Genomic DNA, 57,131 nt, shown 5'->3' with positions numbered 1-57,131 from the left:
CTGCCCCACTGCCGCATCGCTCACGCCCAGGCTCTGCCCCATCGGCCGCAGCACGCCGGCCGGCAGGGTTTCGGTCAGCAGGGTGATGAAGCTGGCACCGGCCAGTGCCAGCAGGCCATTCCATGGCAGACGCGTGGCCTCGCCCGCAGGCGACGATGCATCGACGGCATGCCCGCTCATCGCACCGCCTCCAGATCGCGGTACACCGCATCGCGCAACTCATCGACGAAGGCCCCGTGCATGCCTTCGTACAGCGTGTTGGTGAGGGCCACCACGCTGAGGCCACGCGCGGGATCGACAAACCAGCTGTGGCCATAGGCACCGCCCCAGCGCCACGTGCCCACGCCCTGCGGCGTGCCCGAAGCGGCCGCATCACGCAGCACCGCAAAGCCCAGGCCGAAGCCCCAGCCCGGCGGATCGGGCGGTCCGTCTTCGCCCGCCTGCAAAGCCCCCATCTCTGCAGCCAGCTCCGGCGGCAGCAACGCAGAGGCCTGCACATCGCGCAGCGCTTCGAGCACGGTCATCACCTCATCGGCGCTGCCGATCAGCCCGGCACCGGCCGAGGCATAGCGACTGGGGTCGGTGGCGCGCGCCAGGCTGTATTCGATGCCCACCGTGCCGTCGAAGGGCGCGACGACTTCGCCTTCCTGCAGCCGGTGCGGCACAGGCGCATCGCTCACATAGGGCGTCGCCAGGCGCGCGCCCTGCGTGGTGCTTAAGCCGGTATCGCGCAGGCCCAGCGGCTGTGCCAGCAGGCGATCGAACAACTGCTGCAGCGTCTGCCCGCTCGCGGCTTCGGCCACGGCACCGGCCACATCCACGCCCAGCGAATACAGCCACTGGCTGCCCGGCGCGAACAGCAGCGGCACCTGGCCGATGCGCTGCACGTTGTCCTGCAGGCTCAGCGGGTTCGCATCCATGCCATCGCTTACACCCGCACGCGCATACGGCCCCTGCGCATCCGCTTCCAGGAAGCGATAGCCGAGACCGCTGGTGTGGCTCAGCAGCTGCCGCAGGCTGATCGGCGGCACGCTGCCATCGTCCAATGCCGGGCGGAAGGTCGGCAGCCAGCGCTGCACGGGTACATCGAGGTCCAGCACGCCGTCGGCCACCAGGCGCAGGATCACAGCGGTCAGCAGCGGCTTGCTCACCGAGGCCAGGCGGAACAGCTGGTCGCGCTGCATCGGCGTGGCTGCCTCGCGGTCGGCCAGGCCGGTGGCGCTGGCGTGGCGCAGCACACCGTGCTCGCGCACCAGCACCACCGCGCCCACCAGGCGCTGCGGGTGGGCCTGCTGCAGCACGTGGGCCACGCCGGGCAATGTGGGCATGGGTTCGTCGAGAGGAAGAGCGTTCATGGGGCAATCCTTTGGGGGAGGGTCGCCACGTTAGGCAGCCTGCGCCGCCGCAAAAAGCGGGTCAGCGCTCCGTGCTTCGTGGACCCCCAGGTCCGCAATCGGCGGACTGCGCGGACTGCCACGGCGCACCGGCCCTGCACCGCAGTGTTGCAACGGCCCGCTGGCCGCCCGCGGCAACTGGCCCTACCCTGCGGTTTTCCCGCCGCACTTCCGCATGTCCGTCCTCGACAATCTCGCCAACCTGCAGACCTTCGTGCATGCAGCCGACACCCGCAGCTTCGTCGAGACCGGCCGCCTGCAGGGCATCTCCGCCTCGGCTGCCGGCAAGTGCGTGGCGCGGCTGGAACACGCGCTGGGCGTGCGCCTGTTCCACCGCAGCACGCGCAGCATCACCCTCACTGCCGAGGGTCAGCTGTTCCTGGCGCGCTGCCGCCGCATCCTCGCCGAGCGCGATGCCGCGCGCACCGAACTGGCCCAGCCGCACGCCGCACCCAGCGGCACCCTGCGCATCAGCCTGCCGCTGGTGGGCGACCTGACCCTGCCGCTGCTGGCCGATTTCATGGCCGCCTACCCGGACATCCGCCTTGACTTGGATTTCAGCGACCGCCTGGTCGATGTCATCGAAGAAGGCTTCGATGCCGTGCTGCGCGTGGGCGAACCCAGCGATTCGCGGATGAACGCCCGGCGCCTGGGCGTGTTCCCGCGGCGCATCGTCGCCTCACCGGCCTACCTGCAGCGGCGCGGCGTGCCCAAGGCGCCGTCCGACCTGTTGCAGCACACGCTGCTGCACTACAAATTCCCCAGCAGCGGCAAGCTGGAACCGTGGCCGATCCAGTGGCCGCATGAAGAGGCCGCGCAGGAACTGCCCGTGCACATGGTCGCCAACACCATCGAAGCGCGGGTGGAACTGGCCCTGCGCGATATCGGCCTGGCCTTCGTGCCGGTGCACTCCGTGCGCGATGCCATCGCCGATGGCCGCCTGGTCACCGTGCTGGACGAGCACGTGCATTCCTGCGGCACCTTCCACCTGCTGTGGCCCTCCGGCCGCCATGTGCTGCCGAAGCTGCGGGTGTTCATCGATTTCATCGGCGCGCGGCTGGATACCGTCCCGTAACCCGGCCGCACACCGTCGCGTAGCCCAGTAGATCCACGCCATGCGTGGATGACGTGACCGTCGCCACCGCGACCATTCAGCCACCCGCGCTATACTGCCCGCTCATTTCTCCAAGAGGCTCGCGACCAATGCGCCAGTGATGCCGCCGTCTTTCCACTAGACGGCCCGACTCTTCCCGCCCCTGTGCGCAGGGGAGAACCAGGCATCCCATGGAGGTCGCATGACCACGCATTCCCTCGCGCTCGATCGCGTGTCCTATCGGTTGGCCGATGGCCGATCGCTGTTTTCCGAACTCTCGTTTTCCTTTGAACCGGTGGCTACCGGCCTGGTCGGTGCCAATGGCACCGGCAAGAGCGTGCTCACGCGCCTGCTGGCCGGGCAACTGACGCCCGACAGCGGCCAGGTACGCGGCAGCGGCCGGGTCTTCCTGCTGCCCACGCCGGGCTACCCGCCACGCGGCACCGTGGGCGAACTGGCCGGCGTCGGCGCTGAGCTGGCGGCACTGGAACGCATCGAAGCCGGCAGCATCGACGAAGCCGATTTCGCCTGCATCGGTGATCGCTGGGACCTGCGCGAACGCCTGCAGCAGCAATGGCGTGCCCTCGGCCTGCCCGAGGATCTGCAGCCCACACAGCCGGCCGCGCGCCTCAGCGGTGGCCAGGCCATGCGCGTTGCATTGTCCGGCGCATGGGCCAGCGGCGCCGACTGGCTCATCCTCGACGAGCCCAGCAACCACCTGGATGCACGCAACCGCCAGCAGCTGTACCAGCAATTGCAGCAGTGGCCGGGCGGGCTGCTGGTGATCAGCCACGACCGCGAGCTGCTGGCCCACATGCAGCAGATCGTTGAACTGGACGCGCACGGGCTGCATCGCTATGGCGGGCCGTGGCAGCACTACGCCGATGCACGCGCTGCCGAGCGCGAAGCTGCGGCCGCCCAGCTCGACCATGCCCGCGCCCAGCACCGCCAGCAGCAGCGCAGCGCGCGCGAGCAGCACGAGCGCCAGCAACAGCGGCAGGCGCGCGGCAACCGCGATGCGAAACAGGCCAACCAGGCGCCGATCCTGCTGGGCGGTCAGAAGCAGCGTGCCGAGGCCACCCAGGGCCGTGCGCAGCAGATCCAGGGCGACCGCCTGCAGGCCAGCGCGCAGCAGCTGCGCAGTGCCGCCGCAGCCGTGCAGGCAGCCCCCGAACTTGCACTGTTTGCCAGCGAGGGCGAGCGTGGCAGCGCGCGGCTGCTGCAGGCCCACGACCTGGTGTTGCCGCATGGCTGCAGCGCACCGTTGCAGCTGGATATCCGCCGTGGCCAGCGCATTGCCGTGGTCGGTGACAACGGCAGCGGCAAGTCCACTCTGCTGCGCGTGCTGGCGGGCCAGAGGGATGCGCGCGCGGGCGAGGTGCAGCGGCATGCACCGCTCGCCCTGCTGGACCAGCAGCTGCTGGCACTGGCTGGCGATCGCAGCATCCTCGATACGGTGCAGTCGGCCAATCCCACGACCGACCCCGCCGAGCTGCGCACGCGGCTTGCCCTGCTCGGGCTGGACGCACAGCGCATCCAGCGGCCGGCCAGCAGCCTCAGCGATGGCGAGCGGGTGAAGGGCGCGCTGGCCAGCGTGCTCTATGCGCAACCGGCACCACAGCTGTTGCTGCTGGACGAGCCCGGCAACGCACTGGACCTGAACGCGCTGCAGGCGCTGGAGTCACTGTTGGGTGCATGGGAAGGCGGCCTGGTGATGGTGAGCCATGACACCCACCTGCTGCGCGCATTGCGGCCGACGCAGGTGCTGCAGGTGGGAGCCGAGGGCTGGCAATGGCGCGATGCAGACCCGGGGTCGGATCCCTTTTGCGAAGCAAAAGGGCTCTGACCCCGGCCCGATGACCCCGCCATCCACGCATGGCGTGGATCTACTGGTCTGGTTGTGCCCCGCCATCCACGCATGGCGTGGATCTACTGGTCTGGTTGTGCCCCGCCATCCACGCATGGCGTGGATCTACCAGTAGAGCCACGCCACGCGTGGATGCTTCTGCCCTCAGCGCTTCCACACCGGGAACGCCTGCGGCAACTGCTGCCACAACAACGGTCCCGCGCGCAGCTCACTGTCATTGAGCAGGCACGCATCCAACGTCGCACGCACCGCGCGCTCATCCATGTGCACGCCAATCACCACCAGCTCCTGCCGACGGTCACCCCACAGTGGGTGCCACAGACGCGCCATCGCCGCATGCGCATCCCCATCGGGGAATTCCTCCACCCCGGGCAACGGCGCGCTCCAGCAGTCCGCCTGCTGCCGCGCCCAGCCCAGGTCGCTGTAGGGCAGCGGCGTCGGCGGCAGCAGCGGCGTGGTGTCCTCATCGCCGGCACGCACACGCTCGCGCGCCGCGTACCAGAAGCCAGCCGCCTGCGTGCGCGTCGCCGCGCCCACGCTGCTCAGTTCGCCCACCCAGTCCATGCGGTTGGCCAGCCAGAACCAGCCCTTGCTGCGGATCACCCCGGGCATGCCCTCCTGCAGCGCGCGGGCGAAACGGCCCGGATGGAACGGCCGGTGCGATCGATAGACGAAACTGTCGATGCCGTATTCCTCGGTCTCCGGCGTGTGCTCGCCACGCAGTTCCTTCACCCAGCCCGGCGCCTGCTGCGCACGGTCGAAATCGAAGCGACCGGTGTCCAGCAGCTCGCGCAGCGGCACATCGCCAAACGACGACAGCAGCAGCTTGGCATCGCGGTTCAGGCCACGCAGCACCGCCAGCGTGTCCTGCAGCACGTCCTCATCGGTCTGCTCGACCTTGCTCACCACGATCACGTCGGCAAACTCCACCTGCTCGCACAGCAGGTCGACCACGCCGCGGTCATCGTCCGGGCCGGCCTGCTGGCCGCGCTCGGCCAGGCGCAGGGTCGAGCCGAAGTCGGCCAGGAATGCGCTGCCATCGACCACGGTCACCATCGTGTCCAGCCGCGCGATGTCGCTCAGGCTGAAGCCGTGTTCGTCGCGCACGGCGAAAGTGGCGGCCACCGGCATGGGCTCGCCGATGCCGGTCGATTCGATCAGCAGGTAGTCATAGCGGCCGGCGTCGGCCAGGCGTCGTACTTCCTGCAGCAGGTCGTCGCGCAGGGTGCAGCAGATGCAGCCATTGCTGAACTCAACCAGCGTTTCCTCGGTACGGCGCAGCTCGGCGCCCCCGTCGCGCAGCAGCTGCGCATCGATGTTCACTTCGCTCATGTCGTTGACGATGACCGCCACGCGCAGGCCGTCGCGGTTGCGCAGGATCTGGTTGAGCAGGGTGGTCTTGCCGGCGCCAAGGAAGCCGGACAGCACGGTGACCGGCAGGCGGCGGTCGGCGCGGGAAACAGGGTTCATGCGGGGCGGAGGGCTGCGGATGGAAATGTTACTATATAACATTAAACGGGCACGACGACGCTGCGGTGGGGTTGCCGGCCAGCGGACGGCACTACCGGGCTGAAGCGTAGAGTCGAGCTTGCTCGACTGCCCCGCCCGGGCTATTTGCCGTAGCGGCGCAGCAGCTCCACCAGCACTTCCGCCTCGGCCGCCCGCTGCTGCGGGTCCTCGGCGGCCACCACGTGTTCCTGCAGGTGCTCGTGCAGCAGCTCCATCAGCAGGCTGTGGGCAGCGCCGCGCACGGCCGCCACCTGCACCAGCACGTCCGCGCAGTCGCCCGCGGCCCCCTCGGGGCGGTCCAGTGCCTGTTCCAGCGCTGCCACCTGGCCGCCGATGCGGCGCACCCGGGTCAGCAGTTGTTTCCGGTTCTTGTGTACATGTGCCATGGCCGTATCGTATACCCTACGGGGGTATCCTTCCACTCACGAATGCCCCCATGCACCTGGACGCCCTCGCCGCCTCCCGCCGCCACGACCACCGGTTCGACGACGGCAATCCGCTGGCCGAACGCAACACCCGCCGCGCCATGTGGCTCACCGTCAGCATGATGTTCATCGAGATCTTCGGTGGCTGGTGGTTCAACTCCATGGCCGTGCTGGCCGATGGCTGGCACATGAGCTCGCACGCCCTGGCGCTCGGCCTCTCGGTGTTCGCCTACCGCTGCGCGCGGCGCTATGCGCACGATCCGCGCTTTGCCTTCGGCACCTGGAAGATCGAGATCCTGGCCGGCTACACCAGTGCCATCGCCCTGCTCGGCGTGGCCGCGCTGATGGCCGTGCAGTCGCTGCAGCGCCTGTGGGTACCGGCGCCCATCCACTACGACGAGGCCATCCTCATCGCCGTGGTCGGCCTGGGCGTGAACCTGCTGTGCGCCTGGTGGCTGCACGACAGCCCGGGCCACGCCCACCCTCATCACGGGCACGGGCACGGGCACGGCCATGATCACCATGACCACGATCACTCCCATGGGCATGCGCATGGCCACGCGCACGGGCATGACCTCAACCTGCGCTCGGCCTACATGCACGTGCTGGCCGACGCCGCGACCTCGGTGCTGGCCATCGTCGCCCTGCTGGGCGGCAAGCTGTGGGGTGCCGCCTGGCTGGACCCGGTAATGGGCCTGGTCGGTGCGGTGCTGGTGACGGTCTGGGCGGTCGGCCTGCTGCGCGACAGCGGTCGCGTGCTGCTGGATGCGCAGATGGATGCGCCGGTGGTGGCTGAAGTACGCGAAGTGATCGAACAGGGCCCGTGGCCGGTGCGCCTGGCCGATCTGCACGTTTGGCAGGTGGGCCGCGGCAAGTACGCGGTGGCTGCCAGCGTGGTTACCAGCGATGCCGACCTGGATGCCGACCAGCTGCGCAGGGCGCTGGCCGTGCACGAGGAACTGGTGCATGTGACGTTGGAGATCCATCGCACGGCGTGAGGGTGCGGGTTTGCCGGCCAGCGGCCGGCACTACCGTTCAGAGCTTCAACAGCATCCGCAGCAGGTACAGCTTCAACGGCAGCGCGCTCAGCACCGCGCCGCCGATGCCCAGCCACGCGTAGCGCTCGTCGCGTGCCCGTGCCGCCACGGCCAGGCCCAGCCCGACCACGGCCGAGGCCAGCACGCCCACGCTCAGCCCGGCCGCCGGTGCGCTCCCACCGAAGGCCAGCGCCGCCAGCCAGCCTGCGCCCCACCCGGCCAGCAGTCCCAGCCAGCTCGCCAACCCGCACCACGGTGCCTTGCCCTGTGCCATCGCAGTTCCCTGGTTCTTGCCGATTATCGGTACGGGCAGGCCCCGCCCCCGCCCTACACTAGCCGCACCTGCCCCGTCGGGACATCCCATGCACGCGCTGCGCCCGCTGTTGCCCGGTGTCCTCCTGCTGCTGGCCGCCTGTTCCGGCGGCACCCAGCTGCCGTTCTCCTCCGATCCCCTGCAGGGCTGCTTCACCACCAGCACGCGCAAGCCCGCCGAGTTCCGCATCGACAAGGAAGGCGGCCAGTACTTCGTCTCCTTCGAGCGCGACGGCCACTGGCAGCGCGAACCCAACGCCCTCAGCCAGGCCAGCCGCAGCGACATCGCCCGCTACTTCCGCGACGATGCCGAGCAGATCGACAGCGCGCTCCTCCGCCGCGCCGGGGGCTTCGGCCTGTTCCACACCACGCGCGGTGCCTCGATGAAGGCAAAGGCCAGTGACAGCGACTACATGGCCCTGCTGCTGATCGGCGCCGGGCCGGTGTATGCGGTGAAGTGCGACTGATCTGCAACTTTCCTGATGGCGTAGCGCCGCAGCACATCCGAGGCTGGCCACTTTGGGGGCCTCACCATGCTTTTGTCGCTGCTGCTCGCCGTGGTGCAGGTCATCACCACCGGTGCCTATGACGAGGTACGCCAGGCCAACGATGGCCGCACCCTGGTACTGCGCACCATCGATTGGGACACCGACGATGGGGAGCGCACCCGGGTCACGGTGCACTGGCAGCTGCTGGACGACGGCAGCATGCTGTATGAGTACTCGCGGCAGCCGCCAGCGACGCAGGCCGTGCATCGCCGCGCCTGCACACTGCGGGACGCCGAGCCCTCCAGCGGCGTCAGCTTCCTGGCCGGTGAGGGCACCACCCACGGTTTTGCCTGCACCAGCACCCCATAGCGCAGGCCCGCCCCCCTGCAGGGCTCACGGCCGGTCGGGTACCATGCCCTCCCCCGCCCAGCCCCGGTACCCGCCGTGCCCCATTACACCGGCCCCCTGCTCACCCGCGACAGCGCCGACACCCTGCGCCGCGCGCACGACAAGGGCGCTGCCGACTGGCAGGGCTCGCTCGACCTGGGCCGCAGCGAGGAAACGGTCGGTCTGGACGCCGAGGGCTTCAGCTTCCGCGGCCAGCACTACCCGTGGCCGGGCAAGCTGAAGGACCGCACGCTGTACTACTGGGACGGCGAGGACTTCGCCTCGATCTCGCGGTTCAGCGGCTCGCTCATCAAGCTGGTGCCCACCGAATGGGGCGCGCCCACCTTCGAGATCGACGGCATCAAGATGCTGCCGACCTCCAAGCTGTCGCCGTTCGAAGACGCGCGCCGCAAGGTCGAACTGGTCGCCCCGGCTGGCAAGTCCATCCTCGATACCTGTGGTGGCCTCGGCTACTTCGCCGCGTGCGCGCTGGAAGCCGGCGTCGGCCAGATCCGTTCGTTCGAAAAGAACGCCGACGTGATGTGGCTGCGCACGCTCAATCCGTGGTCGCCTGATCCAGACTCCGCGGCCGCCGGTGGTCGCCTGCACTTCGGCCAGGGCGATGTCTCGCAGCAGATCGAGCAGGTCGCCAGCAACAGCGTCGATGCCATCCTGCACGACCCGCCGCGCTTCGGCATCGCTGGTGAACTGTATTCGCAGGCGTTCTACGATCACCTGGCCCGCGTCATCCGCAAGGGCGGCCGCCTGTTCCACTACACCGGCGCGCCGAACAAACTGACCAGCGGCCGCGACGTGCCGCGCGAAGTGGCCAAGCGCCTGGAAAAGGCCGGCTTCAAGGCCGAGCTGGCGCTGGACGGCGTACTGGCCGTCAAGCGCTGATCCTTATCTGCTGGCCATCATTCGTAATTGACCTTGGCCAGCGTCTTCACCCACTGCGGCACGACCGGTTCCGTGCCGTAGTAGTCCTTCGGCTTCTTCTCGGCCATCGCCCAACGGTGCAGCCAGCTGGGGCCATAGCGCCCGTCATAGCCCTCGGTACCACGCGCATACGCCGGGTCACGCACGGCCTCTTCCAGCGATACAAAGCGGTAGCCACGCCGCTTGGTCGCGGCCACCAGCTCGGCGAAGGTTGCTGCATTCAGTTCGTTGGCATGCATCAGCCACACCTGCGGCAGCGCGTAGCCCAGCAGCGCCTGCGACTGCTGTTCGTAGTAGTCCAGCTTGTTCAGCATGTACGGCACATAGCCCTTGCGCAGGCGCGCCAGCGTCGCATCGCGTTCGGGTGAATCCGGCTGCTCGTTCATCACGTTGGCATAGGCGAAGGCCCACACCCACTCGCCGTTGTCGACGGTCACCGGCGCAATGCGGTAGCCGTGCTCGTCGAAGAACGTCTCCATCACCGCGCGATCCTGCGGCGTGCGGCCGGCACGCAGGTAGGGGTGGCGCATCCACTGCGGCACCTGGCCACGCTCGGCCAGCAACGGCTTCAGCACTTCTTCGCCGCGCAGGAAATCCTGCTGGAAGGCGGCCACGCCCTTGGCGTTCAGATCCATGTGCGACCAGGTGTGGTTGCCCAGCTCATAGCCGGCATCGCGCCAGTCGCGCAGCATCTGCACGCGCGCCGGCTGCACCACGCCGTCCACTTCCAGCTTGTTGCCGTTGACGAAGCCGACCACCGGCACACCGGCCTGGTGCAGCTGCGCCATCAGCGCCTCGTGCCGCGCCTGCAGGTCCGCCGGCACGATCTCGTCCAGGCGCGCCCACGGCAGGTCATCGATGGTCACCGCAATACGGCGGTCGACTTCACCCGCCTGCGCCACCAGCGAGAGCAGCAGCAGGGGCACGGCACGCAGCAACGAACGCATCGGCAGATCCTTGTTCCGGCAGGAACGGCCACTCTACCTGCGCGCGGCACGGTGCAGCCAGTCGCCTCGACCAGCGCTGCTTCAACCCGCTATGTAACGCGGCGGCACGTGCGCGGTCAGCCACACACCGTTGGCCGACTGGTAGAAGCTGTGGCCATCGGCATGCATGCGCCCCGCATCCACGCTGAGGATCACCGGCGTACCGCGGCGCGAGCCCACCTGGAAGGCGGTGGCGCGGTCCGGCGACAAGTGCACATGTTGGCGCTCACCCGGGCGCAGGCCCTCGCTGGCAATCGCTTCGAGGAAGCGCGGCACGGTGCCGTGGTACAGCCACGGCGGCGGCTCAAGCGCCGCCAGGCCAAGGTCCACCTTGATCGAGTGGCCCTGGCTGGCGCGGATACGCTGGCCGTCATCGCTGATCGCAAAGCGCTGCTTGTCGTTGTCGCGCACCAACTGCTGCAGACCATCGCGGTCCAGCCGCACACCATGCGCGGGCAACCGCGCCAGCAGGTCATCGATGCCGGCCCATCCCTGCGCATCCAGCGGCAGGCCGATCTTCTGCGGTTCATGCCGCAGTACCAGGCTCAGGAACCTGCTGGCCCGTACGAATGAAATATCCTTTTCCATCGGCATAGCGTGACGCACGCGGGCCACTTACGCCAGCGCCCACGCATGTGCTTACTCCGGCGCAGGCATCGGCAGCGCGCGCCACAACCACACGCCGATCACCGTCGCGGCCAGCAGCACACCACACAGCACGATGGCCAGTGCATCCGGCACCTGTGGTACCAGCAGGCCGGCATCGGACAGCATCTGCGGCAGCGTGCGGTACGCGGGCAGCATCGCCGTCGCCTCCTGCACCGTTGGCTCGGCCATGCACACCGTCGGCAGCACGTTGACCAGCCCCCTCCACACCTGCTCATACAGCCCCAGCAGCAGCACGGCCAGCGCACTGGCCAGCAGATGCAGGCCCAGCAGCCCCCAGACACTGCGCCGATGCAGGTCCTGCACCTGCTGCAGCCAATGCAGGCTGACAACCACCGTGCCCAGCAGCGCGCACAGCAGCGCACTCACCACCACCCAGCACACCGGCTGCCAGTCATCCAGCGCACCGGCGCGGGCCAGCAGATGCTCGGCCACCTGCATGCGCGCCATCGGGTCGCCGCCACCACAGGACAGCAGCAGCGGCACTTCGATGGGCTCCAGCAGCAGGTCCAGGCGGTGGTGGAAGTAGCCCACCGCCAGCGCCACCGATGCCAGCGCCAGAACGTGCAGCAGGAACAGCATCAGTCCCGCGCCAAAGAAGCGCCGGAGGCGGGCGGTCGTGGGCGTCATGCAGTGCATCCCGGCAAAGGTTGCGCATCCTAGCGAGGCGTCGCCGCGCTGTCGGCTGGCAGATGCGACATCGCCGGGTGGATGCGCGATCATGAGCGGCCCATGGAAACGTGCACAGGAGTGCCGCCAGTGCTGGATCTGTACCTGTTCGTGCGCCTTGTTCTGCCACTGCTGGTGGCTGCAGGTGTGGGCTGGCTGGTCGCCCGCGCCATCAACAGGGGGCTTTCGCGTCTACCGCCGCGCGAAGTGCCGCTGCCCGAGCACAGCCTGTTGCCCAGTCCCGCGGCGCAGCGCCGCTACCGGCGCCTGCGCAAGCGCCGCCCCAACCTGCGCAGCATCACGCTGCAGCCCAGGATTCCGCGCAGCTGGGCCGCTGTTGCCGCCGTGGTGCTCATCGGCAGCGTGGCCGCCTGCATACTGCTGATGCCCAACGGCGCGCGTTTCCAGGTCATCGTGGAAAGCCTGCGCGGCTACCCGTCCACCATCATCGACGTGCAGGTACCGGCCGACCAGCAGGACGCGCTGCTGCAGGCGTGGGCACCGGTGCTGCAGCAGACCGCACGGCCCATCGTCATGCGCTACCGGGTGGCGCGCATGGCGGGCATGACCGAGGTAAATGACGTACTGCCAGTGCAGGTGCGACGGCGCGGGCCAGTGCTGCAGATCGCCACCGCGCAACCGGTGGACGCACGCGCACTGCGCGACGCCCTGCAGGACTGCATGCCGCTGCCACCGGCGTTGATCCGCCTGCACGAACGCACGGTGGCGCCTTGGCGAGAAGCCGATTGGCACCCCATGGCGGCACCGCACGCGGCTGAGTGATGGCTCAGCCGCGCGGCAGTTTCGCCGCCCACATGTTGTCGACCAGGTTCGGGTAGCGCCGCCCGTTCTCCTCCGCGCGTTGCCGCGCGGCGGCCTTCTGCGCATCCGAGAGCGGCTGCTTCTTCTGCCCCTTCGGGTTGGGCTTCTTCCACGGGGGCGTGCGTACGGTGGCCATGGCGGCAGTATGCCCGTGCCGGCTCACTTCTTCAGGAAGTTCAGCAGCGCCAGGTTGAAGTCATCGGCGTGGCTGGTGTTGCAGCCATGCGGCGCGCCCTTCAGGGTCACCACCTCGCTGCCGGCTACCGCGCGATGGGTGCGCTCACCCGAGCCTTCGAACGGCACGATGGCATCGCTGTCGCCATGCAGCACCAGGGTCGGCACGCTCACCTTCTTCAGGTCACCGCGGAAATCCGTCGTGGCAAAGGCCTTCATGCAGCCCAGCGCGGCGGTCTGGTCGGACTGGTGGCACAGCGCGATGGCTGCCTGGCGCTCGTCCTCGGTCACCATCAGCTTGCCGTTGGCGCTGAAGAAATCTCGGGTGAAGCCATCGAAGAACGTTTCGCGGTCCTTTTCCAGGCCGCCGCGCATCTCGTCGGCCTTGTCCTGGGTAAGCGGGCCTTCGGGGTTATCCAGGCTCTGCAGCAGATACGGCGGCACGGCGGCCGCGAACACCACGCTGTGCAGGCGGCCCTCGCCATGGTTGGCCACGTAGCGCGCCACTTCGCCACCGCCCATCGAGAAACCAACCAGGGTCACGTCCTTCAGGTCGCGCTCTTCGATCACCGCGGCCAGATCGGCGGCCAGGGTGTCGTAGTCATAGCCGGACGACGGCTTTTCCGAGCGGCCGAACCCGCGCCGGTCGTAGCTGATCACCCGGTAGCCGGCATCACGCAGGATCGGCACCTGGGCCTTCCATGCTTCGGCCGACAGCGGCCAGCCATGGATGAGGATGACCGGGCGGCCGGTACCGCCGGTGTCTTCAACGTGCAGACGGATGGAAGAGGCAGTCATGGCAGCTCCTGTGGGGGAAGGAGGTACCTACGCTAGGCAGGGCCACCGATAGCTGCCGTGAGGGAATCGGCCCCGGCCGTGACACCGCGTGCACGCCGCACGCCTGCGCCGTCAGCGCTCCTGGTAACACTGCACCGCCACGCGTCCCGCGTACATGGATTGTGTGAACTGCTCCGACAAGCCCGGCACCGACTCCACGGCACCCGGCATCGGGTCGCGACTGATCCACAGGCCCTGGTAGGAACCCCTGCCAATGAAGATGATCGAAATCCCGTCGGGCCCCTCCGCCACCAAGCGTATTTCGTTGCCCCAAAGATCCTTTGGCAACGAAGGCAGGCCCCGCAGCGAGTTTCTGCCCGGGCCGCCCCACTTGCCGATGCCACGCCGGAATTCGCTGGACGGATGGCCCAGCACATACTGGTCGGCCCAGCGCAGCACGTCCTCCCTGCGCTCGGTGTGGCTCAGATAGGGGTAGAGGTGGTGGCAGTCGATGAACTGCAGCACCGGGCCACATCCTGGCAGGACCAGCGCGGCAGCCAGGACCACGCTGATACGCAGGCCGCGCGCCATCGCGGGAAGAGACCGTTCCTTGTCCATCCAGTACCCCATATCCGTCATGGTGAGGTTGCGATGGCCGCACAGTAGCATCAGCGCTGCGGGATGCGCACCCGGGTCAGCATCCCGCAGCCAGTGGGCGCTCGTCCTTTGCCACCGGCGGCAGCTCGCATTCCAGGTCGACCACCCGCCCCGCCCTGTTCAGCGCAGTTGGACGCGGCAGCGGGCCGGCCGGACAAAAAAAAAGGCAGGGTCTGCACCCTGCCTTCTCATCCGGAAATCCGCCGGGCATGGCCCGGCGCTACCGGTCACATCACAGCTGGATGCGCGCCACGCTCTCTTCCGAGCCCTTGGCATCCTTCTCGCCGTTCTTGATGCTCACGAACAGCACGTTGTTCTTCGCATCCAGGGCCAGGCTGTTCGGGTGGGTCGGCACCGCATAAGTGGCCACCTTCTTGTAGCTGGCGCTGTCATACGCGGTCACCGTGCCGCCTTCGCGGTTGGTCACGTACAGGCGCTTGCGCGGTGCATCCAGCAGGATGCCCAGCGGGCCGGCATCGGTGGGGATGCTCGCCAGTTCCTTGCCGGTGCTGCGGTCGAGCACCAGCACGCGCTGGCCCGGATGCTTGCTGACGAAGCCCTCGCTGCTCTTGGTCACGTAGTTGCGGATCATCTCCGAGCCCTGGTCGGTCACGAACAGGCGCTTGCCGCCCGGGTCCAGCGCGATGTTCATCGGCTGCTCGGCGGCGATCTTGTGCTGGGCCACCACCTTCTTCGAATCGGTGCCCACCACCACCAGGTCGGCCAGCAGGTTGCTGGTGTAGACGCGCTTGTTGGCCGCATCCAGCGCCAGGCCCGGCGCCTTGGCCTTGCCCAGGCCAGGGATGGTGTCGATCAGCTTCAGCGTGGTGGTATCCACCACGAACAGCACGCTGCCCTCGCCGGAATGGCCGGTGACGTACAGACGGTTGGCGGCGCTGTCGACCACCAGCTCACGCAGGTCATGGGTATAGCCGGCCTTGCCGTCCTTGCCCACCTTCTTTTCCATCAGCTGCACGATGCCGATGGCCTTGTTGTTCGCGGTGTCGACCACGGTCACCGAGGTGTCCACGGTGTTGCCGACGTACAGGCGGTTGTGCGCGTCATCCAGCACCACGCCGAAGCCCTTGCGCTCCAACGGAATGCGGGTCTGCACGGCCAGCGTGGCAGGGTCCAGGCGCAACACCTGGGCCGGGCCGGCGTTGTCGCCGAAGCCACCGGACGAGGCCACGAACACGGCGTTCTGGGTGGGGCTGTAGGCCAGCTCGTACAGGCCCTGGGCGATGGCCTGGCGCTGCACCGAGGTGCTGGCCGCGGTAGCAGCGGTCGCGTTATCGGCAAATGCCGCCGGGGCGCCGACGCTGAGCGAGATGGCAACGGCCAGGGCGGCCGAGCGGAAAACGGAAAGACGGGTCATGCGAGCATCCTTGAAAGGGCACGGGAGGGTGTCCTGGCTCGCTGGGCCGTTCTGCGACGGCCCGCCCCGCAACTGTCTGCGCGGGGTGGGCTGGCTGGGTAGCTGGGCAATGGTAGCAGCTGGGGGGCGTGGCGTCCGCCCACGCGTGCGTGGCTGCTGCCCTTGCAACCCTGACGTGCCCATCACCCGCGTTCACACCGTTGGAATCGCGGCCTGCGCAGGATCAGAAGCCCCCAGCCAACCGCCCGCGACGGCCACCGCAGCCGCGCCCTCTGATCCCGATGCAGCAACTCGCCAATGATTTCTGGAACCTGCGCGGCACCTTCAAGGTGGCCGGCCTGCTCGACGTAGGCACGCAGCTTTCCGTCGTGCGTCGTACCAACGGCCGCTTCCTCGTCCTGGACAGCTACACCCCCAACGAGACCCACCGCCAGGCCCTGCTGGGCCTGACCGCCGGCGGCACGCTGGTGGACGCCATCATCAACGTGCATCCGTTCCACACCCTGCACTGCGAGCCCCTGCACCAGCTGCTGCCCGCCGCGCGCCTGATCGGCACGCGTCGTCATCTGCAACAGGCACCGCACCTGCCGTGGGACCCGCACGTGATCGAAGACGTGGAGACCCAGGCCGACTTCGCCGATGACCTGGATTTCACCGTGCCCGCCGGCGTGGAACTGGTACCGGCCGACGACAACGTGCACGCCAGCTCGGTCCTGGTGCGTCACCGCCGCAGCGGGATCGTCCATGTTGACGACACCCTCAGCGTGCTGGCCGCACCAGGCGCCCTTGGCAAGTGGCTGCCGCAGTCCGGTTTGAAGTTCCACCCCACGCTGTCGCGTGCGCTGCAGCCCCGCGCCGGTGCTGCAGACGCATTCGAGCGCTGGGCGCTCGCATTGGCCGAGCGCTGGGCCGGCACCCCCTTTGTCTGCGCCGCCCATTCGGCCGTTCGCGAACTGCCGGCCGATGGCTGGCGCGATGAAGTGCTCAAGGCCTTGCACAACGTGCAGGGCAAGTTGCGTCGTCATCGTCGCCGCTACGGCTGAAACCGCCCCTTCCATTCTCTCCCCCCAAGGAAACCTCCCCCCATGAGCGACCACCCGATCAAGACGATCAACCCGCTGACCGAACAGGTGCTGCACACCTACGCGTACATGTCCGACGCCGAGGCGGAAGACACCGTAAAGGCCTGCCACGAAGCGTTCCTGCAGTGGCGCCTGCGCAGCCTGGAAGAGCGTGCTGAAGTGATTTCCGCCATCGCCCGCACGCTGGAAGAGAAGAAGGAAGCCTTCGCGCAGCTGATGACCAACGAGGTCGGCAAGTTGATCGGTGACAGCCGCGACGAAGTGGACCTGTGCGCGGCCATCTGCAAGTACACCGCCGAGCAGGGCCCGAAGGTGCTCGCCGATGAAGAGCGCCCCTCGGCCAATGGCACCGGCATCGTCACCCACCAGCCCATCGGCGTGGTGTACGGCATCCAGCCGTGGAACTTCCCGGCCTACCAGGCCGTGCGCTATTCCATCGCCAGCCTGATGGCCGGTAACGGCGTCCTGCTGAAGCACGCCGAAAGCTGCACCGGCAGCGGCCTGTTCCTGCGCGACCTGTACGAGGAGGCCGGCCTGCCGAAGGGTCTGTTCGGCGTGCTGCTGATCAGCCACGAGCAGTCCGATGCCATCATCGATCACGACCTGGTGCGCGCGGTCACCCTCACCGGCAGCGAAAAGGCAGGGCGCACCGTGGCCGAAAAGGCCGGCAAGGCACTGAAGAAGACCATGCTCGAACTTGGCTCCAACGATGCCTACCTCGTGCTGGACGACGCCGATCTGGAGCTGGCAGTAAAGACCTGCGTCAAGGGTCGCCTGTTCAACAACGGCCAGACCTGCGTCAATGCCAAGCGCTTCATCGTGACCGAAAAGAACTACGACGCCTTCGTCGAGGCGTATGCAAAGCAGTTTGCAGCGATCCGCATGGGCGATCCCAACGATGCGAACACCCAGCTGGGCCCAATGGTGTCCAAGGCCCAGCGTGACACCCTGCACGAGCAGGTCAGCAAGAGCGTGGCCCAGGGCGCCCGCCTGGTGGTCGGCGGCGAGATCCCTGACCGCACCGGCGCTTTCTACCCGGCTACGGTGCTGGCCGACGTTACCCCGGGCCAGGTTGCCTATGAGGACGAGCTGTTCGGCCCCGCCGCAGCCATCATCAAGGCCAAGGACGATGATGACGCCCTGCGCATCGCCAACGACAGCCGCTACGGCCTGGGCGGCGGCATCTTCAGCCGCGATGTGAAGCGCGCCCGCGAGCTGGCGACCACCTACTTCGATACCGGCATGGTGTGCATCAACACCTTCAACGTGGCCAGCCCCGCCCTGCCCTTTGGCGGCGTGAAGGCCTCCGGCTACGGCCGCGAGCATGGCCCCGAGGGCTTGAAGGAATTCGTCAACGTCAAATCCATCACCCTGCCGGCGGCCCCATGAGCACGCCCCTGCACTGTGATGTGGCGGTGATCGGCGCCGGCACGGCTGGCTTGGCAGCAGAGCGGGCCGCGCGCCGTAATGGCGCGTCCACGTTGCTGATCGATCCGCACTTCAGCGGCACCACCTGCGCCAACGTCGGTTGCATGCCCTCCAAGCTGTTGCTGGCAGCCGCCAAGCAGGCCGAGCGCGTGCGCCGTTCAGACCTGTTCGGCATCCACGTGGACGGCATGACCATTGATGACGCGGCGGTGATGCGCCGCGTGCGCGAGGAGCGCGATCGCTTTGCAGCGCTGACCCGCAAGCAGATCGACAAGCTCGACCCTGCCACGCGGCTGACCGGTCGTGCGCGGTTTGCCGGGCCGACCACGCTGGAACTGGAGGACGGCCGACGCATCGAGGCACGCGCCATTGTCATTGCCACTGGTTCCGCGCCTGCCCTGCCACCGCCCTTTGAAGCACTGGGCGAGCGCGTGCTGACCAACGAAAGCCTGTTCGAACTGAAGCAGCTCCCCAAGCGCGTAGCGGTAGTGGGCACCGGCTCACTGGGGCTGGAATTTGCCCAGGCCCTGGCCCGGCTGGGCGTGCAGGTCACGCTGCTGGGCAAGGAGACGACGCTGGCCAAGGTGCGTTGCCCGCGCGTGCACGATGCACTGCTGGCCGTGCTGAAGCGCGATATGGCGGTCCACCTCGGCGTGGACGTGCATCCCGAACGGTCCGATGAGGGCGTGAAGGTGCGCTGGAGCAGCAAAGACCAGGCCGATGGCAGCGTGCAGGTGGACTACGTCGTTGCCGCACTGGGCCGTCCGCCCAACCTGGACGACCTGGCCCTGGACAAGGCACAACTGGCGTTGGACAAACACGGCGTGCCCTGCCACGACCGCGAGACGATGCGCTGCGGTGACAGCGCGGTGTTCCTGGCGGGCGACGCTGCCGCCGACCTGCCCCTGCTGCATGAGGCATCGAGCGATGGTGCCATTGCCGGACGCAACGCCGCGGCGATGCCAGCCAAGATCACGGTAAAACGCCACGTGCCGCTGAGCATCACCTTTACCGATCCGCCGGTTGCCAGCATCGGCCAGTCTGAAGAAGAAGGCGCCGTAACGGGAACCTCCGATTTTGACGACCAAGGCCGGGCACGGGTGGAGGGCATCAACGAGGGCACCCTGACCCTGTATGCGGCGGCACCGGAGGGCAAGCTGATTGGTGCAGACCTGGTGGCGCCTGCAGGCGAGCACCTGGCCCACCTGCTGGCGTGGGCGATTGAGACGGGCTGCACCGCGAGCCGGTTGCTGGAGCTGCCGTTCTACCACCCGACCATGGAGGAAGGGTTGAAGCAGGCCCTGCGCAGCATCTGCGCGGCAACGCCGATTGCGCTGCCGGCTGACCATGATGCCGGGGCGCCTTCCGGGGGGTGAAGCGCTCCGTCTGATCAACGGCTATGGCCACCCTGCGTTCTGCCTGCCGTCGCCTCCTCGCAGGGTGGTCTTTGCTGTTTACCATGTGGGGTGGCCCGAACCAGCGCCGTATGGCCACCCCCACCCCAGCCCCTGCATCCTTCCTTCCCACACCTGCCGTTCCGATCCATGTATGGCCGCCCCTGTGAGGGCGATGTCGCCAGCCCCTCGGCAAGCGCGTCATTAGGAATCGTCCGAAATCAGACAGCTCCGACTTGCAACCCCACAGCATCTGAGAGATAAAGACCCCGTTCAGCTCCACCGAACATCGGCTCAGGGACGATCCGGAAGATGACGTGGTGCCCACGTTCTCGTCCCCGCCGACGCTGCGTTCGACCGGTGAGGGAAAACAGGGATGTTGAATCGACTCAAGACGCTATCGCGTGCCGCAGTGGCAATGCTGATGCTCAGCTGCATGGCTCCGCTGGCGGCGCAGGGCCAGGAAAGTAAAATTACCTGGCGCATTTCCCAGCCTGCCGGCAATGCCTCGGAATTCAGTACACAGCAGGAGGCAGTTGAGGCCTTCAAGACGCTGCCTGTGCCGCCTGGTGTGCCTGCTGAATACCAACATGTTTGGGCGAACGTAAAGACGATCAAGTCGAAGTCTGTTGCCTTTGGCGGAAGTGTGGCCATCACCTATTGGATAGGGATGAGCGAGCCTACTGATCCCGAGTGGACTTACAACGTGCGCTTTGAGACTGAAGCGGAGTTGATCGCTGATTTCCTGCAGTACGATCAGAACCCTTCCTGCCCTGGAAGAGCGTTGACACCTCTGGGGGCCTGGCAGGAGATCTATCCAGGGATGGAGGGTCGCGTCGAGTTGCGGCACTACCGGTCAACCGTCATGTACGGAGACAACATCGACTATCCCTGTGAGGCATTCGAAAGCGAGATTGCGATCTCTCGCATGCGCCGCCTCAACTGTCCCGTTGAAGCAACCGGGTGGTCCGACAAGTACGAAGCGTGTGTCAACGAAGACTTCGTCGCCACCATCACTTCCAAGACAGTGGAATGCGATGCCAGTGGCGGTGGCGGTCTGTGCGGCCAAGGCGGCGGCCGTGCAAGGTGCGATGGAAGTGTCGGCAACCCCTGCGATGTGAAAACCGGCGAAAAGTATGAAATCGCCGAAGACTTCGACCTTGGCTGGATCAATCTGACACGTCACTATCACTCCGGCGTATCCACCAGCATCGGGGGTTTTGGCCACGGCTGGACGCACTCATTGGATGTGCAGTTGGCGTTGGATGGCAACGACAACGTCGGCCTTATCGAAGGCACAGGCTACCAGCGTCCCTTCAAGCGAGTGGGGCAGGCATTCGAAGCTGCTGATGGCAGCGGTGATCGTCTTGTCCAGAACGGCAACTGGACCCTGTACTCGGCCGACGCGATCTCCACCTTTGGTGCAAACGGCCGCCTGACCGCGAAACGATTCGTGGACGGCACCTCGCTGACCTATCTCTACGACGACAGCGATCGCATCGCGGCCGTTGTGCACAGCAGTGGCCGCAGGCTGGAGTTTGTCTACGCATCGAACGACTACGATGCGTTGATCAGCGCGGTGCTGGTGGAAGGCGTGCCGCTCACCACATACACCTATACCCCGCAGAACCAGGTGGCCACGGTGACGTACGCGGGAGGAGGTGTGCGGACGTACCACTACGAAAACAGCAGTTTCCCCCAGCACCTGACCGGCATCACCGCTGAGGATGGCCGACGCTACAGCACCTTCATCTACGATTCGATCGGTCGCGTCATCTCCAGCCAACACGCAGGCGGAGCCGATGGCGTAACCCTCGCCTACAGCCCCGCAGGTGGTGCGGTGGTGACCGACGCACTCGGTCGCCAGACCGACTACACCCTGACACCGGGTGGCGCCACGGAACCGCCGCGCAAGGTGGCAGGTGTGAGCGATTCCCAGGGTGCGGTAAGCCGCACGTACTACGACCAGAGCATTGATTTCCGTCGCCGTCTCGACACCTACACCGACCAGCGCGGCGTCCAGACCAAGCACACCTATGCCGAAACCACCGAGCCGGCGAGTGGCCGCCCGGTGAGCATCCACACGATGAACGAAGCCGTCGGTACGCCTGAACAGCGCACGACGCGGATCACGCGCGATGTGCAGACCAACGTGGTGCTGGCCACCCAGGTAGGCAACCGCAACGTCGGCACGACCTATAACGCCCGCCGCCAGCCCACCGCTACCACCGTAACCGACACGGCTACCGGCCAAGCGCGCACAACCCTCTACAGCTACTGCGACGCTGCGGATGTAGCCGCCGCGGGCGACTGCCCGGTGGAGGGCCTGTTGAAGCGTGTGGACGGCCCCCGCACCGACGTGGCCGACACCGCCACGTACGCCTACTACGCCGGAGACGACGCCGGATGCGCGACCAATGGTGCCTGCACCCATCGCAAGGGCGACGTGCGCAGCGTCACCAATGCACTCGGGCAGACGGTGGAGACGCTGGCCTACGACACCTACGGGCGGCCGCTGTCAGTGAAGGATGCCAATGGTGTGGTCACCGACTACACCTACCATGCCCGCGGCTGGCCAACCTCGGTCACCGTGCGTGGCACCACCACGGCGGAGGATCGTGTCACACAGATCAACTATTGGCCCACCGGCCAGGTGCAGCAGATCACCGAGCCAGATGGCAGCAGCGTGACCTATGTCTACGACGCCGCGCAGCGGCTGACCGACGTCGGTGACAGTGCCGGCAACACGATCCATTACACGCTGGACAACGCCGGCAATCGCCTCGGCGAAAACACCGTGGATGCGGGCGGCACGCTGCGGCGCACACTGGCGCGGACCTACAACACCCTGGGCCAGCTGACCGCCTTGAAGGATGCCAGCGGCCACGCCACCGGCTTTACCTACGATGCCAACGGCAATCCGCAGACGGTCACCGACGCCCTGCAGCGCGTGACCCGCCAGCAGTACGACCCGTTGAACCGTCTGGCGCAGACCCTACAGGATGTCGGTGGCGTGGAGGCGGAGATCGGCAGCCAGTACAACGCCTTGGACCAGGTGACCCAGGTGACTGACCCGAAGGGCCTGCACACCACCTATGCCTACAACGGCTTTGGTGACCTGACCGGGCAGGTGAGCCCGGACAGCGGCACCAGCAGCTTTACCGTGGACGCGGCGGGCAACCGCAAGACGCGCACCGATGCGCGTGGCATTACCGCCACCTACAGCTATGACGCGCTCAATCGTCTGGTGGGCGTGGCTTACCCGGACCCCAATCTGGATATCGGCTACAGCTACGACGTGGCCCCGGCTGCCTGTGCCGCCAACGAGCGCTTCGCCAAGGGGCGCCTGGGTCAGGTGCTGCATGCCAATGGCAGCACTCAGTACTGCCATGACCGCTTCGGGCAGATCACCCGCAAGGTGCAGACCGTGAACGGCGTCAGCAGCACCCTGCGCTACACCTACAACAAGTCCGGTCGCCTCGCATCGCTGACTTATCCGGATGGCAGCGTGGCGGACTACGTGCGCGACACGCTGGGCCGCATCAGCCAGATCGGCCTGACCCGGCCGGGGCAGGCGCGACAGGTCGTGGTCAACGACGTGACCTATGCGGCATTCGGCCCGGCCACCGGCTGGACCTACGGCAACGGCCGGCAGCTGCAGCGCCCGCTGGATCTGGACTACCGCCCTCAGGCCGTGCACGACCCGGCTACCGGCGGCCTGTCCCTGGGCTTTGGCTATGACGCGGTGGGCTCGATCACCGAGTTGAAGAACGGCACCGGTTCAGCCGTGCTTGCGAAGTACGCCTATGACACGCTGGGTCGCCTGACCCAGACCCAGGACGGTACGACGGGCACGCCGATTGAAACCTATGGCTATGACGCCACGGGCAATCGCACCTCGCTGACCACGTCAGCGGGTACTTCGACCTACAGTTACCCGGCTGACAGCCATCATCTGGTGGCGGTGGGCGGCGAAGCGCGTGGCTACGATGCTGCAGGCAACACAACCAGCATTGGTAGCAAAGCGTTCACCTACAACAACGCCAATCGCATGAGTGCGGTCAAGTTGGGCGGGGCGGTGGCTGAGCGCTACGGCTACAACCACCGGGGCGAGCGGGTACTGCGTGCCCCTGAAGGCGGAAATGCCCAGATCACGGTCTACGACGAAGCCGGGCAATGGCTGGGCAACTACTCGGCAGCGGGTCAAGCCCAGCAGCAGGCGATCTGGCTAGACAACTACCCGGTGGCGCTGATCAATGTGGTGGCAGCTGGCGTGCCTGAGCTTGCTTACATCCAGCCCGATCACCTGGGTACGCCGCGCGTGGTGATCGATCCGGTGCGGGATGTTGCAATCTGGGAGTGGAGCAACAAGAGCGAGGTGTTCGGCGATCAAGCGCCGGCCAATGATCCCGATGGGGATGGTGTGGCGTTCGAATTGGCGTTGCGCTTCCCGGGCCAGCAGGCGACGGATGCAAGTGGGATGTTCTACAACTACCAGCGGGAGTATGACCCGGCGGTAGGGCGGTTTTCGCAGAGTGATCCGATTGGGTTGATGGGAGGGATCAGTACTTACGGATATGTAGAAGGACGTCCACTGATTCAGGTTGATCCTTTGGGCTTGGACTCAATCGTGACGTATCAAAATCTCGGAATCACTGTCTATTTTGACAGTAACGGCAACGTCGTCAAATCATGGCCTTCTCTTAGTACTGTTGCCGGCAATGCTTTGCCTGGCGCCGCAGGTCCTTACCAGTCGGCCAACGTCTATCCAGTCCGCGGTCCCTACAAGATGAACAGCCGTGCGTATGGGCCAAACGACATTCTGAAAACAGATGACGCTCGTGGGAGATGGCTGCATGGAGGTGGTTCCCGGCTCAAAGATCCCTTGGCGCCTAGGCAGGGGTGGACTCCCGCAGTAGGCTGCACTCGAATGCAGAACGAAGATATCCAGGAATTGGTTGATATGGTTCGTGAGGCGAAGGACCGTGAGCCCTCGAAGTCGATACCATATCAGCGACTGAATTACGAACGACCATTGATCATCCCTTTTTTCTAGAAAATAATATACATATGAAGATCATGGAAAAATTAGCGGCCATTGCTATCAGCATGGTCGCTGCTGCCAGTTCGAGCGGACAGTCGCCTGGGATTGATTATGTATCTAAGGTTTTTCATGATGGCGCGTACGTCCCTCATGTTTATCAAGAGGTCGATCTGTTACGTCGTTATGGCGAGGGCGAAAAGCACTTGGATGAGGAGGGACTGATACGGCGTCGATATAGAGACGAAGTGACAGGATTGGAGGTGACTATCACCTCCAATCCTGATGTCGCATCAAGATTCCGGACGGTGGACGATATTAGAGTTTCTTCCATTGCCGAGGCGGCGCGCGCACCTAAAAAGGCTGAAAATCTTGGCAATCTGAGTCTCAAGGGCGTAAGAATTGGAGATCCATTTTCACAGACTCTCGGCCCGGCAAGGCGATATGGCCAGATCGAGACTTCGCAGACGACAATAGGCAAATTTAAGGTTGAGCGAATCTGTGCTTTCTCAGATGGCGGCTCGGCCATATGCTTCTATGGCCGTAACAATCAAGTAGTTGCCATGGCGGTGGGATTTGGTCCCTGACGCTCCCAGCTCATGCAATTACCCCTATTTCCTGCGCTCGACATGCACTTGCTGGCACCTCGGGGCAGATTCGAAGTCGGGCCCGAAGGCCCTGATTGGATAGCCATTGATGCGTGTGCTTGGATGGTCAAGGGCGGTTCGCAACTCGAACCTCGCTGAAGACTCGCTTCGAAGGCGCTCCATCTTTGAATGCGACCGGCGGATCCTTCGTCAGCCCATCAAAAAACTTTCCCCAGGGTGTGTCGCCAATTATCCCCGTCTTTCCGTTGACGTCCTTTGCATAGGCCTCTGCATTGTTGAAGTTGGAAATGCCAGTACGGCCCCTTCCCGAGAATTCGAGGTAATCCGCTTCTTCCGGCAGAAAGGGCGGATGAGCCTGCATTCTGCTGGTTACATTCTGCTTGAAGGTGACACTCGCGAAAGTGCCGGATCCTGGCGATTTCAAGTAGGCAATGATTTCAGCGACCTGCTGTGGCGAAAGCGCCTCTCAAGTTCCTGCCGGGGTAGCAGCGCCAAGCATCGTCCTCACAGAGTCATCGAACACGAATGCGCTCATAACCGAGTGCCCTGCCCGCCGGATGGCGGGACATCGACGTTCGCCAGTACAAGGGTCCCGTCTGGACGTAGCGGGAAGTCTGCGGGCACTACGACCTGCAACTCGATCAGTGCCTGTCTTGAAGTAATCGCTACGTAGCGCAGCGATTCGTTGTTGTCAGTCCGGCCTGCAAATGACAGCACAAAGCCCTGTGCGAGTCCTTGGAGATAGGTGAAATCGTCATCGACATTGCCCAGCACTTCCTTGCAGGACAGCGTGGCGCGGATGGCTGCCACTTGTCTGAGATCAAAGAAGAAAACGTGTACAGGTTGGGCATTGTCCTGTGATGTTTCATCCCACCCGTCAAAACCTACACCGCCGACACGTACGTCTCCACGATATATCGCAAACTGGTACTCGGTGCCACGCACACCGTTCGCCAGGACAGTAGGCCCAACTCTTGGACGAGGAATTGTCGTTTCGCTTATTGGGTCGAGGGAGGAGTAGGGCTTGGCCTGGAATAAGAAGGGCATTTCATTTTCCTGTGTCGGAATGAGGGACGTGCGACGGCCGCTCGTTCATCAGCATTTCCATTGCTAATGCCCGCATGACTATACGATTCCCTCGCTCGGCGCACCAATCCCGTCTTGTGTACGAACGCAGGAATGTTCACTGGCTCACACATTCAGCGATTGCCCAAAGCCTAGCACTCCTTCCCACCTGCCCCTCACCCCGCCTATGCCGGCATCCAGCCAGAACCGCAGTACCCAACGCGGCTGAGCACACATGAAGCAGGCAACACCCTGCTCCTCATCCGGCGACCAGGTTCGCGGGACAACTGCAAATTTCGCCCATCAGTCGCAGAACCCAACGATCCAGGCGCGTAGCTTCCGCCCAACTCGACGAAATCGCCTCGTTCTGGAACCTTCGGAGTCACGGAACTTTGCACGCTCCAAGCAACGAAGCGTACCTCTTCAAACCAGCACCACTAGATATCTGCACCATCAGTGAACCGCAGGCCTCGCGAACTACCTGACCCGCCGATGCCTCTCTGGAGCACCTCGTCCTTCAGACGTCGGCTGCAGAATACGAGTCCACCGGAGTACGGCGTGCGAAACACCTCGGCTGTGCCAAGAGCGTTCCGCTTGAACGTGAGGCTTGCCCCCCCGGCGAGCTCGCCTGCCGCAGGTCCCGCTGCCTTCTTAGACTCCATTTCCTGTCTCCTTGGCACGGTAGCTGTATTGTCTTCCATGAAAGATCGCTACTTGGATTTGTGGTGATACGCGACCAGCAGTTCCGCCGGGATCGTGGAAAGGTCCGGTTTCGGGTCGAGTATCGGGAAACTCAAGCGGTACCTCCCAGGCGGCAGGTCTTCGACCCAAGCAAGCGCCAGTTGCCTGTAGTCGCGTTATTGCTCATCCATGCCGACACGCTCCAGAGCCAAGTCATCCGCATCGTCCAGCCAGACGCGGGATACCTGGCCATCGGCTGCGACAGGCAGGGTTGTGCCGGAGCCGTCTTGGTGCTCCTCGACCCGAACCAGAGGGACGGGAACGCCACCGTCATCTCCCTCGCGAATGAGCAGGACACGTGCAGGCAAGCCGGCATTCTGAATCGAAGATGCGAGACCCCGCGAGACGGCACCATCAGCCCCGCTGACACGGACCGCAACAAGCAAGGTAGATGTTCCGCTCTTGCCCGGCGGATCCAGATGGAACGTGACCACCAGCGGCTCGGCCATCGGCACCAAGGCCAGCGGTCTTACGATCGGAACGCGATCTTGCTGGACCGCGGGTACAGAAGTCTCCCATGGTGCCTCGGTCTGCGCTTGGCAGGCGCTCAGCAGAAGGGCGGCCAAACAAAGTCTACCGCTCAGTGATAGCCGTCCCTGTCGACGCATCGTCTTTCACCGCCCCTACGGCCGTTGAGGCTTTGTTCTGCCAAGCGTCCCCTTACACACCGCAGACTGGTAGCGTTCCGCGATGTCGGTCACCTCGCGCACGTACGCGTGTGCGCAAGCCCATTCACTGGCCAGAGCAACCAACGAACAACGTCTGGAATGAACTGCTAGCGGCCCGATTGCGACACTGGGGGCGTATTCTCATATCGCATGTACCCCGCCCCAGCCCATGAGACACCTCCACGTCATCCTCCCCTGCCCCCCAGGAGGATGACCACGATCCCGGTCGACGCCGAGTGGCTGGAAGACTTTGACCACGCCCTGCTGAGCCTGTTTGCCACCAACCACCGTGAGGCCGGCATGGATGCCTACCTGCTGGGCTGGTATGCCGATCTGGAACCGCGCGAGGCAGCGATGGCCTACGGCAACGACTACGACCTGGCGCGCACACCGGTTGCGCTGCCGGCTGACCATGATGTGGGAACGCCTTCCGGGGGGGAGCGCTCCGTCTGATCATCGGCAATGGCCACGCCACGTTCTGCAGGGCGCGCCATAGGGCTATTCCCTGCCCACCCCCTGCACCCGTCCATCCTGCGCCTGCTGTTCCACTTGCCGCGCAGCACTCTGCTGCTGTGCCTCCTGGTTCATCTGCTGGTAGCGCTGCATCGACACCTCCACCGGCGTCGTCACAGCGCGGTCGGTCGTCATGGTGGCCAAGGTGAACGGAGGACTGCTCACATCGCCCTTCACCAGAAACACCGTATGCCCGGCCGGCTGGTGGCCGGTGGCGGCGCTCAACGCCACCTGGTCCACGCGGGACAGGTCGTTTTGCTTCGCCAGCACCAGCAGGCTGGCGGTCATTCTGTCGCTCACGGCATCCGGCGCCCGCCCATGCTGAGCGTCCAGCGCAGCAACGCCCGCGCGTATCTGTTGGTGGAGTGCGTAGTCGGCCCCCCCTGGCTGCAGAGGATCAGGCTGCAGAGGATCAGGCTGCTGAGGACCAGGCTGCTGGGTGGGCTGCGCAGCGAGTGCACGCACCTCTTGCCACGCCGCCCGCAGCTCCTCGGTCGTTGTCGTCGCCACCGGGCGGGCGACACCATCGGCACCCGTCTGGTAGTGGGTAATAGCGCGCGACTCACCCGCATTGCCCTCGGTCGGCGGCGCAAGCTGCTGCATTGTCGCGCCGGTGATGCTGTGCTGGGCACGCGTGCGCGCCGTGGCCAGCTCAATGGCCTCCATCCATTGCGACGAAGGCGTGATGCCCGCAGCCGCGTAGGTGTGGCGCAGCTCGTTCTGGTTCATTTCTGCATTGGTGAGCGCCGGGCGCGCCGACAGCGCAGCAATGGTCTGGTCGAGCACATCAATCGACGGCTGCTGGATCGTACGCGTTGCCTCCAGCTCCAGCGCCATGTTGCCCTGTGCTACGCGCCCCTCGTGGGACCATGTTCCCGCTTCGTCGCGCTGGTAGAGCACGTTGTCCGAACCAAGAATGGCGTCCGGCCGGGCGCGCGCCGCCTCTACAGCTTCGGGCACCACGGGCACAAAATCGCTTGCACGCGTGGCAGCGCGATTCTCCAGGTAACTTGCTGCGATCGCCGCCTTGCCATGGGCGATGTTGTCCTCGATGCGCTGCACGGCCTGCTGGTTCAGCTCAGCAGCGCGTTCGGGTGTCGCCGTCTGGGCTTCATAGATGCCACGATCATTGGCACCGGCCACACCCGTCTTGATTACGCGGGTCCATTGTTCGGTCTGGGCATCGCGGTGCCAGTCAGGGTTGCCGAAGCCGCTTCCCTCGTCGGCTCGGGCAGGAATGCTGAAGGGGTTCTGCGGCGGCGAGGCCTTGCCCAGCGCCAGCTCAACCGCGCTCACGCTTGCCTTGGCACCCAGTTCGCGCGCCTTTTCATAGCTCGCGCCCACACTGTGCTCGGTGGCAACCCCAGGGCTGGCAGCCGAGTCCTCCATCCTGGCCTGGCGCTGCCAGTTGTTGCCGTCAAATTTCCACTGCACGCCGGCATTGTCTTTCTGGTGATACACCGCGCGGTTGTCGAGCAGGTCGGCGCCCTTGTCGAATGCCTTGCTCATGAACAACGCATCGGCCGCGACCACCGCCGCCGGCACGAAGCTGGACGTGCCGATCACGGAGGCGGTTGCCATGCCTCCGAGCCAGCCACCGCCACTGCGTGCAACCGCGTGGTTGAACTCGGACTGGGCGGCCGTGCCGTTGCCCTGCTGCAGGTGCTCGGATATGCGGCGCGTGGTGAGGATGGCATCCGCGCCGGAGGCGAGCAGACCGCCGGAACGGACCAGTTGGCTGGCGGAGGCTTCGCCGATGAGGAGGTCCATGGTTACGAAGCCGCGCTGCGAGACGGGCTTGTACTGCGTTGGAGATGGCGCAGTCAGATCGTAGATTCCTCCCCGCGCGGGCCCGATGGATGGCAGATCATCCACTAAGGCGTGCCGGACGCGCGCGTTGGTCGCATCCGACAATGTTAGGCGCCCCGCCTGTTCCGCCTGCGATATCGCCAGACGCATCTCCATTCTGCCTGCCACTTCGCGTGCAAACGCGTCCCGCTCACCCGGGCCGGCAACCAGATTCCTGGGGCTACTGTGGATTTCGTCAATGATCCGCCCGATCCTGGCGTCTGAGTGAGTGACTGCTGCCCACTCTGACTCCACTGGCCCCATTGATCGCAGCATCCTGAGCTGCACTGCATGTTCCGCACGATACGTTTGCGGGTCGGAGTAGAACCTTACGTTTCGAGCGTTGGCTTGATCCTTGGTCAACGCATCTGGCGTGGTGGCAAGAGCATCTCCATTGATTAGACCAAGCTTCAATGTCTCTTGGAACTCAGTCACCCGTGCCGCAATGCGAGCTGCAGCAGCAGGCTCTTTTCTCATTGCGGCCATACCATCGTCAGTCCTGCGCAGGTCATCGAGAAAGCTGGTAACACCGTCCGTGTACGAACTTCTTGTTCGCCCACGGTGGGGAGACGCCTCAATATCCTCGGCAAGCTCCCCCTCTACAGGCAAGTAGATGCGATTCGCCGAAGAATCTTTCTCAATGAGCTTGAGCTCATCCAGCCGTTTCAGCAGCGGATGATCTCTAAAGAGGTTCTGCTCCAGTACATGGTGGCTTTGCAGTATTACTTGACCAGCAGCCATAAGATTCCCTTCCGGCATACACGGGCACTATCAGATATCCGAAGCGTCGATCAGCCGCACGCCGCGGGTCTTGGGCTCTATTCCAAAGCCGCCCTCCAGAAGCGCATCTCGCAGAGTCCTGTCGCAGAAGACATCGGCGGTGTAGGGCGTTACGAACACATGCGCCGCCCCTACCACTTTCAAGTCAAACGCCAATCGGGCGCCTCCCGCGACACTGTAGTACTTGCCATTCCGATAGCCCTCGGTCAGTACCTTGACCTTGGACGACGCTAGATCAACTGCATCAAGCACCCTCGTTACTTCGCAGAAGTAGTGGGGCGCAGCCGTGGTGCCATCCTCCAGAGAAAACTCGCACTCGACGAATGCAAAACCTTCAGGATCCACTGACGCAAGCAGTCGCTTCAGCGGCTCTGACACGAGCCAATAGTCGGTGATGCCGCTCTGCAGATCCTTTGGCATGTCCCCCAGCCGGCGTTCATGCCGAAGGCGTGGTTTCACTTTCAAATTCGCAAGCCCTCCAACCTCAGGAGGAACGCTCAGGCTGGCGGGGAAGGGAATGTCGTCTTCATTCTCCACCGAAACGCCCTGCCCCCTCCCACCACCGCGCATGTCAGCGCGAAGGATGTAGAACTGTCCCGATTTTGGTCCGCTTTCATTTTTCATATTCGAACTCTATACAAGAACATGTTTCACGACATTACTGGTAACAAGTAATCGCCAAGTCACACTTACTTCTAATATGCAATTCTCGACGACATGATTTTACACCGCGGCAGCGCCGCACTAATGCGCAACTCATCACACAGACAATGGACCCAGGCCAGAGTAAGCATGAACGAAACGGGCACTAGAAGGTAGGACAGAATCTGGCTGTTCTTCAGCGTCTGCTGCTCGATGCTGTGATGGTCCTGAAAGATCGTACTGTAGCCCGCCATGGATCATTCTCCTTCCTTGGCATGGACCTTCAACGATTCACGACATCGTAGAACCAGAGACCGTTTGACTGGCCGGGCGAAAAGATCCCTGCTTCCTCAACGGCGGCCCGGAACGCTCTGTCGCAGAACACTCCGCCGTGAAAAGCCAGACGGAAAACATGCGCGCCCTGCAGAGCTTCGGGGCGGAAAGCCAAGCGAACCTCTCCGGTCAAGTCATAGAACTTCCCCGCTTCGAATTCGTCACTTAGCCCGATGTGGAGTACTGATGTTTCTTCATTCAAGGCATCCAGAGTGCGCGTCACATCGCAGAGGGAGTATCCTCCGGACTGGCTTCCATCTGAGGCCTCGTAGGTCACGTCCGCGAACGAAAACGCACCTGCGTCCACCTTCTCCATTACGCGTCGCAGACGGTCGGAGACCAACCAGTAGCCACTCATGCCGCCGTCTAGATCCTGGGGCGGAGAGCCTCGCTCAGGACGATAGACCAGCCTGGGTGTTTCCCTAAGCACGGGGAATCCGCCCGAGCGGGGGCGCAGTATTACTCGTGGCGGTGTCAGCAGGTTCGTGACGTTCTCGAAGACGACTCCATGCCCCTTGCCTCCACGTCGCGCGTCAGGCTCCAACTGAAAGAACTCCCCTGGCCTGGGCAGATCGTCGCTTGATTGCGGCATAGTTAAAAACCCTTCTTTGTATTCTTGGACGAATATCAAACAGGCTAAAAGGCAACCCGCGTACGGCAGCCCTACACAGCCAGCACCAGATCCCCATTGATCAGTGCAACCTTCACGGTATCCCGCAGCCTGAGCACCGCTTCCAGAGCACGGGCCGTTGCAGCAGGATCACCCCGCATCGCGCCTTGACCGTCAGGCGACAGCTCGATCATGGACAGCTGCTCCACCATCCCCATCGTGTAGGACTCAAGCGGCTTGGCAGCGTACTGCGAACAGCCCAGCTTGGCCGCCAGCTCCCTGTCGAGCGGAAGATAGAGCCTGTTCTCGGGAGCATTGATCTCGAACTCGCCCACCGCGTGGAGCTGCTGTAGCAGGCCACTCTGCGAAAAGATCGTGGGATCGATGATCAGCTGCAGGTCAAACAGCCCGTCGTTGTCTTCATTGGCAGCCATGGCGTTCCCTCGCTGTGGGTGTGATGCATCCGTTGCGGTAAGTTCTACGCCGGTCCGCGCCTACGGGCAATCAGAACCCTGTGAATTGCCTCACAGGTTTGGAGTTCCGTCCCAGCCCATGAGCGCCCCACGGCATCCTCCCCTCCCCCCAGGAGGATGACCATGACCCCGATCGACGCCGAGTGGCTGGAAGACTTTGACCACGCCCTGCTGAGCCTGTTTGCCACCAACCACCGCGAGGCCGGCATGGATGCCTACCTGCTGGGCTGCTATGCCGATCTGGAGCCGCGTGAGGCGGCCATGGCCTACGGCAATGACTACGACCTGGCGCGCACGCCGTTGCTGTGGCCGATGCCGGGATTGGTGCTGCACAGTTAAGCAGTGACGCAATCGCCCCGCTTCCCACACAGGCGACGCAAATCGTCTGTCGCAATCGGAGCCACGCGCTGCTGCAAACCGTGCATTTTCAGGCGCGTTCGGGCAGTAACTTAACACCGGCCGAAACCACCGCGCCGCAAAGGATTCGCGCTGTGGCCTGCATGCAACAATGCCGTAAGCGTCAACACTTGCGGCCTCTCAGGGCTACGGTTTCTTGGCATCTCGCAACCGTGCGAGTACACCTTGGCATTGCCACCTGACACGGGTGGCGCGGGCGTCGAAAACCCGTTTTTAGAGTCGTGTGTTTACGCTTGTCAGCCGGCGTCACCTTTGCGTGGCGCCGGCTGGCAATCCGTTCGCGTTCCATGGCGGGCGGTGCGTGGGGACCTTCGGGTCCGCCGACTGACTCTAATCGGTTTTCGAGCCACGCATCGTCCCGCCACCTTCATCGGTGGCTGCTGTCTTCCTGCACGGAGCACTGCCATGAGCGCAACGAAACTCCCTGATCTGCACACCCAGCGCGATCCGGCCAACGCCGATCACGAGGATGACCCCGCGACCGATCCCAACGGGTTTGTCGCCACCCTGCGCCGCATTGCGGCAGGCGCCGGCGCCGATGGCCAGCCGTGGCACGAGCGCAACCTGAGCCTCGGCCGACGCATGCAGTTGGCCGACGCCGACTGCACCCTGGGCGGCCTGCGCGCCGTGGCTGAAATGGCCCTGGCCGAGGAGCGCACGCGGCAGAACGGCGCGCCCGAGCAGCGCCTGGGCGACCGGCAGATGGAGGGCCTGCTGATGGCGGTGCTGTCGCTGACGGTGATGGCCAGCGAGCGGGTGCAGGGGCAGCGGTAGGCCCCTGCTCCGGCATCCCCTCGATCACGCGCAAGGAGTTTCACCATGACCAGCACACCGGCACGCCGGCTGGCCTGCGCCGCGCTGGTGGCCGTACTGGCTGCCAGCGGCTGCGCGCGGCCGCCATCCACGGCGTTGGATGACGACATCACCGCCACGCTCAAGGGCACCAACAGCCCCCGCACCGTGGGCGGCCGCACCTACACGGCGCAGCCGGTGGAGGCCAGCTTGGGCCCGCACCGTTTCATGTTCCCGGCCAATCTCTACTACAACCAGATCGGCCCGTTTGCCGGTGGCGGCGTGATGCTGGCGGTGTTCTGGCCGGACTTCGATGCCGCGCCGCCGGGGGATCATCCGGTGCGGTCGGTGGAAGATGGGTATCGACAGGTTTCGATTGAGCTGCGGTATGTGGGTAGCGCGGGGGCGGCGGATTACCTGGCGCAGGATCTGAGCGAGCGTGTGGCGCTGACGCCGCGCTGGGGGCTGACGCCTTATGCGGTGGATCGGTCGAAGGTGGCGCGCGATGTGCGGGAGGTGACGCCGGATTGGTACGTGGCGCGGGATGGGGATGGACGGGTGAAGACGTTCATCAGCTGTGACCCTTGGGAGTACATGCCGGATGGGGTGCTGATGGAGGGTGGGAGGCTTGTGAGGTCTAGTGGGGATCGGGTGGCGATGTGCTGGCATTCGATGGTGGATGTGGAGGATGGCGTGGGGGTGGAGATGAGCTATGCGCGGGTGCTTTTGGTCGACTGGCAACGGCTGGAGGCGACCACTCGCAGAGTGGTGCGGCAGTACGAAGCGCGACGGTGAGGTCGTTGGCCCGGAGGAGGATGACCGTGACCAAGATCGACAGGGAATGGCTGAAGGCCTTTGACGAGGCGATGCTAGGCCTGTTCGCCATCGACCATAGCGACGCCGGCATGGATGAGTTCCTGCTGGGCTGCTATGCGGACTTGCCGCCGCGAGAGGCGGCGCTAGCGTTTGGCGATGAATACGACCTAGACCGGGATGATGCTTTGTGGCCCCGACTTGGGCTGGAACGTCAGAGCTAAATAGCGACGGTCAATCGTATTTCACCCAAACGCTGACTGGACAGCTCATGTGCTTCGTGTGACTGCCACGATCCGGGCATCACCAGAAGACCGCGTTCCAGATCGAATGGCAGCACCCAAAGCTGCAACTCAGGGCTGAAGTCGAACGCCGGCAACGGCTGCGCAAAGCCAGCGTGCTGCGGATAGACCAGTGCCATCTGCCCCGCCCCACCAAGGTAGCGTTGTCCGTAGGCAAACATCTGGTAGAAGTCGGATTGCTTGAGCCCGTACTTCTGCCGCGCGTCGCCAGCCGTCGCATCGAGGACTTTCCACTTCGTGTCCAGGACACGCAGTTCGTCGGCCCGGCGTAGCAAGAAGTCTGGGATCAGATTGAACCAGCTCGCTTCACCATGGCGACATAGGTATTCCGACGCCGCGCCGCCAACCCGCCACTCCGGTGCGAACTGGCGAGAGAGGCAAACGCCCACGTAGCGCTCAAACAGCCGCTCCATAGGGAACATCATGCTGGGGCTGCGCCAATCGCCTGCCAGCGCCAGCGGGCTTTGCCCCGACAGAACCAGCTCACACAGCGGGCGAACTTCGCGATAGTGGGCCATCAGCCGGTCGCTGCCCCAGGCGCGCAAGTCGCTAGCAACCTGAGTGCTTCGTGGGACGCTGGCCATGCGCGTGGACAGTTCCTGCGCCAACCGCCAGGTTCCTGCATTACGCGTGCGCGCGCATACCCGATCCAAGGCGACACGCAGAAGTCGGTTCTCCGGGCGGTCCTCACTAAACACATCGTGCTCGATGTTGAATACGTGGGCGCGGGTAGGCGACTGACGAAGCTGGCGCGACATATCCAACCGGCCGCGCAAAAACAGCTGTTCCTCCCGAACACGGGTGTAGTCGAAGCGAAGCCCCCGCTTCAGCAACTCATCCAGCGCGGAGATGAATCGCCCCATGACCCATTCATTCAACGGCGTGTCGAACAGGGTCACATCGGCCGGACTGCCTTCCCTCGGCGGGATGTCCAGGACAGTGCACAGCATGCGCCGCAGCAGCCGTCGGGCGCCGAGCGCATCGTCCGCATGTGCAACGTGCTTCGGCAGTACCTCCAGCGTGGTGCCGTCGGGACATTCCATTACGCCCACGTACTGATCCAAACGAAGCCAGCGTGCACCGTCGCGCTGCATGAGCGCCGCTCCGCCAGCGCGCAAGCGCTCGAACTCGCCGCACAGCCAGTCAAAGGACGCCTGCGGCAGGAAGGCGGCATCTAGCCCCTCCTGCCGCGCGCCACCTTCTGAGACGCCAATGCGTGCGTACTCGCGAACGGTCAGCACGGCCACGGGTCAGTCCGCCTGACCGACGAGGATTCCCTTGTAGCTGGCCGCCTGTTCGAAAGCCGCCTCATGGATGTACCAATTGGCCGTGTCCGGGGCAAGCTGGACCTCGGGCGCGAACAGTCGGTTCAACTGAAGTTCGCGCTGGCGCAGAAAACGCTCAGCGTGAGGCTTAGCGTCGTCGTTCAGGACCCAAGCAATGCGGCGCCAGTCTTCGAAGAAGTACTCCTGCAGCAGAGGCAGGATACGGAGGCGGAACGCATCGGCAAGCGCGGGTAGATCCTTGGCGCCCATCAAGTAGGCATGACCGATCAGATGATCCCGGCCCAGCAGAACCTCGATGCGGCTGTTTAGCGTGCTTAACAGTTCGCCCACAGGAACGCCTTCGACACTCCAATCGAGCAGCTCCGGCTGGGGCGGCATCTCAATGAAGCGGAAGCGCCGTCTCAGCGCCACGTCCATTGCAGCAAGGGAGCGGTCCGCGGTGTTCATCGTGCCGATGAGGTGCAAGTTGGCTGGCACAGCAAACTTCTGCTTGGAGTACGGCAAGCAAACCGACAGCGCCTCGTCCATGCCCTGGCGCTTGCTCGGCTCGATGAGCGTAATGAGTTCACCGAAGATGCGGGCAATATTGCCGCGGTTGATCTCGTCGATGATGAGGACGTACGGCAGGTCGCTGTGCTGGGCATCAATGCAGAGTTCGAGGAATACACCGTTCTCGACGCCGTACTCGAGCGCACCGCTTTCGCCGGCACGAGCCTTGAGTCCTTCCACGAAGTCTTCGTAGGCGAAGCTCTGATGGAAGGTGACAAAGCGGATGCGCCCTTCATCGTGCAGCGCGTCGAACCGACTCTTCAGCGTGGCGCGCGCGGCAGCCCCCTGCCCCGTTGTCGCGGCCAGGAGTTCCGGATCAAGGATCTCTAGTGCCTTGTCCACTACACCATAGGTCTTACCGGTACCGGGCGGGCCGAAGAGGATGGTATTGGAGGGAGCGTGAATCACGGGCATGTCGTCGTCCTGTTCCACAGCTTCATCTTCTTGTTCCTCAGCCTCGGCACCATCGCCTTGCTCATAGGCGATCGCCACCCAGAGGAAGGACTGAACATCGATCATGTCTGCGGGCGGCCAGCCGTCTTCCGATAGACGTGCCGCCAGTCGAGAGGACAGCGTACGGATGCGCTCCCACTCCTCACCGGTCATGCCACCTTTGCGGAAGTCGAAGGTCGGATCGAGCAGACCCAAGGCACGGCGCATCTGACCGGTCTTGATGAAGAAGTAGCGCGTCGGATCTTTGAGAGTCAGCAACAGACTTGAGAGCGAGCGTTGGCCAGCAGGCTGCAGCGGTGGACTTAGCTTAGATGAGGAGTCATTAAAGGCATCCAGCGCAGCGTCGCCGTCTTGTCCTGAAAGCAGCGAAAGGACAGCGCTACCCAGCGCCGCGCGATCGCCCTCCGGTAATTCGGCCAGCTGAGCAACGATTCGCCAACCGACGACGTTCTGAGGTTGCGGGTTCTCAGCACCGACGCGGGCTTTCAGCAGGCTGATCAATGCAGACCAGACTTCTTCTGGCTGCTCGCTACTGAGCGCTGGGAGCATGATCGCGTGGTAATGCTCTACCAACTGCCGCTTGTAGCTGGTTTCCCGCAGCAGGCGCTGGTCCTCGGAGAAGCCGCTGAAGTCAGGGAATCGTGCAAGGAAGCGCTCACGCAGGCGTGCGTAGCCGAGCTCAAACGTGTCTCTACCGCCCTTTCGCGCCTCAATTCGGTACTGCCCACTCTTCTCTTGGACAATGAGCAGCGAGTCGCCGGCTACGACGCCTAGACGCCTAAAAGCAGGCGCAACCCTTGCGCGGATTCGAGCGGAGCCCGGTCCGCTGGCCCGCAGATCGGAGGTGATCTGATAGCCGTCTGCAAACGTGAAAGTCGCCTCTCGACCTGAAGCTGCGTCCGGGCGGCCGAGCATGGCTGCATCGAAGCCTGACCAGTTGGGGTCCACCGTGATGTAGCCATTGCGTATGGCGCCGTCTGTGAGCACGACTTCGTAGGTGGGCGAGCCACTCGAAACAGCGGGCGCAGCGGGAGCGAAAGAATTTTCAGCTGCTGGCGGCAGAGTCTTTCCGCAACCCTTCAGCCGCACCTGGCGCGCAGAGAATTCGGTTGGGGATACGCTAGGCCGCCACCGCAGAATTTCGGTCAGGCGATCTCTATGACCGGTTCCGATGTCGACCGCATCGAACAGGCATGTAACAGGGTGCTCCCCGTCCATCGCCACGAAGTCGAGCTTTCCGCAGTAGACGAACGGGACCGCGTTGGAGGCGCCGCGGACCTTTGCCCGCATCCGAGCGAATAGATAGGTGGGCGAACCGCCTGAGATCCGGCGGATGATCGGTGAGCTCTGGCTATTCCTATTCTGGCTTTCCCAGTAGAAGTCGGTGCCGTCGAAGAGGTCGAGATAGCTGGCCTCGCCCTCCTTCTCGAGGGTGACGAACAGCAAGACGGCATTCTCGAGTTCTAAGATTCCGTCCGCCCAGGGAGTTCCGTAAATTTCAGCCGGGACGGGCAATCCACTGAGCTCGGCGACGTTCTGGCGGGAGTATTCGGAGCCTATTTGAAAACCGCTCAGTTCGACCGAAGTGTTGATACGTCCCATGTGCACTTATCGATAGTCACGTCAGCTATATCGTAAGGCAAAATTTCAAATTGCGACACCGATTGACGCTATCGACCGGCATCTCGCGTCAGCAGGAACCATTCGCAGCACGAACTTCGACAAAACAAAACTCACCCAAAGATCAAACTATAAAATAGAGAACAGCTCAGAATTTCGATTGCATTTTCTTCATGTCAACGAATATGCCCAAAAGCGACGCATGAAGCTCCTCTCGCTTCTCCTCAATTTTCTTACCAACCTCATTAACATCGAATGCCTTGTTAGATATTATATAAAGACACTCTGTCACAGAATCAACCATCTCATCGGCACGCCGAGTAGCTGAAATGTAGTGGGCAGAGTCATACATCTTTAGGCACATAAAACTTGTAATAAGGGCAGAACATTCACTTTTGCACTCAGTCACCTTCGCCTGAGTCCCCTTAACGTTGCCGCGAAACGAAACTGAAGATGCAATCTCCGTTGACCACTTCAGCGCAAACTCCTGCGCCCTATCAATAACAGCAGGCGCTACGACACGCCTAAACCAAAACTCATCTTCAACCGACCGCCGACGCGACATTCGGTAATTAACAACCGTTATAACCAAATTTAGAATGGTGAGAAGGGCTCCCACACCGAAAACAACCCATTGCTGAATACTTACCGATGAACTTCCAATGGAAATGCTTACCTGCTCCATCCTTCGCCCTCATCCATTAAAGCGGCCGAACTTCCGCCAGCGCCCTATCGATCCCTTTCTCGATTTCCTCAAGAATAACTGCGGGAGCTTCAAATACGTACTTCTTCAAGAAAGCATCTCTAGACCTGAAATTTACAACACTGGGCCCAAAAAGCCCTAAGAAAAACGAACTATTCAACGAGTAAGTATCCTCAGGAATCTTGATCTGCACGGGGGCCTGGGATTTGTCCATTCGATCCAAACCAAGCTGCACTCTCGCTCGCTCTCCTTTCGATCTTCCGGCATAAACAGGACCGCCTAATTTGTCAAAATCAATGGTTTCCATCATTCAATTTCTCTTATTTGCAATTTGCCACTGAGCGGGAAATTGATTGAAATCAAGGTCCCGGGAAACGATGCCCCCACCATCGTTCTGACAAGTTCACCATCAGGAAGTTCACTAGTACTATTTTCCTTGTTGAACGCGATTATCTCCCTCCCAGTCGCCTCATCTTTTTTCATCTTGTATTTACGGTGAAATCTAATGTGCGTATCACCGGAAACCAGGACCATTTCAGGATCACCCGTACCTTCATCGGAGCAGGCATCGCTAATGCGCTGAAAGAACTCCATCATCGCAATGGTTCCTTGCCCCCTAGTGCCACTTTCATCAAAATTTTTGCTACTCACCTTTCCCTGCAGTGCTGCAACGGTATAAAGGGCCCCTTCACGCATTCGATATTTACGGAAAGCAGCATCCTTATGCCGTTGTACGTATCCATAGACCTGATCTCGAGTGTAGCCATCTTCGAGCGCCGTGAAGGTTTCCTCAATACTGCTGCCGAAATTAACAACGACAACCTTAAATAGTTTCGTAGCTACATCCAGATAACCAACAATTGTCCAATCGGTCATCCCAGCATGATCCTGGGCGTTGGTTAAAAGCTCTCCAACGTAATCGCACAAATTCCTGCGACCATTCGCGGTGAGCTCTTTGTTGATTGTATTGAGGCAATTGTTAACGTGATCAGAAAATTTTTCGGTGACAGCTTCAACAGAGTCAGACGCGTCAATAGTACGGGTTGGCTCAAGACTAGCCTGCCGGTGTCGGAAGACTTTGACATCTCCTTTCAACGAAAATTCGACATTATCCTTACCTCGATCCGACATCAACACCTTGACGGTTCCCACTTCCTCCATCTCCCTCTGCAGCTCTTGCTGCCGAGGAAAACTACCTCGAATACTTACTTTACGCAGGCCGAATGACTCGTTCTTTATCTCTTTTAGCACAATCGCGAGCAGGCTATCGGCAGCGAGATCCATCTCGGTAACTCGACTAAGATCAATATTTACTCTAAGCGAGCCCTTATTTTGCCTCGCATACTTCGCAATACGGAAGATACTGAGCAACGTGTCCCTAGGATTATGGTGAACCGAGAATGATCGTGGAACTATGACCTTACCCGCAATTACGGAATCACGCACAAGCACTTCGTGACTCTTCCCTGCCATCAACCCCAATGGCTTGGAGCGATAGCGCTTAGACTTATTTTCAGCATCTTTTTCTTGATTATTAATCTTAGCTTTGACAACACGCCGCTTCCTGCGTCGCTCAACGTCGTGAATCCACCGCTGATTCTCCAACCTAAGTTTCACACCACGCTGCGAAACTGACTCCTTGGCCATAGAGCTCCATCTCCGTATCTACTGCAGATTGGCGGAAATACCTGAAAAAAAGGGGCGACCAAAGTCGCCCCTCTGTTAGAAATCAAACCCCAACAGGGTTAGCCTTCTCCGGATCAATCTTGTACTGCTTGATCGCCCGGGCCACGTCCTTCCCAGTCATCTTCCCGTCCTTAGCCAGCGCCGCAATCGCGGCATGCGCGATGTAGTACCGGTCAACTTCGAAGAAGCGACGCAGGTTCGCACGGGTATCCGAACGACCGAAGCCATCCGTACCCAGCACGGTGTACGACATCGGCACGAACGCGCGGATCTGGTCCGCATACGCACGCACGTAGTCGGTGGCGGCAATCGCCGGGCCCTGGCGGCCTTCCAGCAGCTCGGTCACGTAGGCCTTGCGCTGGTCGCCTTCCGGGTGGAAGCGGTTGGCACGCTCGGCGTCAAAGCCATCGCGGCGCAGCTCGTTGAAGCTCGGGCAGGACCAGATGTCGGCGGTCACGCCGAAGTCCTTGTCCAGCAGCTCGGCGGCGGCAATCACTTCACGCAGGATGGTGCCCGAACCCAGCAGCTGCACGCGCAGGTCGCCCTTCTTCGGCTTGCCGGCGTCGGTCAGCAGGTACATGCCCTTCACGATGCCTTCGGCTGCACCTTCCGGCATTTCCGGGTGGGTGTAGTTTTCGTTCATCAGGGTCAGGTAGTAGTACTCGTCTACCTGGTCTTCCATCATGGCCTTGGTGCCGTGCTGCAGGATCACCGTCACTTCGAAGCCGAAGGTCGGGTCGTAGCTGCGCACGTTGGGGATGCCGCCAGCCACCAGGTGGCTGAAGCCATCTTCGTGCTGCAGGCCTTCACCGTTCAGCGTGGTGCGGCCGGCGGTGCCACCCAGCAGGAAGCCGCGGGTACGCATGTCGGCAGCCTGCCAGGCGATGTCGCCCACGCGCTGGAAGCCGAACATCGAGTAGTAGATGTAGAACGGCAGCATCGGCACGTTGCTGACCGAGTAGCTGGTACCGGCAGCCATCCACGAGCTGATGGCGCCCGGCTCGCTGATGCCCTGCTGCAGCACCTGGCCGCTCTGGTCTTCGCGGTAGAACATCAGCTGGTCGGCGTCGACCGGCTTGTACTTCTGGCCGAACGGCGCGTAGATGCCGATCTGGCGGAACAGGCCTTCCATGCCGAAGGTACGGGCTTCGTCGGCCACGATCGGCACGATGTGCGGGCCCAGTTCCTTGTCGCGCAGGGTGATGTTGAGGCTCTGCACGAAGGCCATGGTGGTGGAATAGCTGCGCTCGCCGCTGCTCTTCAGCAGGCGCTCGTAGGTTTCCAGCTTCGGTGCGTTGAAGCTCTTGTCGGCCTTGCGGCGGCGCTGCGGCAGGTAACCGCCCAGGGCGCTGCGGCGCTCCTGCAGGTACTGCACTTCCGGCGAATCCGGGCCCGGGTGGTAGAACGGCACCTGGCCATCGGCCAGCTGCGCGTCGGTCACCGGAATGTTGAAGCGGTCGCGGAAGTGGCGCACTGCTTCGTCGTCCAGCTTCTTGGTCTGGTGGGTCGGGTTCAGTGCCTCACCGGCGCTGCCCATGCCGTAACCCTTCACGGTCTTGGCCAGGATGACGGTCGGCATGCCCTTGGTGTTCACGGCCTGGTGGTAGGCGGCGTACACCTTGTGCGGGTCGTGGCCACCACGGTTCAGGCGCCAGATGTCGTCGTCGGACAGGCCGGCGACCATCGCAGCGGTTTCCGGGTACTTGCCGAAGAAATGCTCGCGGGTATACGCGCCGCCGAAGGCCTTGCAGTTCTGGTATTCGCCGTCGACGGTTTCCATCATCAGCTTCTTCAGGACGCCATTGGTGTCCTTGGCCAGCAGGGCATCCCAGTAACCGCCCCACAGCAGCTTGATGACATTCCAGCCGCCGCCACGGAAGACGCCTTCCAGTTCCTGGATGATCTTGCCGTTGCCGCGCACCGGACCGTCCAGGCGCTGCAGGTTGCAGTTCACCACGAAGATCAGGTTGTCCAGGCCTTCACGGCCGGCCAGGGCGATGGCACCCAGGGTTTCCGGCTCGTCGCTCTCGCCGTCGCCGATGAAGCACCACACCTTGCGGTCGGACTTCTCGATCAGGCCACGGTTTTCCAGGTAGCGCATGAACTGCGCCTGGTAGATGGCGGCCAGCGGGCCCAGGCCCATTGACACGGTGGGGGTCTGCCAGAAGTCCGGCATCAGCCACGGGTGCGGGTAGGACGACAGGCCACCGCCGTCGACTTCCATGCGGAACTTGTCGAGCTGTTCTTCATTGATGCGGCCTTCCAGGAAGGCGCGCGCGTAGATGCCCGGGGCGCTGTGGCCCTGGATGAACAGCAGGTCGCCCGGATGGCTGTCGCTCGGGGCGCGCCAGAAGTGGTTGAAGCCCACGTCGTACAGGGTGGCACCGGAGGCGAAGGAGGCGATGTGGCCGCCCAGGTCGCCCGGCTTGCGGTTGGCACGCACGACGGTCGCCATCGCGTTCCAACGGATGATCGAACGGATGCGCCATTCCAGTTCCGCGTTGCCCGGGCTCTTGGCCTCCAGCTGCGGATCGATGGTGTTGACGTATTCGGTAGTGGGAGAGAACGGCAGGTACGCACCCGAACGACGGGTCAGTTCCACCATGCCTTCCAGCAGCTGATGCGCGCGCTCGGGGCCCTCGACATCAATGACGGCCTTCAACGACTCGATCCACTCCTGGGTTTCCACAGGATTGGTGTCGTTGTTCAGCACTTCGTTCAACCAGTTCATTAGCGCTCCCATTACCGCACGCACGCGCGCGACTGTTGTATAGATATCTAGACCGCAAAGTGTAGCGCACCAAGGGCTTTCGTCGTTTGGCTACGCTGCCGTATGGATGCAGGCGGCCAGTGTCCGCAAGGCCTGTCCCGGGCCAGCGGGGGGCGGGACAAGCGGCTGCAAGCCTCTGTTTTTTCCGCCGTATCGGCCTGCGCCGGCTGTCGTTTCCGGGCCGCTGCGTCCACGTGCAGGACGCAGTGTTACCGCCACGGATGACTGTAGTGGGGCAGCGCGCGCCCCTGTAAGGCTTGTCTGACGGTGCGCGGCTGAACCTCTTACAACCCGTCGCGTATGGCTCTGGACCCTGCCGCGCCCGCCACGCACCGTGGCCGCGAGCAGGCCCCTTCCCGCGGTTTACCGCGCTGTCTGCCGGCCCCGGCCACCGGGGCACCTGCGGTTGCTGTTGCGTGGCCTGGCACGGATGCCGGGCCACGCAATGGTGGCCTGCAGCGCGCGCACGCCCTGCCCCAACCCCTTCCCCTGCTTGGACCGTGGCCCGATCTGCACATCGGTGTGGCCGAAACCGTACTTGTCCGGTGCGGCTTATCGATATATCGTTTGCACACTCGTTACCGATATATCGAAATGAGCCGAACCTCTACTGCCAAGGCGCGCAAGGAAGACGATGCGCCCGCCGTCCCCCGCCGCAACGGCCAGCCGCGCGTGCTGAGCCGGGGCGACCTGCGCCTGCTGGTGCTGGCGCTGATCGGCGAACAGCCGCGCCACGGCTACGAGCTGATCCAGCACATCAGCGGCTTGTTCATGCAGGCCTACACGCCCAGCGCCGGCACGATGTACCCGCTGCTGGCCAGCTTCGAGCAGGCCGGCTGGGTGGATTCGGAAGAAGAGGACGGCCGCCGGGTGTTCCGCATCACTGCGGCCGGCGAGTTCGAGCTGAAGGTGCAGCGCACCCAGGTGCGGCTGGCCCAGCGCCGCGCCTTCGACCGTGCCCGCGAGATCACCAAGGCCTCGCTGCCGCCGCCGCTGGCCACCGCGCTGCGCGAGTTCAAGCAGGCGCTGGTGCGGCACCACGGCCGCTGGAGCGAGGGCGAGGCCGAAGCGGTGGCCGAACAGCTCTCGCGCGCCTCGGCGCTGCTGAACGGTGCGCTGGCCGATGCGCCCTACCGCGTTACCCCGACCGAGCCAGAGTGAATCCCGCCAGGTCGTTTACCCCCTTCCACGCGCGCGATGCCGCGCGCTTACCTGCACAGGTACTGCAATGACCCAACATGAAAATTCGCGCCTGCGCCTGGATGTGCGCTTCCGCCACCTGACCGTGCTGCGCACCGAGACCGTGACCCCGCACATGCGCCGCGTGGTGCTGGGCGGCGCCGACCTGGCCGGCTTCGATTCGCCCGGCCCGGACGACCACATCAAGCTGTTCTTCCCCAACAGCAGCGGCGAGATGGTGCTGCCGGTGATGACCGCCGAAGGCCCGCGCTACCCCGAGGGCAAGGAGCACTCGTTGGCGCGCGATTACACCCCGCGCTGGTGGGACCACGAGGCCGGCGAGCTGGCCATCGACTTCGTGCTGCACGACCAGGGCATTGCCGGGCCGTGGGCCGAGCGCGCGCAGCCGGGCGACACCCTGTCCATCGGCGGGCCGCGCGGCTCGTTCGTGGTGGCCGACGACTACGACGCCTACGTGTTGATGGGCGATGAAACCGCGCTGCCGGCCATCGCCCGCTGGCTGGACGTGCTGCCCGATGGCGCCGAGGTGCAGGCGTATATCGAAGTGAGCGACGAGGATGAGCGCCAGGACCTGCCGCAGTACGAGAACGTGCGCATCCACTGGCTGGAGCGCAACGGCTTCCCGGCGGCCAGCAGCACGCTGCTGGAAGACATGCTGACCGACTTCGAGGCCCCGGACGGCGACACGTTCTATTGGATCGCCACCGAATCCCGCCGCGCGCGGATGATGCGCAAGTTCATCGAAGGCCACCTGGGCGTGCCGCGCGACTGGATCCGCTCGACCGGTTACTGGAAGGCCCACCCGGACGAAACCGACGGCGATTGAGCGCCTGTTGACGGTGGGTGCGCACGCTACTGGTAGTGCCGGCCGCTGGCCGGCAACTGCAACCGCCGGCCAGCGGCCGGCACTACCACAACGTTCTCTGCCACAATCGCGCTCCTTTCCCGCACCTGTGAGGCCCTCCATGGGCAAACTGACCCTGGCCGGCATCGACAAGCTGCGCACCCGTTTCGCCGATGACGCGGCCTGCGACACCGCCCTGGCTGCCTTCGCCGACCCGGCCGCCGCACGTGCACCGCTGCGCGAGCTGCTGGAGGCCGAGCATCGCTATCTGCAGGCCGAGTTCGAAGTGGCCCAGGTGGCCGACATCCTGCGCCGCGACCAGAAGTACGCCCCGGTGGGACGCCCGTCGGTGCATATCGTGCAGCTGCGCAAGCAGCAGGCCGCCACCAAGCAGGCCGCCCTGATCGCCCGCAATGTGGTGGCCCAGGCCGCACAGACGTTTGTGCGCGTGAGCGGGATGACCGTGAAGGCCAAGCAGAGCCCGAGCGAAGCCTGCGCCGCGTGGTTGATCGCGCAGCGCTGAAACCGCTGGGATTCGAAAAACGACGACGGCGTTCGAAAAAACAACAACGGCGTTGGGACGAACGACGACGGCGTTCGGGAAAACAACGACGGGGTAGAGTCGACTGTTAGTCGACTATCGCGCGCAGCGCGGGGTTTTGCGTCTCCGCCAAGAGCAGTCGACTAACAGTCGACTCTACCGAAAGCGGGTGCCCGCGCAGGCCCAACCGAAAGCGGGTTCCCGCGTAGGCCCAGCCCAAAGCAGGTTCCCGCACGGTCGCCGCCCCGCCCCAAAAAAGAAGGCCCGCTTTTCAGCGGGCCTTCTGCCTTCTCACGACGAGTGAGCGGGTTACATCAAGCTGCCGGCTTTTCGCCGGTGGCTTCGGTGGTGATGCGGATGTTCACTTCATCGCTGACGTTCGGGGCGTAGGCGCCGACGCCGAAATCGCTGCGCTTCAGGGTGGTGGTCGCATCGAAGCCAGCGGCCGGAACCTTGGCCATCGGGTGCTCGCCACCGCCGTTGATGGTGACGTCCAGGGTGACCGGCTTGGTGATGCCCTTGATGGTCAGGTCGCCGGTGACGGTCAGCTTGTTGGTGCCGGCGGCTTCAACCTTGGTGCTCTTGAAGGTGGCATCGGCAAACTTGGCGGCGTCGAAGAAATCGGCGCTCTTCAGGTGTTCGTCGAACTTGGCGGTGAAGCTGTTCAGGCCGCTCAGCGGCAGCTTCACTTCCACGGTGGACTTGGTCACGTCGGCAGCGTCGTACACCAGGGTGCCTTCGGCGTTGCCGAAGTGCGCGCTCGGGTGCGAGAAGCCGAAGTGGCTCCACTGGGCCAGCACGTCGGTGTGGCTCGGGTCGAGCTTGTAGGTGCCCGAGGCGATCTGGATCGCTTCGGCAGCCGGGGCGGCAGCAGCGGCGTCAGCGGCCGGGGTGGCAGCCTGCTCGGTGGTGGCCGGGGCGGCGGCATCGGCAGCCGGGGCAGCGGTGTCGGCCGGCTTGGAGCAGGCGGCAATGGCCAGGGTCAGGGCCAGCGGCAGCAGCAGTTTACGGGTGGCGCTCATCTGAGGAACTCTCCGGAATCGTAGGGTGGGTACAACGGGGGCCGCCAAGGTGACGGCCCGAAACCGATACAGCGACTTACGCGATGCGCGCCGCTTCGTCGAACGACAGGCGCGGCAGACGGGGGAACAGGCCCGAGGGGTCACCGTAACCCAGGTTGACCAGGAAGTTCGACTTGATGTTGGTGCCGGCGAAGAAGGCTTCGTCGACCTTGGCATTGTCGAAACCGGACATCGGGCCGGCATCCAGGCCCAGCGCGCGCGCGGCCAGGATCAGGTAGGCGCCCTGCAGGCTGCCGTTGCGGAACGCGCCTTCGTGGCGGCCTTCACGCGGGCCGTCGAACCAGGCCTTGGCATCGGTGTGCGGGAACAGGTACGGCAGCTTTTCGTGGAAGTCCTGGTCGAAGGCGACAATGACGGTGACCGGTGCGGCCAGGGTCTTGTCGTGGTTGCCTTCGGACAGTGCCGGGGCCAGCTTGGCCTTGGCTTCGGCCGACTTCACGAACACGAAGCGCGCCGGGCTGCCATTGGCGGCGGTCGGGCCCCACTTCACCAGCTCGTACAGGGCGTGCAGCTGGGCGTCTTCCACCGGCTTGTCGAGGAAGGCGTTCTGGGTACGGGCAGTGCGGAACAACTGGTCCAGTGCAGCAGCGTCGAGCGCGTGGGACATCGGTGGATCTCCAGGGCAGCAAAAGGGAGTCAGTGCCCGCGGGCGACGCGGGGCGAAAGGACGATCAGGAGTGTAGAGTGTCGCGACTGTTGCAACACCCAGCAGGGCTGAAACGAATTAATGCCAATGGTGAAACGATCGAGCGCGCCGTGGACGGTCACTGACGGCCGTGCCGGCAATGTCCGCCAGGCGGTCGCGCTGGCCTCGGCGCTGCGCCAGGGCACCCATCGCCCGCTGGTCCTGCGGCCCCGTGCGCCCTGGCGCTGGCTGTCGCCGCGGCGCCTGCCCGGTGATGTGAACGGCTACGGCCCCGACTTCGCCGAACTGGCCGCGCAGGCCCCTGCGCTGGCGATCGGCTGTGGCCGCCAGGCCGCCGGTGCGCTGCGCGTGCTGCGTGCCCGTGGCAGCCGCACGGTGCAGATCCTCGACCCGCGCCTGCCCTCCCGCCATTGGGATCTGGTGGTGGTGCCCGAACACGATGCCCTGCGCGGCAGCAACGTCCTCACGCTGATCGGCAGCCTGAACCCGGTGGACGATGACTGGCTGACGCTGGGCCGTGCCGCGTTCGCCGACTTCGGTGCCCTGCCCGGCCCGCGCACCGCGCTGCTGGTGGGCGGCCCGACGCCGCTGGCACCGTGGGACGAGGCGGCGATGGTGGCGGTGTTCACTGCGCTGGCCGAGCAGATCCGCAGCGAAGGCGGCAGCCTGCTGGCCACCACCTCGCGACGCACGCCGCCGGCACTGGCCGAGATACTGCGCACCACGTTCGCACACCTGCCGCACGTGATCTGGGGCGATGGCGGCGACGGCGTGAACCCCTATGCCGGCCTGCTGGGCTGGGCCAACCGGGTGGTGGTATCGCCCGATTCGGTAAACCTGCTCTCTGAAGCCAGCGCCACGCGCCTGCCGGTGATGGTGGCCCTGGCCGACACCGCGCAGGGACGGCTGGCCCGCTTCCAGCGCCAGCTGCATGAACGCGGCCGCCTGCAGACGCACTGGCTGGACTGGCAGCACGACCGCATCGAGCCACTGCGCGAAACCGCGCGGGTAGCGGCAGAGGTACACGCGCGCCTGTCGCTGGGGTAGCGCCGGGCCACGCCCGGCGGCCCCTTACCGCGAACCGCCGGGCATGGCCCGGCGCTACCAGGTTACCGGCGGTTTTGGCTTTGCCGGCCACCGGGCGGATAATGGGCGATTCCCTCGTCCTCCCCTGGCTCGCCATGTCCGTGCGTCCTGACCCTGTGTTTGCCCCGCTGACCCCGCGCGCGCTCGTGCTGGCAGTGCTGGCCATGGGCGCGGTGGTGCTGCTGTCCAACGTGCTGGTGCAGTACCCGATCAACGACTGGCTGACCTGGGGTGCCTTCAGCTACCCGGTGGCGTTCCTGGTGAGCAACCTGATCAACCGCCGCTTCGGCCCGGGCCCGGCCCGCCGCGTGGCGTGGATCGGTTTCCTGCTGGCGGTGCTGCTGTCGGTGTGGGTGGCGACGCCGCGCATCGCGATCGCCTCGTGCTCGGCCTTCATCGTGGCCCAGCTGCTGGACATTACCGTGTTCGACCGTCTGCGCCGTGGCAGCTGGTGGCGCGCACCGATGGTGGCCACCACCTGCAGCGCGACGGTGGATACGACCATCTTCTGGTCGATCGCGTTTGCCGGTTCGACGCTGCCGTGGGTGAGCTGGGCCGCAGGCGATCTGGCAGTGAAGCTGGCCATCGGCGTGTGCCTGCTGGCCCCGTTCCGCGCGTTGTTGTGGAAGATGGCGCCGGTCGCCCGGTAGGTGCCAACCCACCGGTCCGGTGGGTGCCAACCCACCGGTCCGGTGGGTGCCGACCCATCGCTCCGATGGGTGCCGACCCATCGCTCCGATGGGTGCCGACCCACCGCTCTGGTGGGTGCCGACCGTTGGTCGGCACGCTCCTTCAGGGTCCATCGCAGCCGACAGAGTGTGCCGACCAACGGTCGGCACCTACCAACAGCAGGCCATTGCCGGGCCGACGCCAAGCCACCTCTCCGATGGGTGCCGACCCACCTCTCTGGTGGGTGCCGACCGTTGGTCGGCACGCTCCTTCAGGGTCCATCGCAGCCGACAGAGTGTGCCGACCAACGGTCGGCACCTACCAACGGCGAGCCCTTGCCGGGCCGACGCCGACCCGCCTCTCCGGTGGGTGCCGACCCACCGCTCTGGTGGGTGCCGACCGTTGGTCGGCACACCCCTTCAGGGTGCATCGCAGCCGACAGAGTGTGCCGACCAACGGTCGGCACCTACCAACGGCGGCCTTTGCCGGGCCGACGCCAAGCCACATCTTCGGTGGGTGCCGACCCACCGCTCTGGTGGGTGCCGACCGTTGGTCGGCACACCCCTTCAGGGTGCATCGCAGCTGACAGACTGTGCCGACCAACGGTCGGCACCTACCAACAGCAGGCCATTGCCGGGCCGACGCCAAGCCACCTCTCCGGTGGGTGTTGACCCACCGCTCTGGTGGGTGCCGACCGTTGGTCGGCACACCCCTTCAGGGTGCATCGCGGCTGACAGACTGTGCCGACCAACGGTCGGCACCTACCAACTGCGGGCCTTTGCCGGGCCGACGCCGACCCGCCTCTCCGGTGGGTGTTGACCCACCGCTCTGGTGGGTGCCGACCGTTGGTCGGCACACCCCTTCAGGGTCCATCGCAGCCGACAGAGTGTGCCGACCAACGGTCGGCACCTACCAACAGCAGGCCATTGCCGGGCCGACGCCAAGCCACCTCTCCGGTGGGTGCCGACCCACCGCTCTGGTGGGTGCCGACCGTTGGTCGGCACGCCCCTTCAGGGTCCATCGCAGCCGACAGAGTGTGCCGACCAACGGTCGGCAGCTACCAAAGCGGGTCAGGCAAACGGCAGCTCCGCCGCCACACACGCCGCACTAATCGCGGCACACGCTTCTTCAATTGCCGGGGTCGTCGGTGCCAACCGCGGGCGGCGGTCCAGCGTGCAGGCCAGGCCCACATCCAGCAGCGTGGCGTGTGCACCATGCAGCGCGCGCGCAGTGGCCTCCGGCAGGAACCCCGCAACCGCCAGCGCGTCGATCAACGACGGCGTGTCGCGCGGTTCCAGCAGCGCCGGCACCTGCGCGCTGCGTGCCAGCACGCCGGTCTGCAGCAGGAACTCCAGATCGACCACGCCGCCGGCGCCCTGCTTCAGGTCCAGCCGCGCAGCATCGCTGCGGTCCAGTTCAGTGCGCATGCGCCCACGCATCTTCAGCACGTCGGCATACAGCGTGGCGTGGTCGCGTTCGCGGCCCAGGGTCTGCGCGCGCACCTGTTCGAAATCGGCCAGCAGGCTGGCATCGCCGGCCACGCCGCGTGCACGCACCAGGGCCTGGTGTTCCCAGGTCCAGGCGCGTTCGCGCTGGTACTCGGTGTAGCTGGCCAGCGAGGACACCAGCGTGCCCTTGCCGCCATCCGGGCGCAGGCGCACGTCGATGTCGTACAGGCGTCCGGCGGCGGTGACTGCGCCCAGCAGGGCCATCACCTTCTGCGCCAGGCGCGCGTACCAGCGGCCCGGTTCCAGCGGGCGGGCGCCATCGCTGGCTTCCACGCCAGCGGGATGGTCGTGCAGGAACACCAGATCCAGATCCGAACCGAAGCCCAGCTCCAGCCCGCCCAGGCTGCCGTAACCGATGATGGCGAAGCGTCCGCCGGGCACGTTGCCGTGCGCGGCATGCATGTCCGCCTCGGCCAGCTTCAGCACGGTGATGACCACCGCCTGCGCCAGCTCGGCCAGCTGGCGGGTGCTGTCCACCGCACCCTGGCGGCCATCCAGCGTGGCCATCGCCATGCGGAAGCTCAGGGCAAGCCGCGTTTCATTGAGCCAGCGCAGCTGCGATTCGGGATCCTCCACCGGCAGCACCTGCTGGCATTCGGCCAGCATGCCGTCGAATGCGGGCATCGGCCCGGACACGCGCACGTCCAGCAGTTCGTCCAGCAGCAGCGGGTACGCGGCCAGGCGCTCGGCCAGCAGCGCGCTGCGCGCCAGCACGTCCACCAGCCGCGCCAAGGCGCTGGGTTGCTCGTCCAGCAGCGCGAGGTAACTCGTTCGACGCAGCACCGCCTGCAGCAGGCCGAGCACGCGCTTGAGCGCGGCATCCGGCTGCGGCGAGCGCGTGGCGGCGTGCAGCAGCGCCGGCAGCACGCGGTCCAGGCGCGCGCGTGCTGCATCGGACAGCGACTTCACGCCGGTGCTCTGGGCGAAATCACGCAGCGACTGGTCGGCGCCGCTGGCATCGAGGAAACCGGCTTCGGCCAGCAGTTCGGCATTGCTGCCTTCGGGCAGGCTGCGCCAGTAGCTGGCCAGCGCGTCGGGCGCGGCCTGGCCCTTGCGCGGGGCCAGCAGCGCGGCGAATTCGGTGCTGACGCGCTGCTGCTGCTCGCTCAGTGCCGCGCGCAGTGCATCCCAGTCGGTGTAGCCCAGGCCGAGCGCGATGCGCTGGCGATCCAGCGGGTCGCTGGGCAGCACGTGGGTCTGTGCATCGCGCAGCATCTGCAGGCGGTTTTCCAGGCGGCGCAGGAACAGGTAGGCCTCGCGCAGCGCGGCACCATCGTCGGGCGCGATCTGGCCGGCGTTGACCAGCGCCTGCAGGGCGACCAGCAGGCGCCGCTCGCGCAGCACCGGTTCACGCCCGGCGCGGATCAGCTGCAGGGCCTGGCACAGGAATTCAATCTCGCGGATGCCACCGGCGCCGCGCTTGATGTCTTCGTGCAGTTCGCGGCGCGCGACTTCGGCGGTGATCGCTGCCTTCATCTCGCGCAGGCCATCGAGCGCGGTGAAATCCAGATAGCGGCGGTAGACGAACGGGCGCAGCGTCTGCAGCCACGCTTCACCGGCGGCGATGTCGCCCGCCACCGCGCGCGCCTTCAGCCAGGCATAGCGTTCCCAGTCGCGACCCTCGCGCTGGAAGTACTGGTCCATCGCCGCGAACGACAGCGCGACGCGGCCGGCGCTGCCGAACGGGCGCAGGCGCAGGTCGACGCGGTGGCTGAAGCCATCGACGGTGGTGTCGTCCAGCAGCTTGGCCAGGCGCTGGCCGAGGCGGGCGAAGTACTCCTCGGCGGCCAGCGGACGCGGGCCGTCGGATTCGCCGCCCTGCGCGTAGGCGTAGACCAGGTCGATATCGGAACTGAAGTTGAGCTCGCCACCGCCCAGCTTGCCCAGGCCGAACACCACCAGCTGCATCGGCTGGCCGTCGTCATCGCGGATGACGCCGTGGCGCTGGGCAAATTCCTGCTGCAGGGCGTCCAGCGCCAGGCGCAGGCAGTCCTCGGCGAGGGTGGTGGCGCCGGCCAGGGTCTGCGGCACGTCGTCCAGGCCGGCCAGATCGCGCCAGACCAGGCGGGTGGACATGGCCGCACGCCAGCGCCGCAGCTGCGCCTGCCAGTCGCTGGGCTGCTGCGGGTCGAGCACCGGCGCCGGCAGCGGCGGGCAGCCGGGCTGGGCCAGGTGGGCCAGCAGCGCCGGCTGGCGCACGAGGGTGTCCAGGGCGAAGTCGCTGGCCACCGCCAGTCGCGCCAGCGGCGCCTGCAGCGCGGCGGGGATGGGCTCGGGCAGGACATGGGCCAGGCGCGCCAGCGCGCGGTCGACCAGGGGCTGCAGGGTGGCGGGCAGTTCGGCGGGGGCGAGGGTCATGGGTCGATTGTATCGACCCGGCCGGGGCGCGACGGACCCGGTAGTGCCGGCCGCGGGCCGGCAGGGGTGCGCGTAGAGTCGAGCTTGCTCGACTGGCCGTTGCAGAGCAGTCGAGCAAGCTCGACTCTACCGGCAATGGCATCCCGCCTATTCAGCTTGGGCGTCAGGCAATAAAAAAGCCCGCTTGCAGCGAACTGCCAGCGGGCTCTGCTCCCTCCCCCACGTCGGGATGCAGGGCCATCCTGCGGAATGCGGAAGGACATTGCACGCTGCACTGCAAAACAGAACTGGTGGGTATGGTAGCCCGCCGTCCGGAAAAGCCATTCCACGAAGGTAGAACGCCCCGTACGGCGGGGGATGGCCGATAATCGGGCTTCCCCCCTGAAACACGTGTCGTCATGTCTGTTGATCGCATCGCCAACGCGCGTCTCCGTGACCGCGTGGTCTCCGCCGAGGCCGCAGCCGCGCTGATCCAGCCCGGTGAAACCGTCGCCATGAGCGGCTTCACCGGCTCCGGCTACCCCAAGGCCGTCCCCGTCGAACTTGCCCGCCGCATCGAGACGGTGCACGCCCAGGGCCTGCCCTTCCAGATCAAGCTGATGACCGGCGCCTCGACCGCACCGGAACTGGACGGCGCGCTGGCCAAGGCCGATGGCATCGCCATGCGCATGCCGTTCCAGAGCGACCCGGATGCGCGCAACCGCATCAACGAGGGCAAGCTGGATTACATCGACATCCACCTCAGCCACGTCGCCCAGCACGTCTGGTTCGGCTTCTACGGCGAGATCGACACCGCGGTGATCGAAGTGTCGGCCATCCGCGAGGACGGCTCGCTGGTGCCCTCCACCTCGGTGGGCAACAACAAGACCTGGCTGGACCTGGCCAAGAAGGTCATCGTCGAGGTCAACGAGTGGCAGCCGGCCGGCGTCGACGGCATGCATGACATCTACTACGGCACCGCGCTGCCGCCGCACCGCAAGCCGATTCCGCTGGTGAACGCCAACGACCGCATCGGCGATACCGCGCTGCGCTGCGACCCGGACAAGATCGTGGCCGTGGTGCGCACCAACGGCCCGGACCGCAACAGCCCGTTCAGCCCGATCGATGCGACCAGCGAGCAGATCGCTTCGCACCTGATCGAGTTCCTGCAGCACGAAGTGAAGAAGGGCCGCCTGCCGCCGAACCTGCTGCCGCTGCAGTCGGGCGTGGGCAACATCCCCAACGCGGTGCTGGCCGGCCTGGCCAGGAGTGGTTTCCGCGATCTGGCCGCGTTCACCGAGGTGATCCAGGACGGCATGCTCGACCTGCTGCGCGACGGCGTGCTGAGCTATGCCTCGTGCACCGGCTTCGCGCTGAGCCCGCAGGCCAACGAGACGTTCAAGGAGCACATCGATTTCTATCGCGAGCGCATCATCATGCGCACACAGGAAATCTCCAACCACCCGGAACTGGTGCGCCGCCTGGGCTGCATCGGCATGAACGGCATGATCGAAGTGGACATCTACGGCAACGTCAATTCGACGCACGTGATGGGCACGCGGATCATGAACGGCATCGGCGGTTCGGGTGACTTCGCGCGCAACGGTTTCCTGTCGGCGTTCCTGAGTCCGTCCACGGCGAAAAACGGCACGATCTCGGCGATCACCCCGATGGTGAGCCATGTCGACCACACCGAGCACGACGTGTCGGTGATCGTGACCGAACAGGGCCTGGCCGACCTGCGTGGCCTGACCCCGCGCAAGCGCGCGCAGGTGCTGATCGACAACTGCGCGCACCCGGATTTTCGTCCGCAGCTGCAGGACTACTTCGACCGTGCCAGCCGCGAAAGCTACGGCAAGCACACCCCGCACCTGCTGCCGGAAGCGCTGTCGTGGCACCAGCGTTGGCTGGATACCGGCACGATGAAGGGCTGAGCGCCATCGGTTCGCCGGGCATGGCCCGGCGCTACCCCCGCATCACACCTTGGTAGCGCCGGGCCATGCCCGGCGGATATCCCGCATCACGCGATACGCAGCGCCGCCAGCGATTCCGCCTGCAGCCGCTCGTAGATCTCGAACTCGTCGTTCACCGCCACGCCCATCGCCTGCTCGAACGCTTCGCGGTTGGCGTGCGCGGCATACGCCCGCTGCTCTTCACCGCCCAGATTCGACTGGAAGATACCCGCGGCGCTGACCGGCAGGAAATCCTCGTAGACGATCGGGTCGGCCGTGGCCAGGCCGGCAGCCACCAGCACTTCGGCCGGCAGATCGGCCACGCGCTCCGGCGCGGCGCGACCGGCGTCGGTCAGCTGGTAACGGTAGTAGCCCAGCCCTTCCTGGCGCAGGGTGTCGTGGTCATCGGGGAAACTGGCGAAGACCGCCTGCAGGCGCTGGCCATAGTCACCACCGGTACTGCCGGCGCCACCGGCATCGCGCGCCTGCGCCAGCAGCTGGTCGTACAGCGCACGCCCCTTCGGGGTCAACGCCAGGCCACGCTGCTCGATCTCGCCGAAGCGCGCGGTATGCGTGCCGGCATCGCCTCCCTCGCCACCGGGGAAATGCACGGCTTCTTCCAGCGCCTTGAAGCTGGTCTGCCGCAGCAGGATCGGGCAGGCGCGGCGCGGCGGGCCTTCGATCACCGCCTTGGCGGCCATGCCGTGCTCGATCATCGCGGCCTGCGCGGCATCGATATCCAGCGTGCGCGGGGTGAGGTGGTTGATGTGCGGGCCGCGGAAGCTGACCACGTCGGCCACCAGCCGGTGCGCATCGTGCAGCGCGTGGTAGGTGGGCAGGTCGACGGTGGCATCGCCGTGCCAGCGGAAGGTTTCCAGTGCTTCGGCAACGAAGCGCTCGGCGTCGGCCTGCGACAGGCCACCGTCACGCTCGGCCTGGTCGATCAGCGCCAGCGCGCCCTCGGTGAAGATGCGGCGGCGTTCAAGGATGCGTGCGGACTCGGCGCGCAGCGCTTCGTCTTCGATCAGCTCCAGGCGCAGCAGCGAGGTGAACACGCGGAACGGGTTCTGCG

General features: G+C 64.8%; 52 protein-coding genes (2 of these 52 running past the window's edge). 23 read left to right on the top strand and 29 right to left on the bottom strand.

Annotation, left to right across the window (positions count from 1 at the left end; translation table 11 throughout):
* Positions 1–180, bottom strand: partial view of an MFS transporter gene (locus C1925_RS02600; RefSeq protein WP_108767570.1) — the start only. Its footprint begins 1,005 nt before the window's first position; 180 of the gene's 1,185 nt are visible here — the first part of the coding sequence; its start codon is at positions 178–180; its stop codon lies beyond the left edge, outside the window.
* Positions 177–1,355, bottom strand: coding sequence for a serine hydrolase domain-containing protein (locus tag C1925_RS02595; RefSeq protein ID WP_108767569.1), 1,179 nt, complete (start codon positions 1,353–1,355; stop codon positions 177–179). Before C1925_RS02595 ends, C1925_RS02600 begins: the two co-directional genes overlap by 4 nt.
* Before the next feature lie 214 nt (positions 1,356–1,569).
* Between C1925_RS02595 and C1925_RS02590 the strand changes: the two genes are divergently transcribed.
* Positions 1,570–2,469: a LysR family transcriptional regulator gene (locus C1925_RS02590; RefSeq protein ID WP_108767568.1), complete on the top strand. Its 900-nt coding sequence runs from the start codon at positions 1,570–1,572 to the stop codon at positions 2,467–2,469.
* A gap of 220 nt (positions 2,470–2,689) precedes the next feature.
* On the top strand, positions 2,690–4,333 hold the full coding sequence (locus C1925_RS02585) for an ATP-binding cassette domain-containing protein (protein ID WP_108767567.1): 1,644 nt from the start codon (positions 2,690–2,692) through the stop codon (positions 4,331–4,333).
* A 165-nt stretch (positions 4,334–4,498) separates the two neighbouring features.
* On the opposite strand, the gene C1925_RS02580 is transcribed toward C1925_RS02585, so the two are convergent.
* Positions 4,499–5,824 carry a GTP-binding protein gene (locus C1925_RS02580; protein ID WP_108767566.1) on the bottom strand — a complete coding sequence of 442 codons (1,326 nt, stop codon included), beginning with the start codon at positions 5,822–5,824 and terminating at the stop codon, positions 4,499–4,501.
* Positions 5,825–5,964: 140 nt separating this feature from the next.
* Positions 5,965–6,249, bottom strand: coding sequence for a metal-sensing transcriptional repressor (locus tag C1925_RS02575; RefSeq protein WP_079220449.1), 285 nt, complete (start codon positions 6,247–6,249; stop codon positions 5,965–5,967).
* 50 nt (positions 6,250–6,299) lie between these two features.
* Here C1925_RS02575 and dmeF point away from each other — a divergent pair, with 50 nt between their 5' ends.
* Positions 6,300–7,286, top strand: coding sequence for a CDF family Co(II)/Ni(II) efflux transporter DmeF (gene dmeF, locus C1925_RS02570; protein ID WP_108767565.1), 987 nt, complete (start codon positions 6,300–6,302; stop codon positions 7,284–7,286).
* Between the two features lie 37 nt (positions 7,287–7,323).
* Here dmeF and C1925_RS02565 read toward each other — a convergent pair whose 3' ends face one another.
* Positions 7,324–7,599, bottom strand: a complete 276-nt coding sequence (locus tag C1925_RS02565; RefSeq protein WP_108767564.1) for a hypothetical protein — start codon at positions 7,597–7,599, stop codon at positions 7,324–7,326.
* A gap of 88 nt (positions 7,600–7,687) precedes the next feature.
* Here C1925_RS02565 and C1925_RS02560 point away from each other — a divergent pair, with 88 nt between their 5' ends.
* From C1925_RS02560 to C1925_RS02550, 3 genes are all read left to right on the top strand, one after another.
* On the top strand, positions 7,688–8,104 hold the full coding sequence (locus C1925_RS02560; protein ID WP_108767563.1) for a hypothetical protein: 417 nt from the start codon (positions 7,688–7,690) through the stop codon (positions 8,102–8,104).
* A 66-nt stretch (positions 8,105–8,170) separates the two neighbouring features.
* Positions 8,171–8,494: a hypothetical protein gene (locus C1925_RS02555; protein WP_108767562.1), complete on the top strand. Its 324-nt coding sequence runs from the start codon at positions 8,171–8,173 to the stop codon at positions 8,492–8,494.
* A 75-nt stretch (positions 8,495–8,569) separates the two neighbouring features.
* Positions 8,570–9,412, top strand: a complete 843-nt coding sequence (locus tag C1925_RS02550) for an MnmC family methyltransferase (protein ID WP_108767561.1) — start codon at positions 8,570–8,572, stop codon at positions 9,410–9,412.
* Positions 9,413–9,429: 17 nt separating this feature from the next.
* Here C1925_RS02550 and C1925_RS02545 read toward each other — a convergent pair whose 3' ends face one another.
* The 3 genes from C1925_RS02545 to C1925_RS02535 form a co-directional block, all read right to left on the bottom strand.
* Positions 9,430–10,398, bottom strand: a complete 969-nt coding sequence (locus C1925_RS02545) for a polysaccharide deacetylase family protein (RefSeq protein WP_108767560.1) — start codon at positions 10,396–10,398, stop codon at positions 9,430–9,432.
* Between the two features lie 81 nt (positions 10,399–10,479).
* Positions 10,480–11,025: an RNA 2'-phosphotransferase gene (locus C1925_RS02540; RefSeq protein ID WP_254051374.1), complete on the bottom strand. Its 546-nt coding sequence runs from the start codon at positions 11,023–11,025 to the stop codon at positions 10,480–10,482.
* Between the two features lie 51 nt (positions 11,026–11,076).
* Positions 11,077–11,733, bottom strand: coding sequence for a hypothetical protein (locus tag C1925_RS02535; protein WP_159097464.1), 657 nt, complete (start codon positions 11,731–11,733; stop codon positions 11,077–11,079).
* Positions 11,734–11,862: 129 nt separating this feature from the next.
* Here C1925_RS02535 and C1925_RS02530 point away from each other — a divergent pair, with 129 nt between their 5' ends.
* A complete protein-coding gene (locus C1925_RS02530) occupies positions 11,863–12,555 on the top strand; it encodes a hypothetical protein (RefSeq protein WP_108767557.1) in 693 nt (230 codons plus the stop codon).
* Positions 12,556–12,559: 4 nt separating this feature from the next.
* Here the strand turns inward: C1925_RS02530 and C1925_RS21095 are convergent, their stop codons facing one another.
* The 4 genes from C1925_RS21095 to C1925_RS02515 all read right to left on the bottom strand — a co-directional run bounded on the left by C1925_RS21095 (position 12,560) and on the right by C1925_RS02515 (position 15,577).
* Positions 12,560–12,730 (bottom strand): hypothetical protein, encoded by a 171-nt coding sequence (locus tag C1925_RS21095; protein WP_165835693.1) that lies wholly within the window; start codon positions 12,728–12,730, stop codon positions 12,560–12,562.
* A gap of 23 nt (positions 12,731–12,753) precedes the next feature.
* A complete protein-coding gene (locus C1925_RS02525; RefSeq protein WP_108767556.1) occupies positions 12,754–13,566 on the bottom strand; it encodes an alpha/beta hydrolase in 813 nt (270 codons plus the stop codon).
* Between the two features lie 111 nt (positions 13,567–13,677).
* Positions 13,678–14,163 carry a hypothetical protein gene (locus C1925_RS02520; protein WP_159097463.1) on the bottom strand — a complete coding sequence of 162 codons (486 nt, stop codon included), beginning with the start codon at positions 14,161–14,163 and terminating at the stop codon, positions 13,678–13,680.
* Between the two features lie 271 nt (positions 14,164–14,434).
* Positions 14,435–15,577 carry a YncE family protein gene (locus tag C1925_RS02515; RefSeq protein WP_108767554.1) on the bottom strand — a complete coding sequence of 381 codons (1,143 nt, stop codon included), beginning with the start codon at positions 15,575–15,577 and terminating at the stop codon, positions 14,435–14,437.
* A 281-nt stretch (positions 15,578–15,858) separates the two neighbouring features.
* Between C1925_RS02515 and C1925_RS02510 the strand changes: the two genes are divergently transcribed.
* From C1925_RS02510 to C1925_RS20865, 5 genes are all read left to right on the top strand, one after another.
* Positions 15,859–16,620 carry a hypothetical protein gene (locus C1925_RS02510; protein ID WP_108767553.1) on the top strand — a complete coding sequence of 254 codons (762 nt, stop codon included), beginning with the start codon at positions 15,859–15,861 and terminating at the stop codon, positions 16,618–16,620.
* A 42-nt stretch (positions 16,621–16,662) separates the two neighbouring features.
* Positions 16,663–18,048 (top strand): NAD-dependent succinate-semialdehyde dehydrogenase, encoded by a 1,386-nt coding sequence (locus C1925_RS02505; RefSeq protein WP_108767552.1) that lies wholly within the window; start codon positions 16,663–16,665, stop codon positions 18,046–18,048.
* Positions 18,045–19,463, top strand: coding sequence for a dihydrolipoyl dehydrogenase (locus C1925_RS02500; RefSeq protein ID WP_108767551.1), 1,419 nt, complete (start codon positions 18,045–18,047; stop codon positions 19,461–19,463). Before C1925_RS02505 ends, C1925_RS02500 begins: the two co-directional genes overlap by 4 nt.
* A 394-nt stretch (positions 19,464–19,857) precedes the next feature.
* On the top strand, positions 19,858–24,537 hold the full coding sequence (locus C1925_RS02495) for an RHS repeat-associated core domain-containing protein (protein ID WP_254051373.1): 4,680 nt from the start codon (positions 19,858–19,860) through the stop codon (positions 24,535–24,537).
* A 14-nt stretch (positions 24,538–24,551) separates the two neighbouring features.
* Positions 24,552–25,109, top strand: a complete 558-nt coding sequence (locus tag C1925_RS20865) for a hypothetical protein (RefSeq protein ID WP_159097462.1) — start codon at positions 24,552–24,554, stop codon at positions 25,107–25,109.
* A gap of 552 nt (positions 25,110–25,661) precedes the next feature.
* Here C1925_RS20865 and C1925_RS20860 read toward each other — a convergent pair.
* The 3 genes from C1925_RS20860 to C1925_RS02490 form a co-directional block, all read right to left on the bottom strand.
* Complete coding sequence (locus C1925_RS20860) at positions 25,662–26,177, bottom strand: hypothetical protein (RefSeq protein WP_159097461.1); 516 nt, start codon at positions 26,175–26,177, stop codon at positions 25,662–25,664.
* A 455-nt stretch (positions 26,178–26,632) separates the two neighbouring features.
* Positions 26,633–26,857 (bottom strand): DUF1629 domain-containing protein, encoded by a 225-nt coding sequence (locus C1925_RS21495; RefSeq protein ID WP_343125661.1) that lies wholly within the window; start codon positions 26,855–26,857, stop codon positions 26,633–26,635.
* Positions 26,858–27,052: 195 nt separating this feature from the next.
* Positions 27,053–27,385, bottom strand: coding sequence for a hypothetical protein (locus tag C1925_RS02490; protein WP_254051372.1), 333 nt, complete (start codon positions 27,383–27,385; stop codon positions 27,053–27,055).
* A gap of 429 nt (positions 27,386–27,814) precedes the next feature.
* Between C1925_RS02490 and C1925_RS02485 the strand changes: the two genes are divergently transcribed.
* A complete protein-coding gene (locus tag C1925_RS02485) occupies positions 27,815–28,057 on the top strand; it encodes a hypothetical protein (RefSeq protein ID WP_108767550.1) in 243 nt (80 codons plus the stop codon).
* Between the two features lie 45 nt (positions 28,058–28,102).
* Here the strand turns inward: C1925_RS02485 and C1925_RS02480 are convergent, their stop codons facing one another.
* The 4 genes from C1925_RS02480 to C1925_RS02460 form a co-directional block, all read right to left on the bottom strand.
* Entirely contained in the window at positions 28,103–30,706 is a 2,604-nt protein-coding gene (locus tag C1925_RS02480; protein WP_159097460.1) for an XVIPCD domain-containing protein, read from the bottom strand.
* Between the two features lie 30 nt (positions 30,707–30,736).
* A complete protein-coding gene (locus tag C1925_RS02475; RefSeq protein ID WP_108767548.1) occupies positions 30,737–31,369 on the bottom strand; it encodes a DUF1629 domain-containing protein in 633 nt (210 codons plus the stop codon).
* Positions 31,370–31,670: 301 nt separating this feature from the next.
* Positions 31,671–32,312, bottom strand: a complete 642-nt coding sequence (locus C1925_RS02465; protein ID WP_108767546.1) for a DUF1629 domain-containing protein — start codon at positions 32,310–32,312, stop codon at positions 31,671–31,673.
* Positions 32,313–32,383: 71 nt separating this feature from the next.
* Positions 32,384–32,764, bottom strand: a complete 381-nt coding sequence (locus C1925_RS02460) for a hypothetical protein (RefSeq protein WP_108767545.1) — start codon at positions 32,762–32,764, stop codon at positions 32,384–32,386.
* Between the two features lie 162 nt (positions 32,765–32,926).
* On the opposite strand from C1925_RS02460, the gene C1925_RS02455 reads away from it, so the two are divergent.
* From C1925_RS02455 to C1925_RS02440, 4 genes are all read left to right on the top strand, one after another.
* A complete protein-coding gene (locus tag C1925_RS02455) occupies positions 32,927–33,142 on the top strand; it encodes a hypothetical protein (protein WP_174213478.1) in 216 nt (71 codons plus the stop codon).
* A 483-nt stretch (positions 33,143–33,625) separates the two neighbouring features.
* Positions 33,626–33,994 carry a hypothetical protein gene (locus C1925_RS02450; RefSeq protein ID WP_108767543.1) on the top strand — a complete coding sequence of 123 codons (369 nt, stop codon included), beginning with the start codon at positions 33,626–33,628 and terminating at the stop codon, positions 33,992–33,994.
* Positions 33,995–34,039: 45 nt separating this feature from the next.
* Positions 34,040–34,807 carry a hypothetical protein gene (locus C1925_RS02445; protein WP_108767542.1) on the top strand — a complete coding sequence of 256 codons (768 nt, stop codon included), beginning with the start codon at positions 34,040–34,042 and terminating at the stop codon, positions 34,805–34,807.
* A gap of 20 nt (positions 34,808–34,827) precedes the next feature.
* Positions 34,828–35,049, top strand: a complete 222-nt coding sequence (locus tag C1925_RS02440) for a hypothetical protein (RefSeq protein WP_108767541.1) — start codon at positions 34,828–34,830, stop codon at positions 35,047–35,049.
* On the opposite strand, the gene C1925_RS02435 is transcribed toward C1925_RS02440, so the two are convergent.
* The 6 genes from C1925_RS02435 to aceE form a co-directional block, all read right to left on the bottom strand.
* Positions 35,046–36,374 carry an McrC family protein gene (locus C1925_RS02435; RefSeq protein ID WP_254051371.1) on the bottom strand — a complete coding sequence of 443 codons (1,329 nt, stop codon included), beginning with the start codon at positions 36,372–36,374 and terminating at the stop codon, positions 35,046–35,048. The two genes, C1925_RS02440 and C1925_RS02435, sit on opposite strands and share 4 nt — an antisense overlap.
* Positions 36,375–36,377: 3 nt before the next feature.
* The gene (locus C1925_RS02430; RefSeq protein WP_108767540.1) at positions 36,378–39,017 is read right to left on the bottom strand and encodes a DUF3427 domain-containing protein; all 2,640 of its coding nucleotides are present in this window, start codon (positions 39,015–39,017) and stop codon (positions 36,378–36,380) included.
* Positions 39,018–39,183: 166 nt separating this feature from the next.
* Entirely contained in the window at positions 39,184–39,720 is a 537-nt protein-coding gene (locus C1925_RS20855; protein ID WP_159097459.1) for a hypothetical protein, read from the bottom strand.
* Between the two features lie 16 nt (positions 39,721–39,736).
* A complete protein-coding gene (locus tag C1925_RS02425) occupies positions 39,737–40,045 on the bottom strand; it encodes a hypothetical protein (protein WP_159097458.1) in 309 nt (102 codons plus the stop codon).
* A complete protein-coding gene (locus C1925_RS20850; protein ID WP_159097457.1) occupies positions 40,045–41,385 on the bottom strand; it encodes a hypothetical protein in 1,341 nt (446 codons plus the stop codon). The genes C1925_RS02425 and C1925_RS20850 overlap by 1 nt, the downstream gene beginning before the upstream one ends.
* Positions 41,386–41,467: 82 nt before the next feature.
* A complete protein-coding gene (gene aceE, locus C1925_RS02415) occupies positions 41,468–44,155 on the bottom strand; it encodes a pyruvate dehydrogenase (acetyl-transferring), homodimeric type (protein ID WP_108767537.1) in 2,688 nt (895 codons plus the stop codon).
* A gap of 633 nt (positions 44,156–44,788) precedes the next feature.
* Here aceE and C1925_RS02410 point away from each other — a divergent pair.
* The 3 genes from C1925_RS02410 to C1925_RS02400 all read left to right on the top strand — a co-directional run bounded on the left by C1925_RS02410 (position 44,789) and on the right by C1925_RS02400 (position 46,761).
* Positions 44,789–45,355 carry a PadR family transcriptional regulator gene (locus tag C1925_RS02410; RefSeq protein WP_108767536.1) on the top strand — a complete coding sequence of 189 codons (567 nt, stop codon included), beginning with the start codon at positions 44,789–44,791 and terminating at the stop codon, positions 45,353–45,355.
* A gap of 67 nt (positions 45,356–45,422) precedes the next feature.
* Positions 45,423–46,220, top strand: a complete 798-nt coding sequence (locus C1925_RS02405) for a siderophore-interacting protein (protein WP_108767535.1) — start codon at positions 45,423–45,425, stop codon at positions 46,218–46,220.
* A 139-nt stretch (positions 46,221–46,359) separates the two neighbouring features.
* The gene (locus C1925_RS02400; protein WP_108767534.1) at positions 46,360–46,761 is read left to right on the top strand and encodes a hypothetical protein; all 402 of its coding nucleotides are present in this window, start codon (positions 46,360–46,362) and stop codon (positions 46,759–46,761) included.
* Positions 46,762–47,093: 332 nt separating this feature from the next.
* Here the strand turns inward: C1925_RS02400 and C1925_RS02395 are convergent, their stop codons facing one another.
* Positions 47,094–47,801: a YceI family protein gene (locus C1925_RS02395; RefSeq protein ID WP_108767533.1), complete on the bottom strand. Its 708-nt coding sequence runs from the start codon at positions 47,799–47,801 to the stop codon at positions 47,094–47,096.
* Between the two features lie 76 nt (positions 47,802–47,877).
* Positions 47,878–48,468 (bottom strand): malonic semialdehyde reductase, encoded by a 591-nt coding sequence (locus tag C1925_RS02390; protein ID WP_108745798.1) that lies wholly within the window; start codon positions 48,466–48,468, stop codon positions 47,878–47,880.
* 126 nt (positions 48,469–48,594) lie between these two features.
* Here C1925_RS02390 and C1925_RS02385 point away from each other — a divergent pair, with 126 nt between their 5' ends.
* A complete protein-coding gene (locus tag C1925_RS02385) occupies positions 48,595–49,554 on the top strand; it encodes a mitochondrial fission ELM1 family protein (protein WP_108767532.1) in 960 nt (319 codons plus the stop codon).
* Positions 49,555–49,688: 134 nt separating this feature from the next.
* Positions 49,689–50,243: a queuosine precursor transporter gene (locus C1925_RS02380; protein ID WP_108767531.1), complete on the top strand. Its 555-nt coding sequence runs from the start codon at positions 49,689–49,691 to the stop codon at positions 50,241–50,243.
* A gap of 1,089 nt (positions 50,244–51,332) precedes the next feature.
* On the opposite strand, the gene glnE is transcribed toward C1925_RS02380, so the two are convergent.
* The gene (gene glnE / locus C1925_RS02375) at positions 51,333–54,128 is read right to left on the bottom strand and encodes a bifunctional [glutamate--ammonia ligase]-adenylyl-L-tyrosine phosphorylase/[glutamate--ammonia-ligase] adenylyltransferase (protein ID WP_108767530.1); all 2,796 of its coding nucleotides are present in this window, start codon (positions 54,126–54,128) and stop codon (positions 51,333–51,335) included.
* A gap of 398 nt (positions 54,129–54,526) precedes the next feature.
* On the opposite strand from glnE, the gene C1925_RS02370 reads away from it, so the two are divergent.
* Positions 54,527–56,041, top strand: a complete 1,515-nt coding sequence (locus tag C1925_RS02370) for an acetyl-CoA hydrolase/transferase family protein (RefSeq protein ID WP_108767529.1) — start codon at positions 54,527–54,529, stop codon at positions 56,039–56,041.
* A gap of 86 nt (positions 56,042–56,127) precedes the next feature.
* Here the strand turns inward: C1925_RS02370 and C1925_RS02365 are convergent, their stop codons facing one another.
* Positions 56,128–57,131: the 3' portion of a VOC family protein gene (locus tag C1925_RS02365; RefSeq protein ID WP_108767528.1), read on the bottom strand. 361 nt of this gene lie beyond the right edge of the window; only the last 1,004 of its 1,365 coding nucleotides appear in the window; the start codon falls outside the window, past its right edge — the gene reads right to left on this strand; it ends in the stop codon at positions 56,128–56,130.

It is taken from the genome of Stenotrophomonas sp. SAU14A_NAIMI4_5, from assembly GCF_003086795.1.
Lineage (GTDB): Bacteria > Pseudomonadota > Gammaproteobacteria > Xanthomonadales > Xanthomonadaceae > Stenotrophomonas.
The sequence above is the reverse complement of the archived record's forward strand: the minus strand, read 5'-3'. Positions and strand labels throughout refer to the sequence as shown.

Coding starts and splice junctions, on each gene's coding strand:
- C1925_RS02440 (WP_108767541.1), top strand. CDS start 34,828: ATGACCGTGACCAAGATCGACAGGGAATGGCTGAAGGCCTTTGACGAG.
- C1925_RS02595 (WP_108767569.1), bottom strand. CDS start 1,355: ATGAACGCTCTTCCTCTCGACGAACCCATGCCCACATTGCCCGGCGTG.
- C1925_RS02495 (WP_254051373.1), top strand. CDS start 19,858: ATGTTGAATCGACTCAAGACGCTATCGCGTGCCGCAGTGGCAATGCTG.
- C1925_RS20850 (WP_159097457.1), bottom strand. CDS start 41,385: ATGGCCAAGGAGTCAGTTTCGCAGCGTGGTGTGAAACTTAGGTTGGAG.
- C1925_RS02585 (WP_108767567.1), top strand. CDS start 2,690: ATGACCACGCATTCCCTCGCGCTCGATCGCGTGTCCTATCGGTTGGCC.
- C1925_RS02385 (WP_108767532.1), top strand. CDS start 48,595: ATGGTGAAACGATCGAGCGCGCCGTGGACGGTCACTGACGGCCGTGCC.
- C1925_RS02425 (WP_159097458.1), bottom strand. CDS start 40,045: ATGGAAACCATTGATTTTGACAAATTAGGCGGTCCTGTTTATGCCGGA.
- C1925_RS02535 (WP_159097464.1), bottom strand. CDS start 11,733: ATGACGCCCACGACCGCCCGCCTCCGGCGCTTCTTTGGCGCGGGACTG.
- C1925_RS02505 (WP_108767552.1), top strand. CDS start 16,663: ATGAGCGACCACCCGATCAAGACGATCAACCCGCTGACCGAACAGGTG.
- C1925_RS02525 (WP_108767556.1), bottom strand. CDS start 13,566: ATGACTGCCTCTTCCATCCGTCTGCACGTTGAAGACACCGGCGGTACC.
- C1925_RS20860 (WP_159097461.1), bottom strand. CDS start 26,177: ATGCCCTTCTTATTCCAGGCCAAGCCCTACTCCTCCCTCGACCCAATA.
- C1925_RS02510 (WP_108767553.1), top strand. CDS start 15,859: ATGCAGCAACTCGCCAATGATTTCTGGAACCTGCGCGGCACCTTCAAG.
- C1925_RS02520 (WP_159097463.1), bottom strand. CDS start 14,163: ATGGACAAGGAACGGTCTCTTCCCGCGATGGCGCGCGGCCTGCGTATC.
- C1925_RS02400 (WP_108767534.1), top strand. CDS start 46,360: ATGGGCAAACTGACCCTGGCCGGCATCGACAAGCTGCGCACCCGTTTC.
- C1925_RS02450 (WP_108767543.1), top strand. CDS start 33,626: ATGAGCGCAACGAAACTCCCTGATCTGCACACCCAGCGCGATCCGGCC.
- C1925_RS21095 (WP_165835693.1), bottom strand. CDS start 12,730: ATGGCCACCGTACGCACGCCCCCGTGGAAGAAGCCCAACCCGAAGGGG.
- C1925_RS02460 (WP_108767545.1), bottom strand. CDS start 32,764: ATGGCTGCCAATGAAGACAACGACGGGCTGTTTGACCTGCAGCTGATC.
- C1925_RS02410 (WP_108767536.1), top strand. CDS start 44,789: ATGAGCCGAACCTCTACTGCCAAGGCGCGCAAGGAAGACGATGCGCCC.
- C1925_RS21495 (WP_343125661.1), bottom strand. CDS start 26,857: ATGGAGTCTAAGAAGGCAGCGGGACCTGCGGCAGGCGAGCTCGCCGGG.
- glnE (WP_108767530.1), bottom strand. CDS start 54,128: ATGACCCTCGCCCCCGCCGAACTGCCCGCCACCCTGCAGCCCCTGGTC.
- C1925_RS20855 (WP_159097459.1), bottom strand. CDS start 39,720: ATGGAGCAGGTAAGCATTTCCATTGGAAGTTCATCGGTAAGTATTCAG.
- C1925_RS02370 (WP_108767529.1), top strand. CDS start 54,527: ATGTCTGTTGATCGCATCGCCAACGCGCGTCTCCGTGACCGCGTGGTC.
- C1925_RS02565 (WP_108767564.1), bottom strand. CDS start 7,599: ATGGCACAGGGCAAGGCACCGTGGTGCGGGTTGGCGAGCTGGCTGGGA.
- C1925_RS02380 (WP_108767531.1), top strand. CDS start 49,689: ATGTCCGTGCGTCCTGACCCTGTGTTTGCCCCGCTGACCCCGCGCGCG.
- C1925_RS02500 (WP_108767551.1), top strand. CDS start 18,045: ATGAGCACGCCCCTGCACTGTGATGTGGCGGTGATCGGCGCCGGCACG.
- C1925_RS02490 (WP_254051372.1), bottom strand. CDS start 27,385: ATGGCCGAGCCGCTGGTGGTCACGTTCCATCTGGATCCGCCGGGCAAG.
- C1925_RS02475 (WP_108767548.1), bottom strand. CDS start 31,369: ATGAAAAATGAAAGCGGACCAAAATCGGGACAGTTCTACATCCTTCGC.
- C1925_RS02485 (WP_108767550.1), top strand. CDS start 27,815: ATGACCACGATCCCGGTCGACGCCGAGTGGCTGGAAGACTTTGACCAC.
- C1925_RS02540 (WP_254051374.1), bottom strand. CDS start 11,025: ATGGAAAAGGATATTTCATTCGTACGGGCCAGCAGGTTCCTGAGCCTG.
- C1925_RS02390 (WP_108745798.1), bottom strand. CDS start 48,468: ATGTCCCACGCGCTCGACGCTGCTGCACTGGACCAGTTGTTCCGCACT.
- C1925_RS02590 (WP_108767568.1), top strand. CDS start 1,570: ATGTCCGTCCTCGACAATCTCGCCAACCTGCAGACCTTCGTGCATGCA.
- dmeF (WP_108767565.1), top strand. CDS start 6,300: ATGCACCTGGACGCCCTCGCCGCCTCCCGCCGCCACGACCACCGGTTC.
- C1925_RS02575 (WP_079220449.1), bottom strand. CDS start 6,249: ATGGCACATGTACACAAGAACCGGAAACAACTGCTGACCCGGGTGCGC.
- C1925_RS02580 (WP_108767566.1), bottom strand. CDS start 5,824: ATGAACCCTGTTTCCCGCGCCGACCGCCGCCTGCCGGTCACCGTGCTG.
- C1925_RS02480 (WP_159097460.1), bottom strand. CDS start 30,706: ATGGCTGCTGGTCAAGTAATACTGCAAAGCCACCATGTACTGGAGCAG.
- C1925_RS02395 (WP_108767533.1), bottom strand. CDS start 47,801: ATGAGCGCCACCCGTAAACTGCTGCTGCCGCTGGCCCTGACCCTGGCC.
- C1925_RS02405 (WP_108767535.1), top strand. CDS start 45,423: ATGACCCAACATGAAAATTCGCGCCTGCGCCTGGATGTGCGCTTCCGC.
- C1925_RS20865 (WP_159097462.1), top strand. CDS start 24,552: ATGAAGATCATGGAAAAATTAGCGGCCATTGCTATCAGCATGGTCGCT.
- C1925_RS02430 (WP_108767540.1), bottom strand. CDS start 39,017: ATGGGACGTATCAACACTTCGGTCGAACTGAGCGGTTTTCAAATAGGC.
- C1925_RS02515 (WP_108767554.1), bottom strand. CDS start 15,577: ATGACCCGTCTTTCCGTTTTCCGCTCGGCCGCCCTGGCCGTTGCCATC.
- C1925_RS02465 (WP_108767546.1), bottom strand. CDS start 32,312: ATGCCGCAATCAAGCGACGATCTGCCCAGGCCAGGGGAGTTCTTTCAG.
- C1925_RS02445 (WP_108767542.1), top strand. CDS start 34,040: ATGACCAGCACACCGGCACGCCGGCTGGCCTGCGCCGCGCTGGTGGCC.
- C1925_RS02555 (WP_108767562.1), top strand. CDS start 8,171: ATGCTTTTGTCGCTGCTGCTCGCCGTGGTGCAGGTCATCACCACCGGT.
- C1925_RS02455 (WP_174213478.1), top strand. CDS start 32,927: ATGACCCCGATCGACGCCGAGTGGCTGGAAGACTTTGACCACGCCCTG.
- C1925_RS02545 (WP_108767560.1), bottom strand. CDS start 10,398: ATGCGTTCGTTGCTGCGTGCCGTGCCCCTGCTGCTGCTCTCGCTGGTG.
- C1925_RS02560 (WP_108767563.1), top strand. CDS start 7,688: ATGCACGCGCTGCGCCCGCTGTTGCCCGGTGTCCTCCTGCTGCTGGCC.
- aceE (WP_108767537.1), bottom strand. CDS start 44,155: ATGAACTGGTTGAACGAAGTGCTGAACAACGACACCAATCCTGTGGAA.